Here is a 56612-nt window from a genome sequence, read left to right as displayed (position 1 = left end):
TGCATTTGATGACGGTTGCGTTTGAGTTCGTAGATGCGTCGGGCCAGGAAGGATTTGCCGGCGCCGGTCGGGCCGATCAGCAGCATAGGTGCTTTGGAGCGCACCGCTACGCGCTCGATCTGTTCGATGGAACGGTTGAAGGCTGGGTTGCGCGTTGCAATTCCGGATTTGAGAAATTCCAGGCCTTCGAGGCGTTTGTTGGCGAAGCGTGAGGCAATGCGATCATAGCGCGACAGGTCGAGATCGATCAGCGCATACGTGCCGCAGGCGGGCTCGTCTTCGCTCTTGCGCTTGGCTGGAGAGGTCTGAATCAGCCGTGCCGGCAGGTAGCGTGCCTCCGTAAGCAGGAACCAGCATATCTGCGCAACGTGGGTGCCGGTGGTGATATGCACGAGGTAGTCCTCGTGTTCGGTGTCGAAGTCGTAGGCAGTGGTGAAGTCGTGCAGGGCGCCGTAGACCTCCTCGAAATCCCAAGGATTGCGCAGTGACATCGGATGCAGACGTACATCAGTGCCTGGAGAGATCTGCTGGATGTCGGCGCGGACTCGCTCGCCGAGGCTGACGTCCCATGCATCGAGGCCGTGAATCAGTTCTAGCCGATGGATCGGCAGATCTGCTTGCTGGCACATTCCTATGGTTGGACGCCAATGATTCCAACGGTTGGTGCCTTTACCGACGCGATCGAGGGTGGCCCCGATAAATCCGATGGCGACCGTGCGCTTATTGGACATGTCTATCCCAAAAGATAAATGACGATAAGCAATGATAATTTTATTGCCAGGGTTTGTCTCGGATCTATAGCTGACCCCCAACTGGCTGAGTGAATAATCCTTTTTGAATCAGTGGCATAGGAAAAAACAGGAAAGAATATCCGAAGCTGGCACAGCTGCTGCAATGGTGATGGAAACGAACAGGACAAAAAGACATGAAAGAGCAAAGCTATCAACTTCTGGAAGTGGCTAACGGCAAGCCGATCAAACTGTGGACAGAAGGCGTTCCAGTAGAAAACGAGGCTCGTCAGCAGTTGATGAACACAGCGAAAATGCCATTCATCTTCAAGCATCTGGCGGTGATGCCTGACGTGCACTTGGGCAAGGGATCAACCATCGGCAGCGTGATTCCGACAGTTGGCGCGATCATTCCGGCGGCGGTGGGCGTCGACATCGGCTGCGGCATGATCGCCGCGCGAACATCGCTGACGGCTGCGGATTTGCCGGACAATCTACATGGGTTGCGCAGCGCCATTGAACAAGCGGTGCCCCACGGCCGCAGTTCGAATCGTTCGCGGCGAGATAAAGGCGCGTGGGATGAGGTTCCGCAGCAAGCTGACCAGGCCTGGGCGGGGTTGAGGCCACGCTTCAAGTTGATTACCGACAAGTATCCGAAATTGGCCAACACCAACAACCGTGGGCACTTGGGGACGCTCGGCAGCGGCAACCACTTCATCGAAGTATGCCTGGATGAGGCCAACCGGGTGTGGTTCATGCTGCACAGTGGTTCGCGTGGTGTCGGCAACGCCATCGGCAACCTGTTCATCCAGATGGCCCAAGCAGATATGCGTCAGCACATTGCCAACCTGCCGGACCGTGACTTGGCCTATTTCGAAGAGGGCAGCCGCCATTTTGATGACTATGTGGAGGCGGTGGGCTGGGCGCAGGATTTCGCCAGACAGAACCGTGAACTGATGATGTGCGCGGTGATTCAGGCTACGCGGCAGATCATTCGCAAGCCTTTCGAGGTCGCGCTGGAAGCGGTCAACTGTCACCACAATTACGTGCAGAAAGAGCGGCATTTCGGTGAAGACGTATTGATCACCCGCAAAGGCGCGGTGTCGGCGAAGAAAGGTGAGCTGGGGATAATTCCGGGTTCAATGGGCGCCAAGAGCTTCATCGTTCGCGGGCTGGGCAATGCAGAGTCGTTCTGTTCCTGCAGCCACGGCGCCGGCCGCACCATGAGTCGGACCAAGGCCAAGAATACGTTCACCGTTGCCGATCAGATTCGCGCCACTGCCCACGTCGAGTGCCGCAAGGACGAAGCAGTGATCGATGAAATTCCGATGGCCTACAAGGACATCGACAAAGTCATGCACGCCCAGCGTGAGCTGGTGGAAGTGCTGCACACCCTGCGTCAGGTGGTGTGCGTCAAAGGGTAAGGAAGTCGATGATCGCGTGCTGCTCGCTGAAGTTGACGAATGGCTGGCGCTTAAACGCAATGTTGACGAGAGCGCTTACGGACCTGGTCGTGCGGCGCTGCACCGATTCATCGCGGCTGAGCTTGAGCGCGAAGTACCAAAATCACTCAGAACTCAGGAAGACTCGCGGCGGCTGGATCGGTACCTCAGGGACACGTCGGGCTGCACGCGTAAGGAAGTGAAATGAAACAGGATGTAATTGAACTGGACGGCGCCATCGGTGGTGGCCAGGTGCTGCGCAGTGCTCTGAGCCTGTCGATGGTGACAGGCCAGGCGTTTCGCATGAAACAGATTCGCGCCAGACGCAGCCGTCCGGGACTGCTGCGCCAGCACCTCACAGCGGTCGCGGCGGCGGCTGAGGTTTGTGGTGCGCAGGTCTCTGGTGCGCATATGGGGTCGCAAGCCTTGAGTTTCGAACCGGGGGAAATCCGCGCCGGCGATTTTCAATTCGCCATCGGCACGGCGGGTAGTTGCACGTTGGTATTGCAGACTCTGTTGCCAGCATTGATTCAAGCACCGCAGGCGAGTCGGGTGCGGATCTCCGGCGGCACGCACAATCCGCTGGCACCGCCGACGGATTTCCTCTCGCGCAGCTGGCTACCGCTGCTGCGCCGCATGGGCGCTGATGTCGAACTGGACCTGGTGCGGCATGGTTTTGTGCCGGCCGGCGGTGGTGAAGTTGAAGTACGGGTGCGGCCTTCGAGCCTGACGCGACTGGATCTGTGTGATCGCGGCGAAGCGATTTCACGGCAAGCTGTGGCGCTGACTGCCGGCCTTGCAGCCACAGTCGCTCAGCGTGAACTCAGTCAGGTGGCCAAGCGTTTGAACTGGCCAGCGGAGACGATGCAACAGGTCATGCTTGATCCGGCACGCGGCCCGGGGAATGTGCTGCTACTGGAGTACGCTTTTGAGCATGTCACTGAAGTGTTCAGCGCTTTTGGTCAAGTGTCGTTACGCGCCGAGAAAGTGGCCGATGCCGCGATCAATCAGGCAGCCGACTGGTTGCGCAGTGATGCTGCAGTCGCTGAGCATCTCGCCGATCAGTTGCTGTTGCCAATGGCGCTGGCGGGCGGAGGATCGTTTACCACGCCGCGCATGACTGACCATCTGCGCAGCAACATGGAAGTTATTCAACTGTTTTTGCCGGCTCGTTTCGATTGCCGAGAGGAGGGCGGTGACCGCTTGCGGATAGAAATCTTGCAAACTGAATAGCGGGGGCCGACAACTCCAAAAATTGTTGCAAAGCCTCACAGGAAGCGACACTAGCCTACAGCCACTAGCACATTCGACCTAATTGCCCGGGGCCTTGCACGACTTTAAAGTCCTTTCGCGTGGCAGCTTATTGCCAGAATTTTCCGCAATAAAAATCAAAAAGGTCGATCCGTTATGAACCCTTCAAGGACTATCCCGGTTCTCGCTTTATTCGCAACACTGGCGCTCGCGGTCTCTGGATGCCAGACCGTCAAGCCGGGGGAGAGTGATCTCAAGAGCCGAGCGCAAACCACCATTGGCAAACCCGTTATCAAAGTTTCAAACATACGCAACGACTTCAACACAACCTTCTACACCGCTCAGACTGAAGGTGGCGAGTATGCATGCGAACTGCCAAGCGGCCCGATGGTTGCTCTGGGTTCCATGGGCATGGGGCTGGGGGCGCAGTGCACCAAGCAGTGACGAAGCAGTCCCTTCGACGCTGAAAAAAGAAAGGCCAATGTCAATGACATTGGCCTTTTCATTTATCGAATATCCGGTCGCAGGTCAGCTGGTTTTCGAGTTCAGCTTGCGCAGTTCTTCATAAGTAGCCGATTGCACAAACCAGAAGCCGGAAATGATGCACCAGCTCAGAGTGCCGCCTACGAACATGCCGAGCCCCGAAAGAAAGCTCTGGCTAAGCATGAAGAGGGAAACGATCCAGATGACCGCAAGTGCGATATAGAGAACGATGTTGTTGACGCCGATGACGAAATCTTTCATGTGCATTCCTTGAGTGTATTTCCCTCTGGCCACCCTCGATGGCAACCAGTGCGTGCATCATATTGATATCACCCAGGACTTCGCCAGTTCGATATCGGAAAAATCTCGACAGCAGGCAAATTGCTGGCCCCCGGACATTGGCGAGCCCGGCAAAATCGCCTTTTTTCAAAAGGTTAGGTTGGCTATATGCGGACGATTGTCATCACCGTGGCAACGCTTGCCCTGGCTTTTATCGCCTCCGGAGTACAGGCAAAAGAGTTGAGCAAGGGCCACCGCTTTGCGTGCACCTGGGGCTCGGATATCGCCGCTGGTGCGCAGCGATCAAAACTGTCCGGCGTTTCGCTATACGGCGCGCGCAAGCAATTACAGGTGCGGCGATTCCAGCAGCCATGGATGCGTATGACTGCCATGGGGATCACCGAGCAAACCTATAACAGCAGTTCGAAGCTCAAACCGGAAGCGGTCAAGCAGACGTATTACGAACAATGCGTACGCCATGAAATGGCGCAACGCTGAGGCGCGTCTTCGTGGGTCGATCGCCTCGGTCAGGAGTCGCGAGAACTTTTGACCACCGCCGGACCTGCAACCCGTGGCAGCGGTTGGGTCTGCATCAGCGCATTCAGAGCTTTGCGGTAACCCTGCCCACCGAGCGCCATGCTGTTGTTGTGCGTTGCCCCTGGCACCAGCAACAGGCGTTTGGGCTGTTCAGCGGCATTGAACAACTGCTCGCTGAAGCGCGGAGGCACGAAAGCATCGGCCAGGCCATGCACGACGAGCAGCGGCATATGAATGTCGGCAATCTTGTCGATCGAATCGAATTTCTGCGACAGCAGCCAGCGCACAGGTAGCGAAGTGTTGGCTACGGCGGCAGCCACGTCGGCCAGCGAGGTGAAGGTTGACTCGATTACCAGGCCACGCACCGGCAGAGGTGTGTGGTTGCGCGCAGCGTTCTGTCCGAGTTCAGCGGCCAGATCAATAGCCACCGCGCCACCAAGAGAATGACCGTAGATCAGACGTTTATTCGGATCCGGTTGCAGCAGTTTGAAGCGTTCCCACGCCACGCGTGCGTCTTCATACACGCTGCGCTCCGACGGCAGATCGCCTTTGCTCTGGCCGAACCCGCGATAGTCGATCGCCAGCACCGAATAGCCCGCCGCGCGCAGTTGCTCGATGCGAAACAATTGCCCGGTGAGGTTCCAGCGCACGCCATGCAGATACAGAATTGCCGGGGCATTGGCACGCTCCGCCGGCCACCACCAGGCATGAATGTTCTGCCCGGCCTTGAAGCTTTTCGGTCGCAGATCCAGTTCCTGAACGCTGCCGGGCAAGCCGCGATACCAGCCCGCCGTGCCCGGTTCGATGCGGAACAGCAGTTTGCGCTCGGTATGTTCCAGCACGGCGCAACTCGTCGGCACGCCAATAATCAGCGCGGCCATCAAGGCATACGCCAAACGACAGCGTCTGAGACGAGTCAGGAAAGAGAGCAACATAAACGTTTCACCACAGCGCAGACAAAGAACGTTTTTTACCAGATGCCTCGGTCTGCGCGTGATTGTTTTCGACCACCGTGCATGCGCAACGATTTCAAGATGCTGCAGCCGATTACGCCACTTGCAGCACGATCTTGCCGATATGATCGCCGCTCTCCATCCGGGCATGGGCCTGAGCGGCCTCTGCGAGCGGGTAAGCCTTGTCAATGATCGGCAGGCAGCGCCCGGCAGTCAGGGCTGGCCACACCTGTTCTAGCAGTTGTTCGGCAATGGCGGCCTTTTCCGCAGTACTGCGTGCACGCAGCAGCGAGCCGGTGACCACGGCGCGTTTACCAAGGATCGCCAGCAAATCAACGTCATTGGCCCGGGCGCCGCCGAGGAAGCCCAGCATTATCAGCCGCCCGTCCATGGCCAGTGTGCTTATATTGCCGTTCAGATACGAGCCACCCATGATGTCGAGAATCACGTTTACGCCCTGGTCGGCGGTTTTTTCGGCGATCACCTGCGCAAAATCTTCTTCCCGATAGTTGATCGGCTTACCGCCCAATTGGCTGATTGTGGCACATTTCTCGGCGCTGCCAGCGGTGGCGAACGCTTCGATACCGAACTCACGACAGAGCATCAGCGCGGTGGTACCGATGCCGCTGGTGCCGCCATGAATCAACGCGCGCTGACCGGCCTTGGCACCGCCCAGGCCGAACAGGTTGGCCCATACGGTAAAAAACGTTTCCGGAATCGCGGCGGCCTTCACCCAGTCGATACCGTCAGGCACCGGAAGTGTCTGCCCGGCCGGCACCGCGCAGTACTCGGCGTAGCCGCCGCCATTGGTCAGTGCGCACACGCGATCGCCAATAGAAAACCGGGTGACTCCGGCGCCCAGCGCAACCACTTCGCCGGCCACTTCCAGGCCGGGAATCGGGTCCATACCCGGCTTCATCGGGTACTTGCCGGCACGCTGCAAAGCATCCGGACGATTGATGCCGGCGGCGTGAACCCGGATCAGTACCTGCCCATGCGAAATGCTTGGCAAAGGCACCCGCCTGGATTGCAAGACTTCGGGACCGCCGGGTTGGGTGATTTCGATACGAGTCATTTCATTGGGCAGTGACATGTCGATTCCTGTGAAAAAGGTCGTGTAGATGGGAGCGCAGGGAGCGGGCAATGATTCCCTTCAGTTGGCAACGCAGCGTGTTTCAGTGGAAGAAGGCAGCCAGCGCATGACGTGCTCCAGCAACAACGCGACCACGATTGCGCCGGCGGCGATCACGAACAGCAGCGTATGCTGGCCGCCAGAAGCATTGAACAGCGCCGAACAGGCAAACCCGGCCAGCGCCTGAAAGGTGGCGAACGAAACGGTGGCGCGGCTCCAGGCGATTTGCTGACGGTGATGAGATGGCACCAGTTCGTGTACGCGCGCCAAGGCCAGCGGCACGATACCGGGCGGAAACGAACCGAGAATCACCGCCAACAAAGCCAATGGCAGAAACCCATGGGAAACGGCCAGCAGACCCAGAGCCACGGCTTGCACCACCAGCACCAGACGAATACCAGTGCGTGCACCGAGCTTGTCCGCCAGGAAGCCGTAACTCACCGGCCCGACAATCGCCCCAAGGCCATACATCACCCAGACCATCGCGCCGACATGCGCCCCGGCCCCGAGGCCGCGTGCCACGTAATCGACAAGGAACACCATGGCCGGCACCAGTCCGGCGGCCATGAAGGCATATTGAGCGAACAACAGGTAAACAGCTGGCGGAGTGGACTCGTCCGTTGATGTTGCGTGCGCAGCTACGGCGTGCGCGCTATCGGCCGGCCAGCCAAACCAGCTCAGCGCGGTCAGCACCAGCGCGATGGCGCCCAGTCCCAGCCAGGTCGCCTGCAAGCCAAGGCTGAGCAGCGGCGGCACAACCGTCCCGGAGCCGGCAATACCGAGGCCGATGCCAAGGAATATCGCGCCACTGGCCAAGCCTCTGCGCGCTGCTGGCACATGCGGCAGTACGGTGGCCGCGACCAGCACCATGATCGCGCCGCCGGCGATTCCAGACAGCAAACGCCAGCCGAAGAACCAGCTCACCGACAGCGGGTAAGCACAGGCGAAGAACGCTGCGGTGACCGCAAGCATCATCAATCGCAGAGCGTTGCGATTGCCCAGTCGATGAGCCATGGGCCGACCGAGGAGGGCGCCGATCAAGTAGCCAACCAGATTGGCCGCGCCGAGATAGACCACGTCGTTGGCAGAAAACCACTGTGCCTGAATCAACGAAGGGATCAGCGGCGTGTAGGCGAACCGCGCCAGGCCGATGCTGACCAGGCTGGCACACAGTCCGGCGAAGATCGGCAGCCAAATGCCGGGAGAATTTGCAGTACGCATGATAGCGATCTCATCAAAGGTGTATGGCGCTCAGCTTATCGGCTATCGTTGCTGCGCATATGCAGCGATTTAGCAGTATGGTGATGCAAAAATGCTTCGGGGAGGGTTGGCATGAATTGGGATGATGCGCGGGTGTTTCTGGCGGTCTGTCGCGAGTCGACGTTGCGCGGTGCTGCGCGGGTCCTGGGCGTGGATCAGGCCACGGTAGGGCGGCGCGTCACCGCGCTGGAGAAGTCCCTCAGCGCGACGCTGTTCCTGCGCACCTCCGACGGTTACGCGCTGACTGCCGTGGGCGAGGCGGCGCTCGCAAGTGTGGAAAAAATGGAGCACTCGGCGCTTGAGCTGGAGCGGCACATCCACGGGCTGGACGATCGCCTGACCGGAAATGTGCGGGTCAGCACCACCGATTCGCTGGCCATTGATTTCATTATTCCGGCGATGGCGCGCCTGCATGATCAGCATCCCGATGTGCAAATCCAGCTGGATGCCTCGACGCAAATCCTCAGTCTGGCCAAGCGCGAGGCGGATATCGCTGTGCGCAATACGCGGCCGGATAACCCGGATCTTATCGCCCGGCGAATTGCACGTTGGCCCGTAGGACTTTTCGCTGCGCAAGCCTATGTCGAGCGCAATGGCGAACCGCAACCCGGCAGCGCTTTCGAGGGTCACGATCTGGTGGTTTATCAGCCGTATCTGCAGAGCAAAAAGGACCTGACTCTGGTCTCGGAACCGTTGAACCGTGGACGCATCGTCGCCACGCTGAGCTCCAGCCTGCTGGTGCGTCGTTCGATCGCTGCCGGCCTGGGAGTAGGGGAGATCCCGGTGTACATGGGCGAGCGCGATGGACTGGTCAGACTCTGGCCGGAGCGGACCCGGCCGCTGCCGTATGAAGTGTGGCTGGTCACCCACGCCGATCTGCGCCACACCGCACGGGTGCGGGCGGTCATCGAGCAGATCGTTGAAGCTTTCGCGCTGGAAAACGCGTAGCGGTTTCAGGATTTTGCCAGGGCTACAACGTCTGACGAAACGGCCTACGTCGGCGGCAGAATGCGCCGGCTTGTCGTCGAGGGCGATGAATTCTATTGTGAGTACAGTTCGGAACAGACGTCAGGCCTGCACCGAAGCGAAGAGCCAGGGAAGGTCTCGGTAGCCACAAAAGGTGTCGAATTGAAAATCGGGGAAGTGAACCATTATGCAATCACGGACAGATCGAATGCAGTTCAGGAAAGGCAAATCATGAGCACCATAAGCCGCGAAGAATTCGACGCCAGGATTGAAACCATCGAGACGAGGATGGATGGCCGCGTGGCAGAGATGCGCGCTGATATTCGAGGGTTCCTGGCTGCTCAGGCAGAGCGGGACAAGGTCTACCTCGAGCGGGACAAAACCCAACAGGAACGAGACAAGCGCTACGACGTCATGTGGGTGGGGGTGCAGAAAATTGCCGACGAGTCGCGGGAAGCGATCAGGCAGGCATCAACCGTAAAGGCCAATTACTGGGCTGCCACCACAGTGCATTTTCTTGGCGTGGCTTCCTTGCTCGTCGGCGCACATTTCGCCAACCAGGCGGCCGTTTTGACGACGATACAAACGACGCTGGCAGCCATACAGATTGGTAAAGAGGTGTCCACACCCAGGCCAGTCGAGCCACCGTCGGCGGTGCTGCCTGAATAAAAAACGGCCTTCATTGGAAGGCCGTCATGTGCGGCGATAAACACTGCTTATGGCATTTCTGGCAGCTCCTGAGGGCGCAAGTCGAACACCAGCACCTCGGCATCGACACCATTGCTCAGGTTGAGCAGTTGTTCATTACGGACTCGTACACCGTCGCCTTCCTGCAATGGCTGGCCGTTGAGTTCGACGCTGCCCCGCGCGACGTGTACGTAGGCGTAGCGATTGGCCGGCAATTCCAGCGTGGCTTGTTCCTTGCCGTCGAACAACCCGGCATAGACCCGCGCATCCTGGCGGACTTTCAACGAGCCATTGCTGCCGTCCGGCGAGATGATCAACTGCAGGCGACCACGTTTTTTCTGCGCACTGAAGTGCTCCTGCTGATAGCGCGGTTTGGCACCGCTGACGTCCGGCACGATCCAGATTTGCAGAAAGTGCACTGCCTGGGTGGCCGAGTGGTTGAACTCGCTGTGCGCCACGCCGCTGCCGGCGCTCATCAGTTGCACATCACCGGGGCGGATCACCGAACCGGTGCCGAGGGTGTCCTTATGTTCCAGTGCGCCTTCCAGCACGTAGGAAAAGATTTCCATATCGCGGTGCGGATGTTGGCCAAAGCCTTTGCCGGCGGCGACACGGTCGTCATTGATCACCAGCAGGTCGGAAAAACCCTGTTCACGCGGGTTGCGATAACTGGCGAAAGAGAAGGTATGAAACGACTTCAACCAGCCGTGGTTGGCGAGGCCGCGATCGGAGGCTTTGCGAAGGGTCAGCATGATGAAATCTCCTGGCGGGACGTGAATTCGTCCGAGTGAGGAGAAGGTTACTTGTTACCCGGCGAGGCAATAAGTAGATGGAAACTGAAAGACTGTCCGGCTCAGGTTGACAGTTTTGCGTTATGGTTCACCCATTCGTTTGCGCTGATCAGGCCGTATTTGGCCATAATGGCCCCGCTGCAGCGTGCGTATTGACCTCTGAATGTGTGATGCCTCCCGATGAAAACCGTGGCAATGGTGCTGTTCCCTGACTTTCTGATGCTCGACATGGCCGGGCCGCTGGAGGTGTTTTCAGTCGCCAATCGTTATTTGAAACCTGAGCTGCACTATCAACTGACCACGTTAGGAACAGAGCGCGGGCTGCTGAGGGCGTCCAACGGCGTGCAGGTTCAGGCGGATCTGCACATCGAGGAAGCGGCCGAGCGCTATGACCTGTTATTGGTACCGGGCGGTCCTGGCGCCTACAACGAGAGATTCCCGGAACTGTTCGCCTGGCTGAACGAAGCTGTCCCGCGCGCCGATCGTTACGGTTCGATCTGTACCGGTGCGTTCCTCCTCGGCCACGCCTGTCTGCTTGACGGGTACCGCGTCACCACCCACTGGAACTACACAGAGCGCCTGATCAAGGCCTTTCCAAAAGCCACTGTCACCACCGATCAGATCTACGTCGAGGATCGCAACCTGATTACCTCGGGCGGCGTGACTGCCGGCATTGATCTGGCACTGGCGGTGGTCGCCAGGGATCACGGCAAGAAAATCGCTCAGGACGTGGCCAAGGTATTGCTGGTGGTAATGAAGCGCCAGGGCGGCCAAGCGCAGTTCAGCCCATTGATGGCAGCGGTGTCCCCTCAGGAGACGCCCATAACCCGCGCGCAGAATTACGTACTTGAGCATCTCGACGAGGCCTTTACCGTCGAACGCATGGCTGGACTGGCAAACATGAGCGCACGGCATTTCGCTCGTCTGTTCGCCCGCGACGTCAACATGACGCCCATGGAGTTTCTGCAGAATGCGCGTATCGACTGCGCACGAAACCTGTTGGAAACCAGTGAGCTGCCGCTCAAGACCATCGCCTATAAAAGTGGCTTCGGCAGTGTTCGACACATGCGCTCGCTGTTCGCCGAAAAGCTCGGCCTGACGCCATTACAGTACCGGGAACAGTTCAGCTAGAGCGGTTCTGTCCGTCTGACGCAGCCGGATGTCCGTGCTGCGTCCGCTGTGGCGGTTGTAACGTCACGCGAGAGTGCCAAGATGCTTGGCATGAATAATCACAACGACATGAACCCGGCGACGGTGCTGCTTTTCGGCCCGTATGCCTTCCATGTACGTCAACGCCTGATTCTTGAAGGAGAACAGCCGTTGCGCATGGGCGGGCGCGCCATGGACATTCTTCAGGTGCTGGTCGAACGTGCAGGGGAAGTGGTCAGCAAGGAGCAGTTGATTGCTCGTGTGTGGCCGACTTCGGTGGTCGAAGAGATCAACCTGCGCGTCCACATCGCGGCGCTGCGCCGGGCGCTGGGGGATGGCACTGACGGGCAGCGCTACATCGTGCACGTCCCGCAACGCGGTTACAGCTTTATCGCTGCGGTGCGACATGACAGCGCCGTTTCACGGTTGGCCGAGACGCTGGCGGCGCCACACCATAATTTACCGGCGCGGCTGACTTCGATCATTGGCCGCGACGCGTTGATTGGTGGTCTGGTTCGACAAATGCCGGCGTGTCGGTTGATGACAATTACCGGTGCGCCGGGCGTCGGCAAAACCACCGTGGCACTGCGCGTGGCGGAATTGTTGCTGCAATATTTCCGCGATGGCGTCTGGTGGCTCGATCTCGCCGGAAGTGAGGATGAAGCTGCGCTCCTGGACCATCTGCTGCGTAATCTGGGCACGGACTTTTCCACACTCATAGGCCGCCACGCCTTGTTGATACTGGATAACTGTGATCACCAGCGCGATCGCTGCGCGGCTCTGGTAGAAACCTTACTGCACGCTGCGCCTCGCTTGTCGATTCTGGTCACCGGCCGCGAAGCCTTGCACGTGGCGCAGGAGACCGTTCATTTCGTGCCGCTGTTGGCGATTCCCAAGCGCTCGACACTGGAAACCGTCGAAGAGGCCATGAGCTACCCGGCGGTGCAGTTGTTCGTCAGTCGCGTGCGGGCGCGGCAACATGGCATCAGTTTGCGTGAACAGGATTTGCCAGGCGTGCGCGAGATTTGCCGTCAGCTGGACGGTCTGCCGCTGGCGATCGAGCTCGCGGCAGCGCAGATCGACGCGTTGGGCTTGATCGGCTTGCAGGCACAGGTTGAAAAGGGCCTGCAGTTGCTTGGCCAAGGCCGGCGCACCGCAGTGCCGCGCCATCAGTCGATGGCCGCCGCCATCGATTGGAGCTTTGACCACCTGACGGAAATGGAACAGCGTGTACTGCTGCGTCTGTCGGTATTCAGCACGGGGTTCACGTTGGAGGCCGCAGTGAGTGTGATCAGTTGCGCGAATCTGGCCGGCTCCAGGCTGACTGCGATAATCGAAGGGTTGGCGCGCAAGTCGTTGCTGATTCAGCAGCCCATCCGTGCAACGGTTCGCTATTGGATGCTCAACACGGTTCGTCGCTATGCTCGCGATCAGCTCGAGCGCAGCGACGAGAAGCTCGAACTGGAACATCGCCATGCGCGCTATCTCAGCCGCACGCGCAATGCTTCAGGCCGGGCATTGGTCGCGCAGGCTGTCGAGTAGCGAGCAGGCTTTGCGCAAGTCCGCAGTGGCGAAGCCTTCGGTAAAGCGCTGATAGATCGGGGTTAGTAGTTCGAGCGCTTCGCGATGGCGGGACTGGCGATGCCATAACTGAGCGAGGTCCGTGGCGCTACGCAGTTCCCAGGCCAGCGCGCCTTGGCTTCTGGCGATGGTCAGTGCTTGTTGCAGCGATCGTTCTGCTTCTTGGGTTTTAGCGGTGTCTGAGAGGGATGATTCGCGAGCAGGCTCGCTCCCACAGGAATCCGCACCCAACCGAGAATCTACGCCCGATACCGAACCCTTGTGGGAGCGAGCCTGCTCGCGAAGGGGCCTCTCTGAACCCTTCAACAATGCCGCCGCCCGCGCGCGCAATATTTCCGCCATACTCCAACCCGCATCGCCGCTATATGCCCGCTCCACCAGTGCCTCATCGACAAAGCGCTCATCCAGCGTAACCATGATTTCCCTGATCAACCCGCTGCTCTGCGCTGCTACCGGCGCGGCGTTATCAGCGTCGATCACCTGCGCATAGTGCCGGCCCCAGGTATTGAACAGCAGCACCGAATGCTTCTGCGATTGTTCGAGCAGCAGCTGCAGCAGGGCACGGGCATTCTCGCGGTCGCCGTTGTAATGGGCGATCAGACAACTGGCGAGCGCCAGGGTATAGCAGATCGACGTGCCGTGATCGATCTGCAGGGCAATGTCCAAAGCCTGGCGCGCAGCACGCCAGGCCTGCTCGGGCAAACCCTGCAGCCACAGTACCCGTGCCAGCACCGTCAGCGAGGCGACGCTCTGGTCGTATTGCACGCCAAAGCCGTGGGTGAAGCGATTGAGATGGCCGCTGTGGGCCATGCGTTGCAGCACTTGCTCGGCATGCACGCGTGCCTGTAATTGATCGCCGGCATAATGCAAAGCCAGCACCCGCAGACGATGCGTACTCAGTGAAAGCAGCGGTTCGCCGTGCAGGCCGATGCGGTCGAATTGCTCGCTCTGGGCCAACGCCATGCGGTAATGCCCGCAACTCAGATTGACTGCCATGTGCCCCGACACTGCACGCAGTTGTCCGGCGACATCGCCGTGTTCTTCGGCCAATTGGCAAGCGTCGACGAAGGCCTGAATGGTTTGTGGCGTGCCGCCCCAGGTGTGATAACTGGCACTGCCAAGCGCCAGTTTCAAAGCGATTTGCAGGCGAGGGCAGGGCTGTGGGGCCGAGCCTGCTCGCGAAGGCTCGAGCAGCGTCAGCGCCCGGCGCACATAGCGGCTGTAATCGCGCAGCAATGACAGCTCCTGCCACAGTGGCGCCGACGCTGCCGCCAATTGAATGCCCAACTCATCCGGCCCCGGCCCGTTGAGGCTCCAGTCCAGCGCCGCGCGCAAATCCTCAAGCCCTCGGGCATAGCGCTCGAGCCACAGTACCGTTGGGGTGCTGTCCCAATCCATCTGCGCCTGCTGCATCAGGGTCAGGCAGCGTTGTGCGTGGCGTTGACGCGTTGCGCTGAGCTCATTGGCCTGTTCGAGCTTTTCCAGCGCGTAGTGGCGCGTCGTGTCGAGCAAGCGATAAAACACCTCTTCATCGCCCACTTCGACACTGAGCAGCGATTTGGCCACCAGTTGTGTGACGGCGGTGAACACCGCGCCGGGATCGATGTGTTGGCCAACGACCACCGCCGCTGCAGAGGCGAGCGTGAAACTGCGGCGGAAAATCCCCAGTCGACGCAGACAGGTTCGCTCGCAATCGTTGAGCAGATTGAAACTCCAGTCCATGGTCGCGCGCAGCGTCAGGTGGCGCTCGGTGCTGTTATGGAAACCGGTTGACAGCGGCGGCAAACCTTCGCGCAGCTGCTTGAGCAGTCCGTCCACACCCAATTCGCTGACCTGTGCGGCAGCGAGTTCCAGGGCCAGCGGAATACCGTCCAGGCGATGGCAGATCTCGATGGCCTGAGGCAGTTCGGCCTGGCTGAGCTCAAAGCTTTCCCGAGCCGCCGTCGCCCGCTCGACAAACAGTTGCAGTGCACTAAAGCCCAGCGCTTGCGCAGGGTCTATCGAGGTCGACATGGAGGGGCAGTCGAGCGATTCCAGGCGCTGCACAAACTCGCCTTCGGCACGCAGGCTCTCGCGGCTGGTCGCAAGGATGTGCACTTTCGGCGCGCCGCGCAGAATCTGCTCGCTGAGTGAGGCAACCGCATCGATCAGGTGTTCGCAGTTGTCGATCACCAGCAACATCTGGCGCTCGCGCAGGCCCTCGACCAGACACGCCTGCGCATCGCCGTCGGGCGCAGACAGGTCGAGCAACGTCGCCAGATGCGAGCCGATCAGCGCCGGATCGACGATGGCTGCCAGGTCCAGCAGGCGAATGCCGTCGCGATACTCGCCGATCAATTGTTCAGCTACACGCAGGGCCACGGTGGTCTTGCCGATACCGCCGGGGCCAACCAGGGTGATGCAGCGCCGACGCGGCAGTTGCGCAATCAAATGATCGACCACGGGCTGGCGGCCGATCATTCGCGTACGCCGCAGCGGCAGATTGTGTCTGGCGACGGCGACCGCAGGCTTGGGTTCGAGGCTGTCGAGCAGAATCGGCGCCACAAAGCTGTAGCCGCGCTGCGCGACGGTGACGATGTAGCGCTGGCCGTTTTGCCCATCGCCCAGGGCCTTGCGCAGCGCCGCCATGTGCACGCGCAGGTTGATGTCTTCAACGACACTGTCCGGCCAGACCCCGGCCATCAATTGCTGTTTGCTCACCACTTGGCCGGCGTGCGCCAGCAGAATCAGGAGGATGTCCATCGCCCGCCGTCCCAGGCGCAAAGGCTGTTGGCCTTCAAGTAGCAGTCGTTGCCGGGGATGAATCCGATAGGGGCCAAAAGCAACGGCCTGATTCGGGGAAAAGCTCAACAGCGCGCTCCTGCGGTGATGCGGCGGACAGGGCGAATCAGTACCTGGCGCATGCGCAGGCCGTCTGATCCGGGGTGTCCGGGCATAATCCTCAGGTTTGAGCATCAGTGCAACGGGTGGCGTAACGGTAGCAGTCAAAACACCGCTGGCTGCCCGACGCCGTTTTTCAGTTTTCCCATGACTCGACAGCGCCAGGCGAAGGGATTGATCCCTTCGCTGCGGGTGAACATGTGGCAGAAATGTGCCTGATCGCAGAAGCCGCATTCCAGGCTGATCTGCGTCAGGCTGAGGTCGGTGTGCTGAATCAACAGCTTGGCCCGAGCAAGGCGCTGCGTGCGAATCCAGTCCTGCGGCGACAGGCCGGTGCTGCACTTGAAAGCACGGGAGAAATGACTGCGTGACAGCGAACAGGCGCGGGCCAGTTCAGCCACCTCCAGGCTTTCGCCCAGGCGATCGAGGATCAACTGTTTGATGAGGCGTTCGCGCTGTGGACTGAGTCCGCCAGTCGGGTTTTTACGCGGTTCGCGGGCAGGGGCGAGGGCGACGGTTTGCTGCAAATAAGCCATGGCCAAGGTCCGTGTCGGGGGGGAACGCACGGTCGGCGCATTCCCTCAGGTCATAAAATAACGCTGCGCAGAGGGCTTCATTGTTGGGCGAGGGCGGCGGGCTGACGAGTTAATCGTTGTTAATTCCACCGCCACGGCAGGAACTCAGCACATCCTTGCAAGTCTGCGCGCACCGCTTTGCGCGACGATGACGACACAGCGTGGCCGTCGGCCGGGTTCAAGGGGAATGCAATGAAAGGCATGGTTAAAGCTGCGACGACCCTCACGGTCATGCTCGCAATGTCCGGCGCGATGGCGCAGGCGCCGCAGGTTGGCACGCAAGCGCCGGGTTATTTCCGTCTGGCCGTGGGCGATTACGAAGTCACCGCGTTGTTTGACGGTTACAACGATCTGTCACCCAAGTTGTTGCAGGGCATGAGCCAGAGTCAGATCCGTGCTCTGCTCGCACGTCGTTCGATTGAAACGCCGGGCGTGCAGACTGCGTTCAATGCCTTTTTGGTCAATACCGGCAAGCAGTTGATTCTGGTCGATACCGGCGCAGGGCAGTGCATCGGTGCCACCGCTGGGCAATTGTCGGCCAACATGCAGGCCGCCGGTTACAAGCCCGAGCAGGTCGATACGATTCTGCTGACGCACCTGCACCTCGATCACGTCTGTGGTCTGGTCGATGCCGAGAAAAAACCGCTGTTCGCCAATGCCACGGTGTATGCGGCCAAGGCCGAGGCTGATTACTGGCTCGATCCGGCTGCGCTGGCCAAGGCTCCGGCCGGTGCCAGGGAGTTTTTCAAGATTGCTCAGCAGTCCACGGCAGCTTACGTTGCCGCTGGCCGCTTCAAGACGTTCGCAGCCGGGGAGTCGCCGCTGCCGGGCCTTGTAGAAGCGACCCTCGAAGCAGGGCACACGCCGGGCAGCACCACGTATCGCTTCACCTCGCAAAAGCAAAGCATCGTGTTCATGGGCGATCTGGTGCATAACCTGGCGGTGCAGTTTCTGCATCCGGAAGTGTCCATCGGGTTTGACGTCAACAGCCAGCAGGCGATCAACAGTCGTCAGTCGGTGTTCAGTGCCGCGGCGGCAAGCAAAACCTGGGTGACGGCAGCGCATCTGCCATTCCCGGGCATTGGCCATATCACTGCCGAGGGCAAACATTTCCAGTGGGTGCCGGTGGAGTACGGCCCCTATAAACGCGCGGCGAAAGTGCCGTTGATCGAGTAAAGTGCCCAGCGCCACTCCCAACAAGCGGCTGCCACCGATAAGGAAACCACGCCCATGAACCGTAACGATCTGCGCCGCGTCGACATGAACCTGCTGGTGATTTTCGAAGCGCTGATGTTCGAAAAGAACCTGACCCGCGTCGCGGAAAAACTGTTCATGGGCCAGCCGGCGGTCAGTGCGGCCCTGGGGCGGCTGCGCGATCTGTTCGACGATCCGTTGCTGTTGCGCAACGGTCGCGGCATGGAACCCACAGCGCGGGCCTTGGCGATTCTCAAGGAACTGCAACCGGCAATGGATGTGATTTCCGGCGCGGTCAGCCGCGCCAAGGAATTCGAACCGGCGAGCAGTTGCGATGTGTTTCGCATCGGGCTGTCGGATGACGCCGAGTTCGGTCTGTTTCCGCCGCTGTTGCGTCAGCTGCAGCAGGAGGCGCCGGGGATTGTTGTGGTGGTGCGCCGCGCCAATTATCTGTTGATGCCGGCGCTGTTGGCCTCGGGAGAGATCTCGGTGGGCGTCAGCTACACCACGGAACTGCCGGCCAATGCCAAACGCAAGAAGCTGCGCGACATTCCCTGCAAAGTCCTGCGTGGCGATGATCGACCGGGGCCGCTGACTCTGGACGAATACTGCGAGCGTCCGCATGCGATGGTGTCGTTTTCCGGTGACCTGAGTGGCAACATCGACCTGGATCTGGCCAAGATCGGCCGCTGCCGCCGCGTGGTTCTCGGCGTGCCGCAGTTCAGCGGCTTGCGCGCATTGCTGGCGGGCACCGAGATGATCGCCACTGTGCCGGATTACGCGGCCTGCGCTTTGGTAGAAGGCTGCACGCTGCGTGCCGAAGACCCGCCATTCCCGATTGATGCCGCGCAATTGTCGATGGCGTGGAGCGGCGTGCATGACAACGATCCGGCAGAAAAATGGCTGCGCTCGCGGATCAGCCAGTTCATGGCGGCCCCGCTGGATATTCCTGTGTCGTAAACGACCGTTCGTCTGAAAGCAGGCTTCACCTGTTAGTTCTGACAGTGGCGCATTCGTGTCTTCCCGTGTCTGATGGATGAACCCCGAAGGCTAGCCCGCAAAGGACATGAACATGGACACGTTGACTCCTGCACTTGTCGGTGACCACTTGCCGCCGCTCTCGATTATGGAAAGTCGCCCGGACGGTTTGCTGGATCCGCATGCTGCTCGATATAACCTGACGGTGAGCGTTGACTTCCCCTGGCAAGAAGGAGACGTCATTACTATTGAGTGCGCTGGTACGCCAGGTTCCGGTTCTTATCTGTCTCCACGTATACCGATCGGCGGATTTGCACAGCCCTTCCAGACCCACATTGATAACCTTCTGATCGCCTTTAACCTCAACCAGACTGTCATTTTCACTTATACCCTTTATCGTGGCACCGAGACGCCCGTTGTTTCAGAGCCTCTCGCGCTGTTCATAACCCGTATCAATCAACTGGATCTGCCACGACCGTTCATCCGCCAGGCCGATAACGACGGTCAGGGAGTCGCGCTGAATATCGGAGGTCTGGTCGAAATCACTTTGCGTATCAATGCGTGGCTGCTAGGCAGGCGCGGCAACCCCTTCTGGCTCAAGCTCAAGGGCACAAATGCCGATGGCAGCAATTTCGAGGCGTTTTATTGGCAAGCACCGGGCAATAAGGTCGATGACGAATTCAACCGCTATGGTTTTTTCGAACAGAACTTTCCCGCCGCACCACTGCAAGGATTGCAAAACCGTAGCGTGTTGACGCTTGAGTTGATGGCCGGGCTGCAGAGCAGCGAGGATCCATCCCTTGCTCAACGCTTTGCGCATCGTAACTACATCGTCCTCACAGAATCGCCCGATGCGCCGAAGATATTGTCGGTACGCGATCAGGACGGAGAAGTACTCGATGGCGCGGATACCCGTCATACCCGTGTCACATTGAGCGGGACTGCCTCCGGTGCACTCGATGTATTCGATGGCCCGACCCGCATCGACACGGTCGATCCTGTTGCCGGCGACTGGACGTACGACACGGCTGAACTGTCCGCTGGACGGCATACGTTTACAGTCCGGCTGGCAGATGGCAGCGGAAGTGCCTCAAGTCCGAGGCGAATCAATGTCGTGCTGTCAAACCTGACGCTTACGATTGCCGAGGCTCCCGACAACATCAATCTTGATCCACTGAGTGCCGTCACGACTTTTACAGCGCTGATCCATGACGACCTGTTGCCCACTGATATGGTTTTCGTGACGGTAACAGCGGCTGACGGGACGCCCGCTTCGGGCTCACATCGCACCACGCCAAGGGCGGCCGGCACTATACGTCCGATCCGCACTGAGCTGCCTGTATCGCTGGTGGCATTCAGCATCGGAAAAATAATGAATGTTACGTTTTCGTACTCAAGAGGCAGTGCTGAACCGGTGACTTCAAACCCTTTACCCCTGAACGTGCTGCCGATTGCACTGGATCGTCTCGTAGCGCCGGAGATTATTCAGGCCAGCGGTGGCATTCTTGATCTCAAAGACGTGCAGTCAGGGGGGAATCTGCGGTTTGGTGTCTGGCAGCATATTGCCCGGAATCAACGAATCTCACTCTATCTGGAAGGGCAGAGCGAAACTGGCCCGCATAACCTGCGAATGTGGGTGGTAACTACCAATATGGTGCATGCGGCGTGGGTTACAAACGGCGGCTATGTCGCTTCTATCTCGGCAAATTATCTGCGGTTACTCAAAAATGGCAGCAAGCTTTCAATTCGGTTCCTGGTCAACCTGGATCAGGTACCGAACGAGGCTGCGGCAACGGCTTTTCAACTCCGCGAATACACCATTCGATCTGTACCTTGAAGCCGACGTTACTCGATAGTCTCGAGACCTGCTGCAACTGAGCACATTCATGCAATTTCACCCGACCCGGCATTGGCATGATTCACGCCAATGACATTCAAAGGGTCGGGTCATGATTGCTTCGAGGGATGAACAGGCGCGCGACATCGGGTTGCTGTTCCTGCGGGTCAGCGGCGGGTTGTTTCTGTTGTGGGTGCACGGCTTGCCCAAGCTGCTGGACTTCACCGCGCAACTGCACCTGATCGAAGACCCGTTCCACCTCGGCGCCCGTCTGACCCTGATCCTGGCGATCTTCGCCGAAGTCCTCTGCCCATTGCTGATCGTCGCCGGCGTGCTGGCGCGATTGGCCTGCCTGCCTATTCTCTTTGTGCTGCTGGTGGCGTTGCTGGTCGTGCATCCGCAATGGAGTGTGGCCGAAGGGCAGTTCGGCTGGTTGCTGTTGATCCTCTTCACCACTGTATTGATCGCCGGGCCCGGACGGCTGGCGATTCCTGTTCGTTTGCCCGGAGTGCTGCGCTATGCCTGAAGTCTTCAATTCACAAGCACCGGGGGCCGATGAGACTGTCACGTTGATCATCAAGCATTCGGTCAAGGCCGGTTTCGAGTCGGCATATGAAGCGTGGCTGCGCAATATCGTGCGCGTCGCCGGTCAGCGCGAAGGACATCTGGGGGTGGACGTGGTGCGCGGCAAGCGCGGGCGTCTGGATTTTTACACCTGCGTGCTGCGCTTCAGTTCCACGCAAGCGATGCAGGGCTGGCTGGAGTCGTCGGAGCGTCAGGCGCTGGTTGCCGAAGCCGCGCCTATGCTGGCCGACGGTGATCAGACCGAAGTCGCGCCGGTCAATGAATTCTGGTTCACACCGCTGGCCGAGGCCGGCTCACCGCCGCCGCGCTGGAAGCAGGCTGTCGTCACGCTGTTGGTGATTCTGCCGCACACCCTGCTGGTGCCGCTGATCTGGGGTCCGCTGCTGGCGCTGCATCCGCTTCTGTCCAACTACGTGGTCGCCACGTTTCTGATCACCCTGACCATCGTCCTCTCGGTGGTCTACGTGGTGATGCCGCCGGTCACCCGGTTGTTCACCCCGTGGCTGGAAGCCAGTCAGGCCCATGAACACCTCGATTCCCAAGAAACCTCGCCGCGTTGAGCGGGGTTTGCTTCTTTTCACTTTTGCTTGAGGAACTGCGATGAGTGCCGATCTGATTTTATTCAATGGCCAATTTCATACCGTAGACCGGGAAAAACCACTGGCCAGCGCCGTGGCGATCAAGGATGGCCGCTTCGTCGCCGTCGGTAACGATGCCGAGGCCATGGCCCTTAAAGGCAACGCCACGCAAGTGGTCGACATGAAGGGCCGCTGCGTCATTCCTGGCCTCAACGACTCGCACCTGCACCTGATTCGTGGCGGTTTGAATTACAACCTGGAATTGCGCTGGGAAGGCGTGCCGTCGCTCGCCGATGCGCTGCGCATGCTCAAGGATCAGGCCGATCGCACGCCCACCCCGCAGTGGGTGCGCGTGGTCGGTGGCTGGAACGAATTCCAGTTCGCCGAAAAACGCATGCCGACCCTGGAAGAAATCAACCAGGCCGCGCCGGACACTCCGGTGTTCATCCTGCACCTGTACGACCGTGCGCTGCTCAACCGCGCCGCACTGCGCGTGGCCGGTTACACCCGCGACACGCCGAACCCGCCGGGTGGCGAGATCGTGCGCGACAGCAACGGCAACCCGACCGGCATGCTGGTGGCACGGCCGAACGCGATGATTCTCTACTCGACGCTGGCCAAGGGGCCGAAGCTGCCGCTGGAATATCAAGTCAACTCGACCCGCCAGTTCATGCGCGAACTCAATCGCCTCGGCCTGACCAGCGCGATCGATGCCGGCGGTGGTTTCCAGAACTACCCGGATGACTACCAGGTGATCGAACAACTGGCCAAAGACGACCAGTTGACCGTGCGCATCGCCTACAACTTGTTCACCCAGAAGCCGAAAGAAGAGCTGACCGATTTCCAGAACTGGACCGGCAGCGTCAAGTTGCACCAGGGCGACGACTTCCTGCGCCACAACGGCGCGGGCGAGATGCTGGTGTTCTCCGCCGCCGACTTCGAAGACTTCCTCGAACCGCGCCCGGATCTGCCGCAGACCATGGAGCAGGAACTGGAGCCAGTGGTGCGCCACCTGGTCGAGCAGCGCTGGCCGTTCCGTCTGCACGCCACGTACAACGAATCGATCAGCCGCATGCTTGACGTGTTCGAGAAGGTCAACCGTGACATTCCGTTCAACGGCCTGCCGTGGTTCTTCGACCACGCCGAAACCATCACCCCGCAAAACATCGAGCGGGTGAAAGCGTTGGGCGGTGGTATCGCGATTCAGGACCGCATGGCGTTCCAGGGTGAATACTTCGTCGATCGCTACGGCAAACAAGCCGCCGAAGCCACGCCGCCGATCAAGCGCATGCTCGCTGAAGGCGTGCCGGTTGGCGCCGGCACCGATGCCACCCGCGTTTCCAGCTACAACCCGTGGACTTCGCTGTACTGGATGGTCAGCGGCCGCACCGTTGGCGGTCTGGCGCTGTACGAAGAAGGCTTGCCACGCGCCACCGCGCTGGAGCTGTTCACCCACGGCAGTGCCTGGTTCTCTTCGGAGCAGGGCAAAAAGGGCCAGATTCGCATCGGCCAACTGGCAGACCTGGCGGCACTGAGCGCGGACTTCTTCAGTGTTGAAGAAGAAGCGATCAAGTGGATCGAGTCGGTGATGACCGTGGTCGGCGGCAAGATTGTCTACGCCGCCGGCGACTTCGAAGACCTCGGCCCGCGTTCGATTCCGGTGCTGCCGGACTGGTCGCCGGTGGTCAAGGTTCCGGGCCACTGGCGCCCGAACTCGCCATTGCAGGCGCAGGTTCACCAGTGCAGCGGGCCGTGTGCCGTGCACACTCACAGTCATGAAAAGGCGCGGATGTCGAACGCGCCGGTCAGCGACTTCGCCGGTTTCTGGGGCGCATTCGGCTGTTCCTGCTTCGCGTTCTGAGTTTGAAAAAAGCGCCGGTCATCAGGGCCGGCGCTTCCCGCAACAACCATCCATCCAGGAGTTTTGCCATGAGCGTTCCTTACAAGCGTCTGAACAAAGATGATGCCGTCGTCCTGCTGGTCGATCACCAGACCGGTCTGATCTCGCTGGTGCAGGATTTCTCGCCGAACGAATTCAAGAACAACGTGCTGGCACTGGGCGACATCGCCAGGTTCTTCAAGCTGCCAACCATTCTGACTACCAGCTTCGACGCCGGTCCCAATGGCCCGATCGTCCCTGAGCTGCTCGAGCAATTCCCGGACGCGCCGTTCATTCAGCGTCCAGGCCAGATCAACGCCTGGGACAACGAAGACTTCGTCAAAGCGATCAAGGCCACTGGCCGCAAGCAACTGATCATCGCCGGTGTAGTGACCGACGTATGCGTAGCATTCCCGACCCTGTCGGCGATTGCTGAAGGCTTCGAAGTGTTTGTCGTAACCGACTCGTCGGGCACCTTCAACACCACCGTGCAACAAGCCGCCTGGGCGCGCATGTCGGCAGCCGGTGCTCACCTGATGAACTGGTTCGCAGTGGCCTGCGAGCTGCAGGGCGACTGGCGCAACGACATGGAAGGCCTGGCGCATCTGCTGTCGGAGCGTCTGCCCAACTATCGCAACCTGATCAACAGCTATACCAAGTTCACCGCCAAGTAAGATCAAAAGATCGCAGCCTGCGGCAGCTCCTGCATGGGAACGCATTTTCCCTGTAGGAGCCGCCGCAGGCTGCGATCTTTTGCTGTTAGCGCTTCTGCAACCACCCCAAAAAACCACCTTTTTTCACCGCCACCGGTTTGGCCATCAACGCGAGGCGACTGTTCTGCTGACGCACCGCCTGCAACTTGTTCAAGGCCCGGCCGACTTCGCTGCGCTTGTCCATGCATTCCCGGGTCAACTGCTTGTCGAGGCGGTAGATGATGCTCGACGTCAGTGCCGTGAACGTTGCCTGCGACGGCGTATCGGCGAGAATACTCTGCTCGCCCATCACCTCGCTCGGCCCCATGCGTCCGGCCTCGGTCTGACCAGTGCCCTCCGGCACCGTCGCGCTGACCACGCCCGTAGCAATCACGAAGAGGCTGTCTGGCACTTCGTCCAGATCCAGAACCACCTGACCCGCCGAGTATTGTTGCGCGACCATCGATTCGGCGAGGCGATCACGTTCTTCGCTGCTCAGCGAGCGGAAGATTTTCACTTCGTCCAGCAATGCGCGAGCGCGGCTCGACGGTTCGATCACGCCGTCGGGATGCCGCGAAATGCCCGCCGCTTCCAGATGCCGGTGGGCGAGGTCGAACAGCTGATTGCGCACTTCGCTCTTCTTGCCCAGTTCGGCGATGAAACCGCTGGCGACGTACTCCGACATGGTTTCGCCGGCTTCCTTGAGCACGGCTTTCGGTGCAGGACTGAGCAACAGCGAACTGCTGCCTTGCAAAGTGCGATCAAGCGCATCGAGCACCCGACGCGGGCGAATGTGGTTTGGCACCTGGATGCTGATCGACACGCCGTGCATGTTGCTCGGCCGGCTGAGGTTGACGATCTTCGCCTTGGCCGCTACCGAGTTCGGTACAACGGCCATGGTGCCGGCGCTGGTCAGCAGGTGCGTGGCGCGCCAGTCGATGTCGAATACCTTGCCTTCGACGCCGTCGATCATCACCAGATCATCCACCTGATACGGCTTGGTGGTGTTGAGGACGATGCCGGAAAACACGTCGGCGAGGGTGCTTTGCAGAGCCAGGCCGACGACGATGGCGACCACTCCGGAGGTGGCCAGCAAACCCTTGACCGGCAGTTCCAGTACGTAGCCGGCTGCCGCAACGATGGCGACCAGAAACACCAATGCGCCGATCACATCCTGGAGCAAGCGGCCGCTGTGACCGATGCGCCGCATCAGCGCCAGGCCGATGACTTCGGTCAGTACCCTTGCTGCGTACAACCACCAGAGAATCCCCAGCGCCGTCGCGCCCAATTGCGCCACGCGATCGTCGGCAAACAGCGGTGCCTGCAACGGGCTGACACCGGCATTGATCACCAGCGCGGTGAACGCCAGAAACAACACCAGACGCACAGCGACTCGCGGCGCGCGATGGGTGAAGGGCGAGAAGTGCCAGAGGGCGGCGTCGAGCAGCAACAGCACGGTGCTCCAGGACAGCAGGTGGGCGTAGAAAAGAGTCATGACCGGTCCTCCGCGACGCTAGTGAGAAAAAAGATCGCAGCCTCCGGCAGCTCCTACAGGGAATGGTATTCCAGGGTAGGAGCTGCCGAAGGCTGCGATCTGTTGCTTTTATGGATTCAGATGAGTCTTCAGCTCAGCCGCCGCCTGACGCACCGCGGCCTTCACTTCCGGAATCTGGCTCAGCGGATTGAGCAGACCGAAGTCATGAATCATCCCGTTGTAGCGCACCGAGGTCACCGGCACGCCAGCCGCATCCAGATGTCGTGCATAGCCTTCGCCTTCGTCACGCAGTACGTCGAACTCGGCAGTCTGCACCAGCGCAGCGGGCAGTCCCTTGAGCTGTTCGGCGCTGGCGTTGAGCGGCGACGCATGGATCTGCGCACGCTCGGCCGGGTTGGTGGTGTAGTTGTCCCAGAACCACTGCATCATGCCCTTGGTGAGGAAATGGCCGTCGGCGAATTGCTGGTACGAGCCGTCATCGAACTGCGCGTTGGTTACCGGCCACATCAACAGCTGGAAACGCAGCGCCGGGGCTTTCTGCTCCTTGGCCATCAAGGCCACGACCGCCGCCATGTTGCCGCCGACGCTGTTGCCGGCCACTGCCAGACGCTTGCCATCGACACCGATGTCCTTGCCGTGTTCGGCCACCCATTTGGTCGCGGCGTAAGCCTGGTTGATTGCGGTCGGGTACTGCGCTTCCGGCGACGGCGTGTAATCGACATACACCGCAACAGCGCCAGAGCCGACCACCAGATCACGGATCAGACGCTGGTGCGTCGGGAAGTCACCCAGCACCCAGCCGCCACCGTGGAAGAACATGAACACCGGCAACTCGCCTTTGACTTTGGCCGGGCGCACCACTTTCAGGTTGATGGTCTGGCCATCGACCTTGATCGCCTTGTCGCTGACTTCCACACCGGACAGATCAACCTTCACCGAAGCCTGGGCACCTGTCAGCACTGCGCGTGCGTCTTTCGGGCTCAGTTGCTCCAGCGGGCGGCCGCCGCCAGCGGCGAGGGCGTCGAGGAATGCCTGAGTGTTGTGTTCCACACCTGGGCTGCCTGCGGCAAAAGCGCTGCTGACGGAAAGGGCGAGGAGGGATGCGGCGAGGGTTTTCTTGACGATGTTCATAGGTGGAAATCCTTTTGAATAATTTTGATTGTTTGCCTGAGTTTCGGGCTGCTGTGGCACTGGGTTTGCGGCCTCAGCAACACCGTGAGCACAGATTAATGGGCTGCTGAAAAGCGAAAAAGCGGCTATAAAGCGTTTAACTGTCCACCAGGGAGTGACAATGAACCCGTTCGAAGACATGCGTATTTTTTGCCAGGTCATGGACTCCGGCAGCTTCACCGCCGCGGCCGATCAGTTGGGCTTGTCCAAGCAGTTCGTCAGCCGGCGCTTGATGCAACTGGAAGAGCGCCTCGGTGTGCGCCTGTTGAATCGCTCGACACGCCGGCTTGACGTCACCCCGCTCGGGCAGAGCTATTACGAGTCGGCCCTACGGCTGCTCGGCGAGGTGGAGCAGGTCGAGCAGGGCATCGCCGGCGAAACCGCCGAGCCGCGCGGCACGATCCGCTTGAGCGCGCCGCTGTCGTTTGCCGTCGCGCATCTGGGGTGTCTGTTGCCGTTGTTCCTGCAGCGATATCGCGAGGTCACGGTTGAGGTCGACTTGAGCGATCGTCCGGTCGACCTGCTCGGCGAGGGCTACGACCTGGCGTTGCGCATCGGTGTGCTGGAAGACTCGACACTGATTGCCCGCCGCATCGCCAGCATCGAACGGGTCTATTGCGCCAGCCCGGCGTATCTCGCCGAACGCGGCACGCCGCTCAAACCTGAAGACCTGCACAGTCACGACTGCCTGCCGTACGGCCATGGCCGCTCGGTGCAATGGCGCTTCAACGAAGCACCGGGCAAACCGGTATTGGTCAACGTTGCCGGGCGCATGCGCGTGAACAACGGCGAACTGCTGCGAGACGCGGCGGTGCAGGGGATGGGGATTACTTATTTACCGACCTTCATCGTCGGCGCGGCGCTGAAGGATGGGCGGCTGCTGCCGGTGCTGGATGATTTGCGTCCAGAGCCGCTGACCTTGTCGGCGGTTTATCCGCAGCACCGTCAGGCCTCGAGGCCGGTGCAGGCGCTGGTGGAGTTTTTGCGTGAGAAGCTTAACCAGAGTCATGTGAATCTTTGATGGTGGGGCTCTCAGGGAACCGGCGTTTTTCGATTGAGCGAATGGCGCAGATGCCGATGTGCTTTAGCCTGGTGGCAAGCAAGGCCTGAGAATCTTATTGCGACGACTGGCCTCTTCGCGAGCAGGCTCGCTCCCACATTGGTTTGCGTACGGCGACTATCCAGTGTGGAAGCGAGCCTGCTCGCGATGGCGGCCTATTGGCCGCTACAGAACTCACGAAATGGAGTGATTGATCACATGCCCTGGCTGTGCACAAAGATCGATGCCAAGTGCATGAATCACCTTCAGCACTGTGTCAAATCGAGGCTTCGCTCCGGGAGCGAAAGCTTTGTAGAGACTTTCACGACCCATGCCTGAGTCTTTGGAAATTTGCGTCATACCTCTGGCCTTGAGCACGTAACCGATTGCGCGAAGGAATTCTTCGCTGTCTCCGTCTGCAAGCACCTGCGACAGGTATTCGCTGATGGCTTCATCACTGTCGAGCAGCGCGACCATGTCGAAATTCGTCAAAGTCTGGCTCATGGTTAAACCTCCTTTGCCATTTTTTGTGCGCGTCGGATGTCTGCGCTTTGTGAGGATTTGTCGCCTCCGGCCAGCAGAATAATTACTGCGCCATTGCGGATTGTGAAATACACCCGGTAGCCCGCGCCAACATCCAGACGCATCTCAGAAACTCCATCGCCCACCGATTTGGAGTCGCCGAGATTACCTGTTGAAGCCCGATCAATACGACGGGCGATAGCCATTTTGGCGCGCAAGTCTCTGATCGAACGGTGCCAAGCCTGGAATGTTGCAGTTTGCTTGATAAGATAAGTCATTAGTCGACTGTATCCAAGTGGATACGGATAAACAGTCGGCCAAATCTTTTCCGAATGTTGGAAGTGTCGTCACAGTTTGTAGGCAACCAGCCAATCGCTTGTGAGAGCTTCGGGTGCAGCTACTGGCCTCTTCGCATGCAGGCTCGCTCCCACAGGGAAACGCATTCCATTGCAGGAGCGAGCCTGCTCGCGATGGCGGCATCAAAACCGCCGAAAATATCCAGAGCGGATCAGGCCTGTGCCGTAGCGGTCACTACCGGTCTTTCCGGCTTGCGCAGTGCCTCCAGCCTTGACTCGCTGTAGCGCGTTTCGCGGAAGAAACGCCAGTGGCCGAACAGGTCGTAAACATGGGTGATCCGCCCTTGTTCCTTATAGCCCAGGCGCACATGCATCTTCAGGGCCGGGATATTGGCGTTGTCGCAGATATCCACGACTTTTTTGAAGCCTCGGGCAGACATGACTTGCCACAGTGCGGTCTGGGCATCGACGGTCAAGCTACTGCCGAAATAGTGCCGGGTAATCTCGGCACCGAACTGGAAGTATTCACCAGGCTCGACCGTAAACGTGTAGCGGTAGAAGTGGCGGTCGTAGTAGTCGCGAGTGCTGGCCCAGACGAACCCGACGGTGTGACCTTCCTGGTCCAGGTACATGTGCCCGGTGTGCCCTTCAGCGGCCAACTCGGCCATGGTCTGCACACGGTCACCAAAGTACTTGCTGAAAGCCCTGGCGTTGTCCTCGGTGATGTCGACTCTATGTAAACCTTCACAAGGACGCAGTTTGTTCGGCGCAATCGGCGTGACCAGATCGCGCTCCATCCACAGCAATTCACGGTGAGCGAAGACGTAACGTTTGCCGAAAGCGCCAAGGGTGCGGCGCAGGCCTTTTTGTTTGATGCGCAGAAGCAGTTTTTCGATGGCGTTCATGATGCTCTCCGAGGCCCTAGCCCAGGTGTGATGGATGGTGTTGCCGGTTGAGTGGTGGATGTATTTGCCGCTGTCGGCTTGCCAGCGCGCTGTGCGCGTCTTTTTTGCAGAGCCGGTTTGACGCAGTACCAAAGACGTAAACCCAGGCCCAGCAGCAGGCCACTGGGGCGCCATGAGTAGAAGCTCCAGCGCCAGTGCTCCAGTTGCCCGGTCATGCGCTCGTGCAACTGATGGCTGGAGTTCTCCAGGCTGACCCGCGAGGCATCGATCCAGTGCCATTGCTCGTCCAGGCCCCAGCGAATCCACTCCTCAAGCAGCACGCGGCCGCTGCCCAGATCTGCGTATTGCGGCAGGAATGCGAGGTTGTAGTCGTAGAGTCGACCTTGCTCGAGCAGGCCCAGCCGATAGCTGATGCAGCGGCCGTCCAGCTCCAGCGTCACCACCCGCACCAGCCCTTGAGCGGCGAGGGCAGTGAACGCGCTTTGGATCCACTGACGACTGCGTTCGCTGGCGAAAATCCCGACGCCCTCATCACCTTTCCAACTCACTGACTCGACTTCCTGCAGCGCTTGTAAAACCTTGGGCATCGACAGCGCATCGGGGGTGATTCGTCGCACCTGGGCGCCGCATGCGGCAATCCGTTTGCGCGCCCGGCGCAGTTTGTAGCGCGGGTCGCCGGATACTTCCTGCTGGTCGGCGTCGCTGATCAGATGCACCGGTACCCGGCAACTCAGGCGCCGTTCAGCAGTGGAGCTACGCGCCATCCAATCGGTGAGGGCACTTTCTTCCCCGGCAGGTTCCGACAGTTCATTGAGTTGTAGCAGCGCGTGGGGCAGGCGCTGACGGATCAGCAGCAGCGCCCGGTGCATGTCTTCACTGCCGAGCAATGACAGCAAGGCAAGTCGATCGGCCAACGGATAACCCAAGTGATGCAAAACCCGAAACGGCAGGCCAGCGAAGCGTTCGCGGCTGGCCACGAGCGGCAGGCACAGGCGCAATTCTCTGGCTTCCCAGCCGAGCAGAATGTGCAGACGCTGATCCTCGCCCAGCGCCTGTTCCGCTGCACACAACCAGCCGAGATTGTTGAACGGCGTATGGTCGGTCACGCCCAGTCGCAGCGTTTCATAGGCGGTTGCCGGGAAGTCGGCAGCGCATAGGGACGTGCGCCATTCGAATCGCATCGCCATAGGTTCAGACCGCCGTTGCTTTGACGGGTGGACGGGAAGTCTTGCGCAGCGCCTTCAGGCGCGAACCGCTGTAGCGGGTTTCGCGGTAAAAGCGCCAGCGCCCAAACAGCGTGTAGATATTCGTGATCCGCTGTTGTTCGGTATAGCCCATGCGCAGGTGCAGCTTGAGCGCCGGGATGTTGTTCGACTCACAGACATCGACCACTCTGCTGCAGCCTTTGACAGCCATGGCTTTCCACAGGCGCACTTGCACATCGACTGACAATTGGGTGCCCCAGTAGGGGCGGGCCATTTCGCCACCGAACTCGAAAAACTCGCCGGGTTTTACCGGGAATCGGCATCCGTAGTAATGCCGATCAAAATAATCACGCGGCGTGCCCCAGATGAACGCCACGGCATCGCCTTGCGCGTCGACATGCATATGCCCGGTGTGGCCTTCACTGGCCAGTTCGGCCATGACGCCGACACGGTCGCCGAAGTAACGGGTGAAGGCACTGGCGTTGTCTGCGGTGATCTGCATTACCCGCAGCGGCGGGTAGGGTTTGAGGCTGTGTGGCGGCACGGGGCTGACCAGATCCCGCTCCATCCACAGCAGTTCCCGATGGGCAAAAATGTACTTTCTGCGGATCTTCGCCAAGGTCGCTGGCAGGCCTTCGCGACGGATGTGTCCGCTGAGTTTTTGCAAAATATCCATGGTCTCTTCTCCTGATGAAGGTGCCACGCGCAGCATGACGCTCGCGGGGCAGAAGGGCGGTTCATGTAGCGTTCCAGGTCAGGGCAAACAGGCTTTGCCCCGGTAACTCGAAACGCACGCGCCCGTTTTCACAGGCGAACGGTGCGTCGCGGGCACGATTGTCAGCGCCGAAGAAATGCAGGGCGCCGTGGTTCAGTGGGCACTTGGCGCCGCTCAGATCAACGCGTTGCAGGCGTGTGCCTTTGTTCACCCCGAGCAAAGTGCGCTGCTCGTCGCCGGCCATCGCCAGCACATCCACTTCGAAAGCGTCGTTATCCAGTTGCAGCACGTGCGGCAACCAGTGCCGAGCGATGAATTGCTGGGCCAGGCCCACCGGTTTCAGCTCGAAGCGATCGCCGCCCAATATGCGCACCATGCCCTTGGCGTAGGGCGGTTCGTCGGCTGCCTGAAACCAGTTGAGCATGGTCAGCAAGCCGTCCTGAGAAGCATTGATGACGACCGAGGTCCACCACAGCGCGGCGTAGTGAGTTTCCTGGTCGTAGGGGCTCAGGCTGGAGCCGCTGGATATGTTGGTCTGATCGAGCAGCAAGGCCTTGCGCGGCTGACCTTTGTCGTCGAGCCCGACCAGTTCCGCGGCGCGGCGCACGCTGTCGCGGTAGACGCGGGTGGCGAGCAGGTCGCGGATCATCCATTCGTGCCAGGCCAGTGCGTCGATCTGATCGGGCGATTCGCTGAGCAGACGCCGTGCCCAATCAATCCCGCGTTTGTCGGCGGCGTTATTGGCGAAGGGGCCGTTGACCAGCCGCGAACTGGCTGGCATGGCGATGCGCACACCGGCGCGGGCATTGGCCGGATCGCTGCGCACCTGGCGCGCCATGCTGACAAAAATCGCCCGATAATCGTCATAGCTCGAATAATTTAAGTTCGGCTCGTCGGCGAAGCCGATGTAATGCGTGCCTTGACCACCCAGTGCGCGCGTGCTGGCGAGCCAGGCGTCGAGGCCGTTGCTGCTTTGCATGTCGGCGCGCAAATTGGCCTGACGCCCGGTGCCGGCGAGCAGGGTGATGTCCTGGCGGATGCCGAAGCGAGTCTGATAGAGCTGACGAACCGGGTCTTCGAAACGGGCATTTTTTGAAGTCAGGTCAACGTAGCTGTAATAACTCGCCGCACTCGGTTTCAAGGCATCCAATGCGCCATGGCTGGCTGCGGGCGGCATGAGGTTGGGCAGGGCAATGCCCAGATCCGGGGTGCGCCCGAGCACCTTATCGTGCAGAGTCAGGCGGACCTGGCCCGACTCTTCACGCAGAGGCTGGAGCTGCTGTGGATTGCGCGCAAACAGGTTGGCCGTGCCGTCGAGCCAGAACGCCGCTTTGCCGCTGCCCTGCAGGCGCAAGCGCCAGACCTGAGCCCGATCACTGACCGGCAGGGCCACTTGATCGAATTGCCAATAGGCGCGGTGGGGCTTGAGGGCCAGCGACAGCTGTTGTCCATCGTTCACGCGCTGTGCTTGCAGTGCGTTGACGCCGCCATGGTATTTGCCGTTCAGCACCGCGTGTTCTCCCGGTGCCACTTGGAAAAACAGCTCATCGCCATTGCGGGTTTCGACACTGAAATGCACCTTGGCCGGACTGAACAGCGCCACGGTCTTGTCGTCATGCTCGACGCGATAACTGCGGAAGCTGTAGCCGGGAATCTCCAGGCGATAACCGGCAGCTCCCGGCACCAGGGACCAGCGCTGCGAGCCGCGAACCTCACTGGCCTTTATCAATCGCTCACCTTGCAAGCGGCCGTGGCCGTCGAGCAGATAGATATGCTCTTCATTGGCCTGCGCCTGCCATGCCGGAACCCAGCGCACGGTGACCGTATCCGGGTGATCGGCCTGCAGATACAGGCTGCCGTCGCGGATGTCGCCCCACTGCATTGGCGCAGCGAAGACGTTCAGCGTCATGCCGAGTCCGAGCAGCAGGGCCAGGCGCTTCATGCGGCTTTCCTGCGGTGCAAGATCAGCCACACCGGGCTGATGTCAGCGGGCAGAATGAACAGCGTGTGCCAGAACGGTACGCCGCTGAGTCTGCAGTAAAGCACCAGCATCGCCAGGGTCACTGCCAGATAGGCGATCGAGGACGCTGCTGCTGCGCCGACGATGCCGAACGCCGGAATCAGCGCCAGGTTCAGCGCCAGATTCAGCAGCGCGCCCAGCCCCATCAGCAGGGACACCGTGCCGGGGCGATTCTTGCCCAGCAGATCAAGGCGCAGAATGCTCGCGTAGCACAGGCCCAATAGCCCCGGCAGCAAGGCCAACAAAGCGGGATACGCGGGTTGGTAGGCGGCGCCGAACAGGGTGACGATCAACCATTCGCCGATCAGCGCCATAGTGACGCAGGCGCCGAGCATCACCGTGGCGGTCAGGCGCAGCGCCAGCGGAGTGACCTTGTCCATGCCCTTGTCCTGTTGCAGCAGACGCTTCATCAGCGGTGTGGTGACCGCTTCCGGGACGATCAGCAACAGTTCGGCGGCGGCGCTGGCCATGGCGTAATGGCCGAGCGCGGTGCTGCCCAGCAGGGCGCCGATAAACAGGTAGTCGGAGCGCAAAATGACCTGTTGGAACAGCAGATCCGGATGGCTGCGTGCACTGAATCGCAGCAGCTCAGTCTGGCTCGCCCGATCCCATTGCAGTTGCAGCGGCTGTGCGCGTTTGAGCCACATCCAGCCCACCAGCACCACCAGGCTGATACCGGCCAGCCAACTGATCAGTGCCGCTTCAAGTGCCGCCTCTTTCCACATCCAGAACAGCGCGATAAAAAGCAGTAGCGGCGCCAGCGATTCGATCAGGCGCAGGACGTTGAAGGCGACCACGCCGCCCGAGGCGTTGTGCAATGTCAGCAGGCCGCTTTTGAGCACTGTCAGCGGTACCGCCAGCAGCAACAGCCACGCCAGCAGACCGAGCTGCATCGTGACATCGAGTTCGCTGCCAAATTCTCGCGCCAGCGCGACCACCAGCAAAGTCAGCAACCCGGCCAACAGGCAACCGAACACCAGGACCTGACTGAGCAACAAACCCATCGGCCGCTGCTTGGCGGCCTGATAACCGACCGCCGAATTCAACCCGCCGCTGGTGGCCGCACTGATCAAGTCGGGCAAAGTGCTGAGCAGGGCGAACAAGCCGCGTTCGCTGGGGCCGAGAATCCGTGCGAGCAAGACGTTGCGCAGCAAACGCAAGGCGATCATTGCCAGTTTGGTGCCCATGCTCAGGGCCAGATGCCTGATGTAGCTGCCTCGACTCATGGCCGTGCCCCGCGAAAGATCCGTAACGACAGCAGTTCAGGATTGCGCGCGGTACGCTGGCTGACGCCGAAGCGAGGCAGGTTCAAAGGATCGCCGACGCCTCGATAGAGGCCGCTGGCCGTGCCCAGAGCGAAAGGGTAATCATGATTGGCAACCTGCTCGCGGACGCGCTCATCGTTGTCGCCGTTGGGGTAGCAATACACCGGCAACGGCCGATTGCAGCCATTGTGCAGGGCAGTGCGGCTGCGGCTGATTTCTTCGTGCAGACGATCGTCGTCCAGTCCGGTGAGGATCGAATGACTGGCACCGTGCGGGCCGAAACGCACCAGACCGGATGCTTCCATGGCGCGCACCTGGTGCCAGTCCAGCGCTTGCGGCATTGACTCCGGCGGGCATTCCTCGGTCAGACGTTCGAGTTCCTTCGGTTCGAGGCACTTCAACCCTTGCAGATAATGCAGCAGCGCCAGACTGCGCCGGTCGACATCGATATCGTCAAGCAGCACCGGCAGCGGATGGCCGGTGATACGCAGGTGCTCGATCAGATGCATGCGCGCCTTTTCGCCATGGCTGCCCCACAGCGTTTCGCCCACGCTTTCCCACCAGAAGCGTTGCCGGCTGCCAATGAAATCGGTGGAAAGAAAAATGCTCGCCGGCACCTGATATTTCTGCAACAGCGGATAGGCGTTGACTGCGTTGTCGCGCCAGCCGTCATCGAAGGTCAACGCCACTTGCGGACGCTCGGTGCGCAGGGCGTTGGGCTGGAGCAATTCCATCAGCGGCACGCAATCGAAATGCTTGCGCAGCCACACCAGCAGGTGTTCGAACGCCTGCGGGCCAACGCACAGCTCATTGCGGTGCGGCAGATTGGCGGCGCGGTCATTGGCCAGCACCCGGTGAAGCATCAGGATGACCCCGGCGCCATGCAGCTGGTTGCGTCCCACTGACGAGTTGAGATAGAGCCAGCCGCTGGTGCGTTTTATCAGTTGTTTGATCGCCATGGCATGAGTCCTCTCAACGATTCTGGTCGGGATTCCACTGTGCGTACCGGTGCCCACGCAGGAACTGCCACAGGCCGACGCTCATGCCTGCCAGCGTTACCAGCAGGAATGCCGCGAGGCGGAACGGTTTGGGCAAGCGGTGTTGCGCATCCAGCACGCCGGCGATGGCAACCGCGTAGCCGATCAATTGCGCGATCAGGCTCAGGCGATAGAAACCGTGTTCGTTCCACAGCCAGAAATTGCTCAACAGCAGTGGCAGCAAGAGCACCGGCGCCAGTCGACGGATCAGCTTGTGGCTGATCAGCGCGATCGAATACAGGCCGTGCTTGAAGGGATTGAGCAGTTCACGGCGTTGCGCCAGGCTCTGCAGGCCACCGACGGTGACCCGCTGGCGGCGGCGCCATTGCTTGTCCGCTTCGTCGACACCCTGATCGATCACCTGCGCCTCGGGCACGTAGACGATGCGTTTGCCGGCTACCGGGGCGCAGGTGCTGATAAAGAAATCATCGTTGACCTCGGCGGGTACGTTCTGGAACAGCTCGCGGCGCAAGGCGAGCAGGGCGCCGTCGGCGGAGACCATGCAACCGGTACGGTTCTCGACCCGGCGCAACCAGCCTTCGTAATGCCGATACAGGCTGTCGCCGATGCTCAGGCCGCCGCCGGTGATCGGGATCACCATGTGCCCGGCGCAGGCCCCGACCTGCGGATCGCTCAACGGCGCGAGCAGGTGGCCAAGGGTGTCGCGCGACCATTGGTTGTCGGCATCGGTGAACACCAGGATGTCGCCGGTACTCAGGGCGGCGCCGGCATTCAGCGTGGCGGCTTTGCCCTGACGCGGCAGATCCAGCACGGTAATACGCGGATCGAGCACTTTGTGCGCACAGGCCACGGTGTCATCGGTTGAGCCGTCGCTGGCCAGAATGATCTGCAGCGTCGCCGGTTGATAATCCTGAGCCAGCAGCGTGCGCAACTTGTGCTCGATATGCCGCGCCTCGTTGTGCGCGGCGATGACGATGCTGACGTTCAGCGGCGGTGGCGGCGTGTGCCGGCACGCCGGAAACAGCGGCGCGAGTAGGGTCAGCAGCAGCGGGTAGCCGAGATAGGCGTACGCCGGCAGTAACAGGCACAGGCAAAAAATGAATTCAGCCACGGGCAGGCCTCCTGGCGTTCCAATGACACAGACCGAGAATCAATGCCGCGCTGGCCAAGTGCAGGCGCACCCAGTGCAGGCCCCACAGTTGCAAGGTCAGGCTGACGTTATGGTGGCGGATGCTTTGCCGCACGCTGAGCAGCAGACTGGGCAGCAGGCCCAGCACCAGCAGGATCAACGCCTGCTGCGGAGAGGCGACGAGCAACGCCAGAATCGCCAGAGCATCGAGCAACCACACCAGCAGTGAGAGCAGCGGAAACCGCAGTAGACGCAGGCTCAGGCCGTGGGTGCGCAGCAGTTGCAGGTGACTGCCCTGACGCCACAGTTCCTTGCCGATCCACTCACGCCAGGTCATCTCATAACCCCAATGCAGGGCGACACTGGTGTTGACCGACAGCAAGCGTGCGCCGTGTCTGTTCAAGCGCAGGGTAAATTCCTTGTCCTCCCCGGTGCGCAGGGTTTCGTTGAAACCGCCGACAGCGTCGAACCATTCCTTGCGCATCAGCAGGTTGGCACTGGGCAGCCATTGCACGGTGCGAGTGGCGCGGGTTGACGGACGCAAAGAGCGTTGCTGCCAGGCGGCGGCGTACCATGGCGCGGCGGCAGGGGTGTGCAGGTCCAGGCCGAAAACGTCACCTTGGCCGCGCGCTGCCAGGTTGAACATCTGGCTCAGCCAGTCTTCGGGCATTTCGATATCGGCATCGATGAAGGCCAGCCATTCGCCGCTGGCAAGCGTTGCGCCACGATTGCGCAATGCGCCGATCAACAGGCCGGGCAGCACCAGAACCTGTGCGCCGAATGTGCGGGCGATGCGGGGGCCGTCGTCGGTGGAGCCGTTGTCGACCACGATCAATTCACAGTCGATGTCGGCAGCGTTCGCGGCTTTGCGCGCCGCCAGAAGGGTGCGGCCGATGTGCCGCGCCTCGTTGTACATCGGGATGACAATGCTGATCCGGCTCATGCCCTGGCCTCCGTCAGCGGTGCTTGCTCGGCTTTCAGGCGCAACACCCAGGTCAGCGCCAGCATGATCCACAGGTATTTCAGATTCGGCGCGCTGAGGAACATCAGGAACAACGTCAATGACAGAAAGCTCATCCCCAGATGGGTAACCATGCCTGCGTGCTGCCACTCGCGCCGTTGCAGCCACGTGCGTCGTGCGCGGATCAGGTTGTAGAAACCCTGCACCAGCATGCCGACAAACAGCAGGCCGGCGGGAATCCCCAGTTCGCTGAAGATCTCCAGATAAGTGTTATGCGCCCGGCGATACAGATCGCCGATCTTGCGGTTGGCGGAAAACGCCTTGGCGTAACCGGTGGTCGCGTAATGCAGCGGGAAAGTGCCGGGGCCGGAGCCGAGCAGCGGATGCTCGCGGATGATCTGGCTGCCGACGACAATGTAAGAGGCGCGACGGCCGAGGGATTCGTCCTGGGCCTTGGCCCCGGCGCTGAGAATGCTCAATGACTGAATGCGTGCCAGATAACCGGCCGGCATCGCATAGATCGCCAAGGGCAGGATGATCGCAGCGCCGAGCATGGCAAAGCCGAAATGCCGCGGACGGATGCGTGTCAGCTGCTGGCGGTAATGCCAGAGACCGATGGCCAGACTCAGCGCCAGAACCACCAGCCCTGAGCGCGACTCGGTTTTGGTCATGCCGCCGAGCAGCAACAGGCAGCAGCCAGCCCAGAACAAACGTTGCAGCAGGTTCGGGCTGCGGATCACCAGCAGCAGGCCCAGCGGCACGGCGAAAGAAATCAGCAGGGCAAAGGCATTCGGGTCTTCGAGCAGGCCGGCGGCGCGGCCCTTGTCCTGGAATCTGCTGGAAAACATCGCCATCGCGCAGGTCGTACTGACACTCAGGGTGACCAGTCGGGCGAACAGATCCAGATTCAACTCACGGCCGATCAACAGTGTGATCACGAACAGCACCAGGCCGACGCTCAGTTCACGCAGATGAGTTTGCGACATGCCCAGATTGTCGCTGGCGAAAAGGCTCAGCAGGTACAGCGCCATGAAACCGATCAGGTAGCGCCACAGGTTGCTGCGCAGGCGTTCGGACGGAATCTGATGCAGCGCCAGTTGCAGCATCACGATCACCGCCAGTGAAGCGCCGAGCAACTTGCTGCCCGACACGGCGCTGTCCTTGAAGAACCCTTCGAACGGCACCAGCGCGGCAATGCCGAGCAGACCCCAGGTCGGCTTGCGGTACAGGACGGTAAAACCGACCAGGCCAATCACTGCCCCCGGCGCCAGATACGGCCAGGGACTGGCCAGCAAACCGAGGCTCACCAGGGCGAACAGACTGACGATCGAGAGCGGGAAAATCATGCGCGTGCCTCCCGTGCCGTGTGGATGTACAGCTGCGACCAGCGTTCGGCCAGAGCCTTGAGGTCGTAGTGTTCCTGTTGTGTGCGTCTGGCGTTGTCGCGCAACTGCGCGGCCAGCTTCGGTTCGGCCAGCAAGGTGTCGAGTTGGCGGGCGAGGGCGGCGGTATCCGTCGGCGCGGCGAGCAGGCCGTTGTGGCGGTCCTGCAGCACATCGGGAATACCGCCGACCGCGAATGCCACCACCGCCACCCCGGCCTGCATCGCTTCAAGCAGAATCATCGGAGTGCCCTCGGTGCGCGAGCTGATCACCAGCGCATCGAGCTGCTGCCACCAGTCTTGCATCGCTGTCTGATAGCCCGGCAGGCGAATCCGCTGCTGCAAGCCGGCAGCGTCGATGCGCGCCTGCAACGCCTCACGTTCCGGGCCGTCACCGAGCATCACCGCGTCCAGTTGCGGATGCTGGTGACACAATGGAATCAGCGCATCGAGGAACAGATCCGGGCCTTTTTCGCTGCTCAATCGACCGACGTAACCGGCCAGCCAGCGTTGTCGATCTGCCACCGGTTGTATGACCGGCGCTGCTGGCAAACCGTTGGGAATCACCTGCAACTTCTCCGCCTGCACGCTGGCGTCAAGGTGCAGCGTGGCGATGCTTTGCGCCACGCAGACCACCTGCTTCACCGACGCCGTGCGGCACAGTTGCAGGCTCAGCCAGGTGTAGAACTTCTGCTTGCGACTGCGCGGCGTGAAGCCGTGCTGAGTGATCACCAGCGGCAGGCGCAACAGCGTTGCGCCGACCCAGCCGAACAGCAGCCCTTTGAAGTTGTGGGTGTTGAGCAAAGGTCTGTCGCCACGGCGCTGACGCAGGTGCCGCAACAGTCCGCCAAGCCCGGCACAGCCGCGAGCGTCCACCCCGGCCTCGCGAAAGCGCTCGATCAGCGCCGGCGGGGCGTCGAGAAACAGCACCTGATGCTGCCCCGGCGTCGCCAGGCAATGATCCAGCAACATGCGCTCGGCCCCATAGAAGCCGCCGCTGCTGAGCAAATGAATGATCGGCAGCGCGACGCACGGGGTAGACGCCGCGTTCAATTGCGCACCCAGTGAACCAGGCTCGGCATGGTCCAGTTCTTGTGCGGATTGCCCGGCTGTGGCGTTTCTTCGTTGAGCACCAACAACACTGGCACGCCCAGCTCATGACTGATTTGCGCCGGATGCTTGAAGCGATGGTCGAAGAACTCACGCACGTAGACGAACGCGATTGCCAGCAGCAGCCCGGTGAACAGCCCGAACGGAATGATCAGCATCGGCTTGGGAAAAGCTGCTTCGGTCGGCTCGAACGGTGGGCTCAATACCCGGGCGTTGGACAAATCGTTATCCAGCGCGCGAGTGGTGCTGCTTTCGGCAAAGCGTTGCGCATAGGTCGAAAACGCTGCGTGCAACGCGCCTATCTCGGTATCCATCTGGCGCAGCTTGCTTTGGGTCTGCTGCAACTCATGGATGCGATTTTTGAACTCGGCAATGCGCGCGGTTTTCTGCTCGATGACCTGGCCGACTACCGACAGATCGGTCGTGCGTTCCTGAATGCGGTTGTTGACCACTTTGAGGAACTGCTGGCGCGTCCGAGCAATTTGCTCGCGGGCCAGCAACATTGGCTCACTGCCGGGCTGGAATACTGCCAGGTCGTTCATGTAGCGGCTGACCTGAGTGGTCAGCGCCTCGCCCATCTGCCTGATCTCGCGGTCTTCGAACGCGATGTTGTCCACCGTAGTGGTGAAGGTGAAAGGGAAGGTGTAGTCATTGAGTTTGTTGGTGTTGGCGACGGCGAGGCTGGCTTTCAGGTAATCGAGCCAGCGCTGGCTTTGCAACAGGCGATCGCGATACAGGTTCAGTGCCTGCTCTTCGGTGTTGATCGCATTGAGGCGAAAGGTGATTTCCTCTTTCGGATCGGACGAACCGACGCTTTCCAGCAAGCTCAGTCGCGCGCCTTCCAGGCCATCGAGGCGCACCTGATATTGGTGCTTTTTGGTTTCGTAGAACGAGTGTGGCAGCTCGATCGATTGCAACGCCTGACGATCGACCAGGTAGTTTTGCAGCAACGCGGCAACGAACGTCGTGCCTTGGGCAGGATCGGGGAAGCTGTAGACGATCGAGATTACATTGGAGCCGGGCAGGGTTTCGATCTTCAGGTTGTCGATGGCGTCCTGGGTCAGGCCATCCAGTGCCGTGTCGCGCACCGGATCGGTTTCCATGCCCAGCGCATCACGCAGCGGATTGATCACGTATTCGCGCAACGGCGTGCTGACGTAACGCTTGAACGGTTCGCCGGCCAGCTTGCTGAGCATTCCGGGCGGCGGGTTGTACTGACCCTTGTCGCGCAGTTCGCTGATGGTCTGGCGAATCAGTGCCGGCGAACGGAGGATATTGCTTTCGGTTTCCATGTCCGCCAGCGATGGTGGAATGAAGGTGGCGTTGTCCTGAGTCAGCGAGGTGGTCGCGTCGCCCTGGGACAGCTTTTTCGACTGCACGATGACCTGCGCGGTGATATCGAAGCTCTGTTTGAGCAGCAATGGCAAGAGCAGGGCGATCACTGCAAAGGTCAGGAAGATGCGCTTCACCGTTTGCTTGTTGGCGAAGAAAATCCTGAAGAACTCGTGCAGGTAATTTTCTTTTGGGTTCATGTCGTTCACCTGAGAGTCAGTTGTCACTGCCTTTGTTGTCGACGCGGTAGCCGAAGCTGAAACCGACGCCCTGGAACAGCACCACATCCGCCAGTTGCCGGGCGAGTTCGCCGGCACTGGCCAGTTTGGTTTTTGGCACGTAGAGCATGTCGTCCGGCTGCAGATAGGCGATTTGAGGCGCGTCGCCGGACAAAGCCTTTTCGACGTCGTAGTTCATCGCCTGCACCTGATTGCCGTTGCGCCGCATGATCACCACCGAATCCAGCCGCGCCTTGACGTTGGTGCCGCGCGCCAGGGTCAGGGCCTCGAGCACCGACACCGGTCGACGGATGGGGTAGGAGCCTGGTTGAGCGACTTCGCCGAGCACGTAGATCTCATTGCCGGCGGTGGACTTGAGCAACACGTCGACGGTCATCCGCCCCGGCAGTTGCGCGTACTTCTGGTTGAGGAACGTTTCCAGTTGATTGACGGTCATGCCTTGCAGCGGCACGGCGCCGATTTCCGGAAAACTCGCGTAGCCGTCAGTGCCCACAGTGATCTCGCGGCTCATGCCGGTGGCCGGGTGGTTCAGCGCACTTTTCAGGTTCTGCTCGTTGCTCAACGGGCTGAGGATCTGCACCGAGAGCTGATTGCGGTTGGGCTGGAACAATTGCTTGCGCTGGTAGGCGCGCTGGATTTCCTGACGGGCCTCTTCGCTGGTCAATCCGGCAATTTTCACCGACGTGTTGGCGCCCGGCAGTTCGATGGTGCCGTCGGGCAGTACCAGTTGATTGCCGTTGAGCTGGCTGGCGGCGGTGAAATTCAAACCGATCTGGTCACCCGGTTGCACGCGGTAAGCGTCCGAGCCGCTGGTGCTGATATGGAAAATCACGTCCAGCACGTCTTTCGGGCGCAGGGTCTGCTCGACCCTTGGCATATCGGTGGCCTGGGCATTGGCCGGTGCCGCGGTGAGAATATTCACCGGCATGTTGCGGGTGTCGGAGTTGCTGGAGCAGCCTGCAAGCGGCAGCAACAGCAGGACAAGCATTCTGGCGTTCATGGCGTCATCCTTTGCGTTCGCTTACAGGTTTTTGTAAAGCCATTTGGGCATGTAGTACTTGCGCCGGTTGAACACGCTACCGACCACTTTCGCCCCGGCCTGGGTCAGGCGTTGCACAGCGGCCTGGGCGACTTCCCAGCGTGTGTCTTCGGCGCGTACGACAAACACCACGCCGTCGACCTGAGTGCTGATCACCAGGGTGTCGGCGGCCGAATACACCGCGTCGCCGTCGATCACCACGAAGCGGTACTGGCTGCCCAACTGGTCGAGCAACGGGCTCAGGCGTTCGGCGGTCAGATGTTCCAGCGTGCGGATCGGCCGGCCATTGGGCAGTACGTGGAAGGGCAGGCTCGAGACCTGCACCACGCAGTCCTGCAACAGCGGCGGGTTGTCCGGGTTGAAGAGCAGGTCGCGCAGGCCGCGCTCCTTGCCGAGGTTCATCTGTTGGGTGAGGTTGTTCGCCGATTCGCTGGCGTCGACCAGCAGCACCTGGCCGCTGCTCATTTGCGCCAGTTGACTGGCCAGCGCCAGGGCACTGGTGGTCGTGCCCGCGCCGGGGTTGGCGGCGGTCAGGAGCAGGATGCGCAGATCGAGATCCAGCACGGTCGAGGTCAGATTCGATTCGCTGGGGCTGGCGATGCTCAGGCTTTTATTGGTTGAACCGTCCATTAGCTTGCTCCGTGGCCGCTGAATACTTTGAAGGGGGTTTTCAACAGAATCTTCAGATCAAGCAGAAGGCTCTGCTCGGCGATGTAGTTGAGGTCCAACTCAACGCGCTGGTCGAAGTCGATGTTGCTGCGTCCGGAGATCTGCCACAGACCGGTCATGCCGGGGTAGATCGCCAGACGAGCGAGGTGATTGTCCTTGTAGCGATAGGCGTTGAAGGAAGTCGGGCGTGGGCCGACCAGGCGCATGTCGCCGGTGACTACGTTGATCAGGTTGGGCAGCTCATCGAGGCTGGTGCGCCGCAGAAAGCTGCCGATGCCGGTGACGCGCGGGTCCTTGTCAATCTTGAAGTCGATGGCGTCGGCGCCGTGTTTGTTCAGGTGACGCAGCGATTCTTTGAGTTCCTCGGCGTTGCAGACCATGGTGCGGAACTTGAACATGCCGAACTTGCGCCCGCGATAGCCCGTGCGTTTCTGCACGAACAGCACCGGGCCGGGGCTGGTGAACTTGATGGTCAGGGCCAGACCCAGCAGCAGCGGCGAGATCAGCAGCAGAATCATCAGCGCACCGAGGCAGGCGACCACTCGATTGGTCCGCGACAGTTGCCACGGGCGGCCACCATCGCGGCCGCTCAACCAGCCGCGACCCTGGCGATGAATCGCCGCGTCAAGGCGCATGCGATGTTCGGGGTCGACGCGCTTGTCAGGGCGCATCTGTGCAATCGACACACTTTTTTCATGTCCAGTCATGGCGTCCTCCGCATTCATTCAGCCGCAAGCGGCGCACGGGCAGTGGGGTAGTAGTCGCGGAACCAGGCGATGAAGCGGCCCAGTCCTTCATCCAGTTCTATCCGGGGCTGGAATCCGGTGGCCTGGGCCAGATCACTGGCTTCGGCGCAGGTGTTGAGTACGTCGCCCGGTTGCAGCGGCAGCAGCTCGACAATGGCTTTGCGATCGAGGTGTTTTTCCATCAGCGCGAGGTAGGTTTTCAGCGCGACCGGCTGCTGCCCGCCGATGTTGAACAGGCGCCACGGCGCCATGCTGCTGGCCGGGTCGGGCTGTTCGCGATCCCAGTGCGGATTGGCCTGCGGTGGCTGATTGATGAGGCGGGCGATGCTTTCAATGATGTCGTCGATGTAGGTGAAGTCGCGCTGATGCTCGCCGTAATTGAACAGCTTCAACGGCTCGCCGCTGCTGATCGCCCGGGCGAACTGGATCGGCGACATGTCCGGCCGACCCCACGGCCCGTACACGGTGAAAAAACGCAGGCCGGTGCACGGAATGCCGAACAGATGGCTGTAGCTGTGCGCCATCAGTTCATTGGCTTTTTTGGTCGCTGCGTACAACGACAGTGGATGGTTGACGCCGTCCTTCACCGAGTAGGGCGTGTGCTGGTTGGCTCCGTACACCGAACTCGACGAGGCGTAGATCAAGTGCTCGACCGGGTGATGCCGGCAACTTTCGAGAATGTTCAGAAAACCGTTGAGGTTGCTGTCCAGATAGGCCCGTGGATTGTCCAGCGAATAGCGCACCCCGGCCTGCGCGGCCAGGTGGATTACCACTTGCGGTTGTTCGCGGGCAAACAGCGCATCGATGGCCGAAGCGTGGGCCAGATCAACCGTGGCCAGCGCAAAGTCACCGACCTGATCCCGCACCCACTGCACGCGGTCGTGCTTGAGCTGCGGATCGTAGTAGTGGTTGAAATTGTCCAGGCCGAGCACCGAGTGCCCGTCGCGCAGCAAGCGCAGGACGCAATGGGCACCAATGAAACCGGCCGCACCGGTCACCAGAATCTTCATGGCCGCAACCCTTCGGGGGCGATGTGGCGCAGGCCGATGCCGCTGTAGTGCAGGCCGGCGGCCGCCACTTGTTCCGGGTTGTAGAGGTTGCGGCCGTCGATGATCACCTTCGAGCGGAGTTTCTCCGCCAGGAGCTCGAAATCAACCACGCGGAAGTTTTTCCACTCGGTGCAGATCACCAGCGCATCGGCGTCTTCGAGGGTGTCGTCGCGGGTCGCGCACAGGTGCAGGTCGTTGCGATAGCCGTAAATGCGCCGGCATTCGGACATGGCTTCCGGATCGTAGGCCTGCACGCTGGCGCCTTCGGCCCACAGGGCGTCCATCAGATAACGGCTGGGGGCTTCGCGCATGTCATCGGTATTCGGTTTGAACGCCAGGCCCCAGACCGCGATGGATTTGCCCGCCAGACCCTGCGGAAATTGCGCGCGCAATTTACTGAAGAGGATATGCCGCTGGCTGTCGTTGACGTCGGTGACGCTGCGCAACAGCTTCAGTGGCATGCCGTTGTGTTCAGCGGTATGCAGCAGGGCGCGCAGATCCTTGGGGAAGCACGAACCGCCGAAGCCGCAGCCGGGATAGATGAAGTGATAGCCGATGCGCGGATCGGAGCCGATACCTTTGCGCACCGCTTCGATGTCGGCGCCGAGCAGTTCGGTGAGGTTGGCCAGTTCGTTCATGAAACTGATGCGGGTGGCAAGCATCGCGTTGGCCGCGTATTTGGTCAGCTCGGCGCTGCGGTTGTCCATGAACATCAGTTTTTCGCGGTTGCGGCAGAACGGCGCGTACAGCTCGCTCATTTGCTCACGGGCGGAATCATCGCGGGTGCCTACGATGATCCGGTCCGGGCGCATGCAGTCGGCGAGAGCGCTGCCTTCCTTGAGAAATTCCGGATTCGAGACCACGCGAACCTGCAGGTCGGTTTTGCCGCGCAACAGCAGCTCGTTGTTGGCCGTAGCCAGAACCTGATCGGCAGTACCGACCGGCACGGTGGATTTGATGATCAGCGTGCGATTGGCTTCCATCAGGCCGGCAATCTGCCGGGCGACGTTAAGCACGTGGCTGAGGTCGGCGGAGCCATCCTCGTCCGCCGGAGTGCCAACGGCGATGAAAATCAGCTCGGCGTGAGTCACCGCATCGCTGGCCTGGGTACTGAACGACAGGCGGCCGGCCTTGATGTTTTCCTCAAGGGTTGCGGACAGGCCCGGCTCGCTGATCGGCGGCACGGCTTGTTGCAGTTGTTTGATCTTGTTCGGATCAATATCAATACATAAAACCCGATGGCCGACATCTGCAAGTGCAGCGGCTTGTATAAGTCCGACATAGCCTGTGCCAAATACGCTCACGTCCATCTGCGCACCTCAATAAAACCCAGAAAATTAACTGCGGAATGAGATTGTTAAAGGGGTATAGCGCAGGCTTTGAAAAACGTGTCAGCAAAATGACATGTTGCATCGGTATAACACTTAAGCATTTTTTAGCGATTGGCCATCAAGTCATTGCTGCGATTGAAGTTGTTGTTTTTTTGCAGATTTGTTCAGATTTCAGTTACGCGACAAACGGTCGAGAGCCGCGAAAATAAAGGCCTGTAGCGCTTGGTGAGCGTCAGATTAGAGTCATCGTTTTTTTGACGCTTAATCCGGCTATCAGTCAATTCTTGCGCTTTTATCGTCGGATGCTAGTGTCAGCCTCTGACCGACAGACCTTTGACTTCTCGCCTTTTCGTGCGCTCGGTATCGCTATGTTCAGATATGCCAAGGAACTGCTCTTAGTTATCTATCTGCTGCTCTTTTACGACTATTACCTGGAGCGGTTAAATGCTATCGGGTGGAGTTTTAATGCACTTGTTTTTGGCGCGATGTTTTTGGCGCTTATTCTCGCGCTATATCTGACTGCCTATATACGTCAGGCTCTCGTTCGACATGCATTCGCATTCGCGATGTTTGCTGCGGCAGTTTTTTTTGACGTCTATACCCGGGTCACTGCGGACTACCTGAGGTACAGCGATTTTGTCTCGCTGGTCTACTCCGGTGGTTTCATCCAGGAAGCGGCGTATCAGTACCGCGACGCGATCCTTCGCGCTGTGCTCAGTGGCTTGTTGTTGCTGTTCGGCATCGGACTCAGGCCGCGCCGAGCACTGGCCATACCGAACGCATTGCGCGTAGCGGCGCCCGTCGTCGGAGTGTTGATGCTCAGCGCACTGCTGTTTTTACGTGCAGGCGAGGGCGCGCGCGGCCTGCCGATCATGTACACACCGCTGGCCTACCTGAATCTGTTTGCCTACGAGGCACTGCACGACACCGTTGGCCCGCGTGAACCGGTGACACTCGCCCGGGCCGCGCCTGCGGTCGGCCACGACATCGTGCTGATCATCGACGAAAGCATCTCCGGCAATTACCTGGACATCAACGCGCCGTTCGGCGTGCACAGCAACCTCAAGCAGGCGCCTGCTGGAGTCACTGTGTTCAATTTCGGCTACGCCGCCTCCATTGCCAATTGCAGCGCCGACACCAACGTCACTTTGCGCTACGGCGGCACCCGCGCCGATTACATGCGCATCAACAGCACGCAGCCATCGATCTGGCAGTACGCGAAAAAGGCCGGCCTCGGCACGGTGTACATCGACTCCCAGCGCACCGCCGGCAACCTGCAGAACCTGATGACCACCGCCGAGAAAAACGACATCGACCGCTTTGTGCAGTTCGACCAGACCAGCGTGCGCGACCGTGACATGGCCGCAGCGGCGCAACTGATCGAATTGCTCAACGACGATCGTCCCGAGCTGATCGTGATCAACAAGGTCGGCGCGCATTTTCCGGTGCACGACAAATATCCGGACGCCTTCATGGCTTATCGGCCGACGTTGCCACGCGGGCAGTTCACCGAAGTTGCCGACACGGGCGAACGCGCCGGTTTCAACGGCCAGCCGGATGACTGGGTGCTGTATCGCAACGCGTACAAGAACACTTTGTTGTGGAATGTCGGCGAGTTCTTCGCACGGGTATTTGCCCAGGCCAATCTGAACAATGCGCTGCTGATCTACACCTCCGATCACGGTCAGGATCTGCATGAGCGCGGCAACCCCGGGCTCAATACCCATTGCGGCGGAGATCCGGTGGAAGAGGAAGGGCTGGTGCCGTTGGTGGTGATTCAGGGCAATGGTTTGCAGACGCCGGACTGGGCGGCGAATCTTTCAGCGAACAAGGATCGTTCCAGCCACTACAACATCTTCCCGACGCTGTTGCAGGTGATGGGTTACGACCTTGCCGCAATTGAAGCGGTGTATGGCAAACCGCTGAGCGTGCCGACGGCAGACGAGTTCACCTTCAACTACCGGTTCAACGCGCGGCTGGGGGCCAAGCCCGAATGGAAGCATATTGATCTGGGCAGCATTGTCATGCCGGAGCGGGCGCCGGCGAGTGTGGCTTCGGGGCAGTAGGATTTTTTTTGGATTGGAAGGGCCTCTTCGCGAGCAAGCTCGCTCCCACACGGGATTGCATTCCAAGCGAGCCCTGTGGGAGCGAGCCTGCTCGCGAACAAGAACTGCACAGGCAGTGAAACGCTCGGCTCTTGCTCAAGCGGGTTCGATCATCAGCGAACAAAAAACCCTCAGGGCCGCTATCCTAGGCCCAGGTTCACTGATCGGGTCTGCCCATGCTTGAGGTTCGCAACGTTTTCAAAAGCTATGCCACGCCCCAGGGTTTACTGCCGGTGCTGCAAGGCGTCGACCTGACGCTGGAGGCCGGTGGCAGCCTGGCGCTGATGGGGGAGTCCGGCAGTGGCAAAAGCACGCTGCTGCATCTGGTGGCCGGGCTGGACAAGGTCGACAGCGGCAGTATCCGCAGCGGTGGCCATCACCTGGAATCGATGAGCGAGGCGCAACTGGCGAACTGGCGGCGCACGGAAATCGGTCTGGTGTTTCAGCAGTTCAACCTGATCGGCAGTTTGCGCGTCGAAGACAATCTGGCCTTTCAGGCGCGCCTGGCCGGGCGTCACGAGCCGCGTTGGCAGGCGCATCTGGTGCAGCGCCTGGGTTTGGGCGATCTGCTTTCGCGTTACCCCGAGCAACTCTCTGGCGGCCAGCAACAACGGGTCGCGCTGGGCCGGGCGTTGGCGTCGCAACCGAAACTGCTCCTGGCCGATGAACCGACCGGCAGCCTCGATGAAGCGACCAGCGATGAGGTGCTGCGACTGCTCCTTGAACTGCTCGATGACACACCGACGACGCTGCTGATGGTCACCCACAGCCAGCGCGTCGCGGCGCGATTGGCGCAGCGCGTGGTGTTGTCCAACGGGCGGCTGGCGTGATGGTCTGGCGCCAGACCCTGCGCGCGTTGCTCAGCCACTGGCGGCGCCATCCCGTGCAGTTTTTCAGCGTGTTGACCGGGTTGTGGCTGGCCACCAGTTTGCTGACCGGCGTCGAGGCGCTGAACAGTCAGGCGCGCGACAGCTACGCGCGCGCCAGCCAGATGATCGGCGGCGAACCGCAAGCCAGCCTGAGCACGCCGAACGGCGCGCTGTTTTCCCAGCGCTGGTTCATTGAGTTGCGCCGTCAAGGCTGGCCGGTTTCCCCCGTGTTGCAGGGCCGGCTGACGCTCAAGGGCCACGCAGATCAGCGCCTGCAAGTGATGGGCATCGAGCCGGTGTCGCTGCCGACGGATTCTGCGGTCGCCGGGCAGGCAATGCCAATCGAGCGGGTCGTCGAGTTTTTCACTCCCCCGGGCAGCACCTGGATTTCTCCGGAAACCTTGCAGATGCTCGGCTTGCGCGAAGGTGAAACACCGCAAACCGAGGCCGGCCAAAGCCTGCCGCCGCTGCTCGCGCAGAAAGACATGGCGCCGGGCCTGTTGCTGGTGGACATCGGCGTAGCGCAAAGCCTGCTCGAACAACCCGAGCAACTGTCGCGGCTGTTACTGCCCAAAGACTTTCATCAAGACTTGCCGGCCAGTTTCAAGGAGCGCTTACAGCTCAAAAGCAGCGGCGAAGAAAACAATCTGGCGCGGCTGACCGAGAGCTTTCACCTCAATCTCGATGCCCTCGGATTTCTCTCATTTCTGGTCGGCTTGTTCATCGTCCACGCCGCCATCGGTCTCGCTCTGGAGCAGCGCCGAGGCTTGCTGCGCACATTGCGCGCCTGCGGCGTCAGTGCGCGAACGCTGATTGCTTGTCTGGTGGTCGAACTGGGTGTGCTGGCGCTGATCGGCGGACTGTTCGGTGTGCTTAGCGGCTACTGGCTGGCCAGTGTGCTGCTGCCGGACGTCGCCGCCAGCCTGCGCGGTTTATATGGCGCCGAAGTGGCGGGGCAGTTGCGGTTGAGTCCTTGGTGGTGGTTCAGCGGCATCGGTTTGAGCCTGCTCGGCGCGTTGCTGGCTGGGGCCAACAGTCTGCTGCGGGCAGCACGCCTGCCATTGCTGGCGGTGGCCGATCCGCAGGCCTGGCATCAGCAATATTCACGCTGGTTGCGCCGGCAGGGTTGGCTGGCGATGGCACTGCTGGCGATTGCGCTGGCCGCGTTGATCTGGGGTGACAGCCTGGGCAGTGGCTTCGTGCTGATGGCCGGGCTGTTGCTCGGTGCCGCGCTGGCGCTGCCGGTGATGCTCAGCGCGTTGTTGAATCCACTGCTCGGGCGCAGTCGTTCGGTGCTTGGCCAGTGGTTTCTCGCCGACTGTCGTCAGCAACTGCCGGCGCTGAGTCTGGCGCTGATGGCCTTGCTGTTGGCACTCGCGGCCAACATCGGTGCTGGCAGCATGACTGCCGGTTTTCGCCAGACCTTCAACGACTGGCTCGAACAACGCCTGAGCGCCGAGTTGTACATCAACCCCGCCAATCCGGCCCAGGCCCGCGACATGCACCGCTGGCTCCAGCAGCAGCCGAATGTGACGGCCGTGCTGCCCAACTGGCAGGTGTCGCTGACGTTGCAAGGCTGGCCGGCCGATGTCTATGGCATCGTCGATCACCCGCACTATCGCCAGCACTGGCCGCTGCTCGACAGCAGTGGCGGCGATCCATGGAGGCATCTGGCGACCGATGATGCGGTGATGCTCAGCGAACAACTGGCGCGACGCCTGCAACTGAAGGCGGGCGCGCATCTGACAATTCCCACACCAAACGGCACATGGTCGCCACGTATCGTCGGGATCTACGCCGACTACGGCAATCCCAAAGGCCACGTGCTGATCAGCAGCGAACACTTGCTGCGCGGCTGGCCGCAACTGACGCCAAACCGCTTCAATCTGCGCATTGATCCGCCACAGATTCCGGCGCTGCTCAACGCCTTGCAGGCGCGCTTCGAACTGGATGACAGCCGCATCGTCGATCAGGCGCGGCTCAAGGGCTGGTCGGTGCAAGTCTTCGAACGCACCTTTGCCGCGACGGCGGCGTTGAACAGCCTGACCCTGGCCGTGGCCGGGGTGGCGCTGTTCATCAGTCTGCTGACCCAGAGCCAGAGTCGGCTCAGTCAACTCGCACCGCTGTGGGCGCTGGGCGTGACGCGTAAACAATTGATGCTGCTCAATCTCGGCCAGACCTGGCTGCTGGCGGTGCTGACTTTGGTTTTGGCGCTGCCGCTGGGCATCGCACTGGCGTGGTGTCTGGATGCGGTGATCAATGTGCAGGCGTTCGGCTGGCGATTGCCGTTGCGGGTGTTCCCGTTGCAGCTGCTGCAACTGATGGGCCTGGCGCTGCTTGCGACCTTGCTGGCCTCGGCGTGGCCGCTGTATTCGCTGTACCGCACGCAACCGGCGGACTTGCTGAGGACGTTTGCTCATGAGGATTAAATGCGTCGTGCTGATGCTCATGTCGCTGCTGTGTGGCTGCGATCAGTCTGCGCCTGAAGAAAACGGGTTTGCCGGCATGGGCGATCAGGCGCAGTCATTCACCCCGGTAGTGCCCGGTCGGGTGTTCAGTTTCCCGGCCGATCACGGCGCGCATGATGGTTTTCGCATTGAATGGTGGTACGTCACCGCCAATCTCAAAGATCAGCAGGGCAATGATTTCGGCGTGCAATGGACGCTGTTTCGCAGTGCCCTGCAACCGACGGCCGAGCAAGCCGGGTGGGGCAATCAGACAATCTGGCTCGGCCATGCGGCGGTCACGTCGCGCTCGGTTCATCACGCAGCGGAGCGCTACGCACGGGGCGGAGTAGGGCAGGCGGGCGTGCGCCTGGCGCCGTTCGAGGCGTGGATCGACGACTGGATGTTTGCCAGTCAGGCGCAGGACCCGTTGAGCGATATGCAACTCAGTGCTCGTGACAAGAATTTCGCTTATCAACTGCGCCTGACTTCAAGCCGCCCGCTGGTGCTGCAGGGCGACAAGGGCTTCAGCCAGAAATCCGAAGAGGGCCAGGCCTCGTATTACTACAGCCAGCCGTTTTTCCAGGCCAGCGGTACATTGCAGATCGACGGCCAGACCTACACCGTCAGCGGCCCGGCATGGCTCGATCGCGAATGGAGCAGTCAACCGCTGACCGCCAATCAGACCGGTTGGGACTGGTTCTCGCTGCACCTTGACAGCGGCGAGCACGTGATGCTTTACCGCATGCGCCAGAAGGACGGCGTGCCGTACCTGACCGGCACCTGGATCGGCGCTGATGGCCAGACTCAAACCTTGCACCGCGAGCAGATCAGCCTTGCCCCGCAGGACACCGCCAAGGTTGCTGATCGCTCCATCCCGGTGAAATGGACGATCCGTATCCCCGACAAACACCTCGACATCACCCTCGAGGCAGTCAATCGCAATGCCTGGATGAACCTGCGTATTCCCTATTGGGAAGGCCCCGTGAAGATCAATGGCAGCCATCCCGGCCTAGGCTATCTGGAAATGACCGGGTATTAACGGCAGGCATGGTCTCATTGTGGGAGCGAGCCTGCCCGCGAATGCGTCAGCGCCATCACCGCTGGGCGAACTGACTGGAACTCTCACCGGCGCCCACCGCTCTACCCAGAAACCCGCCATTTCCGGACTCACCCATGAGCGACGACCAGCGCCCCCCAAACCTCGACAAGTGGCAACGCCTGTTCGACGATCAAGCCTATTGGCAGGACTCTCCCGATGCGCACTACCTTGATCTGAAGCGCATCGCCGACGATCTGTTTGGCCAAGGCGCTATCGACCTGGAGCAATGGCAGTTGCTGCGTGCCAAAGCCGACGATCTGCACAAGCACTCACCCGAGGTCAACGTCGCCCGCGAACTGGACGATCCCGAAGCCTGAGGAGCACCACCATGAACGACACCGTCAGCCAGAACGACAATCCCGATGAACCACGCCCTGCCGGCGAAACCGAGCGCGACAATGACGCTCTGCGTCCCTCCGATCCGAAGCAGCGAGAGAACAGCGGCAAAGGTACTGCGAGCGGAGAATCCACCGCACAGGAGGCCGCCAAACCACATACCCAAGGACCACAAACGCAAGTCAAGCCCTGAACAGCGTCTATGCTCACCGGCACGCCCGCCGCTGAAGTCGCTTCGGCAGCGGGCGTCGCCATTTCATCACAGGGAAAGTAATGCATATGAAGTTCGACGCACTGGCCAAGGCCATCACTCTCGCAACGCTCCTGTCTGCCACCAGTGTCGGTGCTTGGGCTGCCGACATTCCTTTATCAGTCGCCGTTGAGGCCGATTCGGTTACCACCAAAGTGCTCGCCGTCGATCCTGCCAACCATCAAGTGGTGCTGGAAGGCTCCGAAGGTCGTCAGGTCCACATCCAGCTCAGCGACAAAGCGAAAAACCTCGGCAATCTCAAGGTGGGCGATCTGGTAAAGATTGAAGTGCAGCGTTCCGTTGCCGCTTATCTCGACACCGATGTAGATAAAGGTCTGCCAGGCACCACCGAGCGCACTGGGGAGCTGCGCAAGGCCCCGGGCAGCGATAACCCTGGCGGCCAGGCCTATCGTCAGGTGCAGGTGCAACTGAAAATCAGCAAAATCGATTTGAAGACCCACCAGGTCACCCTGGAAAACCCATCCGGGCAATCGAAGACGCTTGAGGTCAAGAAGCCGGAAATCCAGGCCAAGTTGAAAGACTTGAAAGTAGGGCAGAGCGTTATTGTCACTTACACCGATATCCTCAAAGTGACCAGTCAACACGATAGTTGAGCAATAACTCTACAAGGTGATTGTTCTTGTACAACTTCAGGTATGAGAACAATCATATAAACGCTATCTGTCGGACAATTCTCGGGAAAAATCGACAAACACGGTTTTTAACTTTTCATTTCGAAAATTTCATGTTGTTGCCTGACGACATAGTCACTGGATTGAATTAAAATCTGCGGCGTTCGCCCAGTGTCAGGGCTCTTTACCGGTGCATGGATTGCCAGGCCATAACACTGGGCGAACTCCTCCGTGCCGGCAGATGTATACAAAATTTGAAAACAAAAAGGGCGACTTTAAAGTCGCCCTTTTTGTTGCGTGATCATCAAGTCGAAGCATGCATGCCGGCTTTACCTTGCTGCCCCTGAAAACGCTTTAACGTCGCCTGATACATTTTCGTCCGACGGTGATCCTTGCCGTAGGTGCCCGCCGCCGCGACGGTACCGGCCTGAATGTGATCCAGGTAGCGGAAAATCGTACGTGGCGAGAGAAACTTGACGCCGTAACCCAATTCAACCATTCGATCCTGCAAGGTGTAACCCGGTACTCGATCATCCATACAGAAGTGTAAACCTTGCGACTTCATCAAGCGTGCATTCCAAAGCGTACAGAAGCTTTTCAAATGCGTTTCTTTATAAGGCCGTGGTTGTTTCGAGTGCAACCCCAAGTGGATTTTCAGACGGCGAACATGATGCTTGCAGTAGCGTGAAGTTAGACGCCAGGTCTCACGCAGCAGCCCGCGATCAAGTTGCTCGACACAACCTACCGCTGCCATATCCGCACTTTTAGTGCACTCGCGCATCATCATCGCGAACACTTCCTTGTCATAGACGAAGGTGTCGGTGTGCAGCAGAAACAAGTAATCCGTCTCAACTTTCTCCAACGCCAGATCCAGCGCCTTGCCATGGGCAATATGCCCCGCTTCCTTGTCCGGCGACGGCCGCTCGATCAGATTGATCCAGTCCAGCGAACGCAAGTAATCAAGGCTGGCATCCGCCGAATCGTTATCCACCACCCATACCGCAATGCCCTGCGCCTGAACATGCTCGCGCAGCAGCTCCAGACACATGCGGGTGATGTCAGGGGTCTTGTAATTGACCAGAACCAGGCTGAAATTGGGTTGCGGCGGGGTGAGTAGATCAAAGGCTTTCATGTCGGAGGGACTCATCTACGGTTCGAGACGACAGGGTTGATGAGCCGGGATGCTAGCGGGGGAAGCTTAGGTGAAGCTTAATTTGCGGGTTTACTCGCAGGTGCGGGATGTCGATCTCCGTTATTGGTCAGATCGTGTGGTGTGCCGAAGTGGTCGAGTGGGTAGTAGAAGGGGCAGCTTTTAAGGGACCTTCGCCGTCGAGCATTGCCAGCGGGCGGAAGGTGTCGGGTTCGTAGATAACTGCGATAACGATTTTCTGCACTTTCCGCGATCAGGCGTTCGCCTTGTCAAAGGAATTCAGTGGTGTGGCCATCGACGGTTTCTCGATGCGGCGGCCGAAGGCGTCGTATTTGTAGGATGCGGTGCTGCCGCCTGGCAGGCTGACGCCGATCAGGCGGTGTTGGCAGTCGTAACTGTATTCCGTGACGAGCTTCTGGACGGTGCCGCGACGCTCGCGGATGAGGTTGCCGTACGCGTCATAGTCGTAGTGGCGGTCGCCCTGCATCAGCAGGCGATTGCCTTTGACGTTAGCTAGGTTCGCGACGGGTAGGTCATTTTGGCCGAGCAGGTTACCTGCCGGGTCGTGAGCGAAGCTCTCTGGCATGGCGCCGCGGACGCTGATCAGGCGATCCAGCGGGTCGTAGTGATAGCTGCGGTTGCCTTTGCGGCTGTCGTCGATGCCGGCGAGG

Annotated in this window: 52 protein-coding genes and 2 pseudogenes (1 of these 54 running past the window's edge); 24 read left to right on the top strand and 30 right to left on the bottom strand. The window is 60.3% G+C overall.

The genetic code is table 11. From position 1 onward, the window contains the following. On the bottom strand, positions 1-731 hold the 5' end (the start) of the coding sequence (gene rtcR, locus VNV36_RS17360; RefSeq protein WP_325718959.1) for an RNA repair transcriptional activator RtcR. Its footprint begins 874 nt before the window's first position; 731 of the gene's 1605 nt are visible here — the first part of the coding sequence; the start codon lies at positions 729-731; its stop codon lies beyond the left edge, outside the window. A gap of 194 nt (positions 732-925) precedes the next feature. Here rtcR and VNV36_RS17355 point away from each other — a divergent pair, with 194 nt between their 5' ends. The 4 genes and pseudogenes from VNV36_RS17355 to VNV36_RS17340 all read left to right on the top strand — a co-directional run bounded on the left by VNV36_RS17355 (position 926) and on the right by VNV36_RS17340 (position 3865). Further along, positions 926-2152, top strand: coding sequence for an RtcB family protein (locus VNV36_RS17355; RefSeq protein ID WP_325718826.1), 1227 nt, complete (start codon positions 926-928; stop codon positions 2150-2152). 4 nt (positions 2153-2156) lie between these two features. Further along, positions 2157-2378 (top strand): annotated as a pseudogene (locus tag VNV36_RS17350) (DNA polymerase beta superfamily protein); the annotation flags it as partial. Beyond that, positions 2375-3403, top strand: a complete 1029-nt coding sequence (gene rtcA / locus VNV36_RS17345) for an RNA 3'-terminal phosphate cyclase (RefSeq protein ID WP_325718825.1) — start codon at positions 2375-2377, stop codon at positions 3401-3403. The pseudogene VNV36_RS17350 and the gene rtcA, both read left to right, overlap by 4 nt. A gap of 174 nt (positions 3404-3577) precedes the next feature. Then, on the top strand, positions 3578-3865 hold the full coding sequence (locus VNV36_RS17340) for a hypothetical protein (protein WP_325718824.1): 288 nt from the start codon (positions 3578-3580) through the stop codon (positions 3863-3865). 84 nt (positions 3866-3949) lie between these two features. Here the strand turns inward: VNV36_RS17340 and VNV36_RS17335 are convergent, their stop codons facing one another. After that, on the bottom strand, positions 3950-4165 hold the full coding sequence (locus VNV36_RS17335; RefSeq protein ID WP_325718823.1) for a hypothetical protein: 216 nt from the start codon (positions 4163-4165) through the stop codon (positions 3950-3952). A gap of 186 nt (positions 4166-4351) precedes the next feature. Between VNV36_RS17335 and VNV36_RS17330 the strand changes: the two genes are divergently transcribed. Beyond that, positions 4352-4681: a hypothetical protein gene (locus VNV36_RS17330; RefSeq protein ID WP_325718822.1), complete on the top strand. Its 330-nt coding sequence runs from the start codon at positions 4352-4354 to the stop codon at positions 4679-4681. Between the two features lie 29 nt (positions 4682-4710). On the opposite strand, the gene VNV36_RS17325 is transcribed toward VNV36_RS17330, so the two are convergent. The 3 genes from VNV36_RS17325 to VNV36_RS17315 all read right to left on the bottom strand — a co-directional run bounded on the left by VNV36_RS17325 (position 4711) and on the right by VNV36_RS17315 (position 8026). Beyond that, positions 4711-5655, bottom strand: a complete 945-nt coding sequence (locus tag VNV36_RS17325; protein WP_325718821.1) for an alpha/beta hydrolase — start codon at positions 5653-5655, stop codon at positions 4711-4713. 112 nt (positions 5656-5767) lie between these two features. After that, the gene (locus VNV36_RS17320; protein WP_325718820.1) at positions 5768-6766 is read right to left on the bottom strand and encodes an NAD(P)H-quinone oxidoreductase; all 999 of its coding nucleotides are present in this window, start codon (positions 6764-6766) and stop codon (positions 5768-5770) included. A gap of 60 nt (positions 6767-6826) precedes the next feature. Continuing rightward, complete coding sequence (locus tag VNV36_RS17315; protein ID WP_325718819.1) at positions 6827-8026, bottom strand: YbfB/YjiJ family MFS transporter; 1200 nt, start codon at positions 8024-8026, stop codon at positions 6827-6829. 111 nt (positions 8027-8137) lie between these two features. Between VNV36_RS17315 and VNV36_RS17310 the strand changes: the two genes are divergently transcribed. Together VNV36_RS17310 and VNV36_RS17305 are read left to right on the top strand one after the other, a co-directional pair. Further along, positions 8138-9013, top strand: coding sequence for a LysR family transcriptional regulator (locus VNV36_RS17310; protein WP_325718818.1), 876 nt, complete (start codon positions 8138-8140; stop codon positions 9011-9013). Between the two features lie 249 nt (positions 9014-9262). Then, positions 9263-9700 carry a hypothetical protein gene (locus VNV36_RS17305; protein WP_325718817.1) on the top strand — a complete coding sequence of 146 codons (438 nt, stop codon included), beginning with the start codon at positions 9263-9265 and terminating at the stop codon, positions 9698-9700. A 47-nt stretch (positions 9701-9747) separates the two neighbouring features. Here the strand turns inward: VNV36_RS17305 and VNV36_RS17300 are convergent, their stop codons facing one another. Continuing rightward, entirely contained in the window at positions 9748-10470 is a 723-nt protein-coding gene (locus VNV36_RS17300; protein WP_325718816.1) for a pirin family protein, read from the bottom strand. 219 nt (positions 10471-10689) lie between these two features. On the opposite strand from VNV36_RS17300, the gene VNV36_RS17295 reads away from it, so the two are divergent. Together VNV36_RS17295 and VNV36_RS17290 are read left to right on the top strand one after the other, a co-directional pair. Continuing rightward, on the top strand, positions 10690-11640 hold the full coding sequence (locus tag VNV36_RS17295; RefSeq protein WP_325718815.1) for a GlxA family transcriptional regulator: 951 nt from the start codon (positions 10690-10692) through the stop codon (positions 11638-11640). A 90-nt stretch (positions 11641-11730) separates the two neighbouring features. After that, positions 11731-13200 carry an ATP-binding protein gene (locus tag VNV36_RS17290; RefSeq protein WP_325718814.1) on the top strand — a complete coding sequence of 490 codons (1470 nt, stop codon included), beginning with the start codon at positions 11731-11733 and terminating at the stop codon, positions 13198-13200. Here the strand turns inward: VNV36_RS17290 and VNV36_RS17285 are convergent. Both VNV36_RS17285 and VNV36_RS17280 read right to left on the bottom strand, forming a co-directional pair. Then, on the bottom strand, positions 13165-16089 hold the full coding sequence (locus VNV36_RS17285; RefSeq protein ID WP_325718813.1) for an ATP-binding protein: 2925 nt from the start codon (positions 16087-16089) through the stop codon (positions 13165-13167). The genes VNV36_RS17290 and VNV36_RS17285 overlap by 36 nt on opposite strands. A gap of 134 nt (positions 16090-16223) precedes the next feature. Then, positions 16224-16655 carry a helix-turn-helix domain-containing protein gene (locus tag VNV36_RS17280; RefSeq protein WP_325718812.1) on the bottom strand — a complete coding sequence of 144 codons (432 nt, stop codon included), beginning with the start codon at positions 16653-16655 and terminating at the stop codon, positions 16224-16226. A gap of 240 nt (positions 16656-16895) precedes the next feature. Here VNV36_RS17280 and VNV36_RS17275 point away from each other — a divergent pair, with 240 nt between their 5' ends. The 7 genes from VNV36_RS17275 to ycaC all read left to right on the top strand — a co-directional run bounded on the left by VNV36_RS17275 (position 16896) and on the right by ycaC (position 24419). Next, positions 16896-17870, top strand: coding sequence for an MBL fold metallo-hydrolase (locus VNV36_RS17275; RefSeq protein ID WP_325718957.1), 975 nt, complete (start codon positions 16896-16898; stop codon positions 17868-17870). Between the two features lie 54 nt (positions 17871-17924). Further along, positions 17925-18848, top strand: coding sequence for a LysR family transcriptional regulator (locus tag VNV36_RS17270; protein ID WP_325718811.1), 924 nt, complete (start codon positions 17925-17927; stop codon positions 18846-18848). 112 nt (positions 18849-18960) lie between these two features. Further along, positions 18961-20703, top strand: coding sequence for a hypothetical protein (locus tag VNV36_RS17265; RefSeq protein WP_325718810.1), 1743 nt, complete (start codon positions 18961-18963; stop codon positions 20701-20703). 112 nt (positions 20704-20815) lie between these two features. Continuing rightward, positions 20816-21229: a DoxX family protein gene (locus VNV36_RS17260; protein WP_325718809.1), complete on the top strand. Its 414-nt coding sequence runs from the start codon at positions 20816-20818 to the stop codon at positions 21227-21229. Then, positions 21222-21848, top strand: coding sequence for an antibiotic biosynthesis monooxygenase (locus VNV36_RS17255; protein ID WP_325718808.1), 627 nt, complete (start codon positions 21222-21224; stop codon positions 21846-21848). The genes VNV36_RS17260 and VNV36_RS17255 overlap by 8 nt, the downstream gene beginning before the upstream one ends. 40 nt (positions 21849-21888) lie before the next feature. Beyond that, positions 21889-23727: an amidohydrolase gene (locus VNV36_RS17250; RefSeq protein WP_325718807.1), complete on the top strand. Its 1839-nt coding sequence runs from the start codon at positions 21889-21891 to the stop codon at positions 23725-23727. Positions 23728-23795: 68 nt separating this feature from the next. Then, a complete protein-coding gene (ycaC, locus tag VNV36_RS17245; RefSeq protein ID WP_186623210.1) occupies positions 23796-24419 on the top strand; it encodes an isochorismate family cysteine hydrolase YcaC in 624 nt (207 codons plus the stop codon). An 85-nt stretch (positions 24420-24504) separates the two neighbouring features. Here ycaC and VNV36_RS17240 read toward each other — a convergent pair whose 3' ends face one another. After that, positions 24505-25932, bottom strand: coding sequence for a mechanosensitive ion channel domain-containing protein (locus tag VNV36_RS17240; protein ID WP_325718806.1), 1428 nt, complete (start codon positions 25930-25932; stop codon positions 24505-24507). Between the two features lie 108 nt (positions 25933-26040). Next, a complete protein-coding gene (locus VNV36_RS17235; protein ID WP_325718805.1) occupies positions 26041-27063 on the bottom strand; it encodes an alpha/beta hydrolase in 1023 nt (340 codons plus the stop codon). A 160-nt stretch (positions 27064-27223) separates the two neighbouring features. On the opposite strand from VNV36_RS17235, the gene VNV36_RS17230 reads away from it, so the two are divergent. Beyond that, on the top strand, positions 27224-28123 hold the full coding sequence (locus VNV36_RS17230; protein ID WP_325718804.1) for a LysR family transcriptional regulator: 900 nt from the start codon (positions 27224-27226) through the stop codon (positions 28121-28123). Positions 28124-28336: 213 nt separating this feature from the next. Here VNV36_RS17230 and VNV36_RS17225 read toward each other — a convergent pair whose 3' ends face one another. The 18 genes from VNV36_RS17225 to VNV36_RS17140 form a co-directional block, all read right to left on the bottom strand. Beyond that, complete coding sequence (locus VNV36_RS17225; RefSeq protein WP_325718803.1) at positions 28337-28645, bottom strand: addiction module antidote protein; 309 nt, start codon at positions 28643-28645, stop codon at positions 28337-28339. A gap of 2 nt (positions 28646-28647) precedes the next feature. Beyond that, positions 28648-28941 (bottom strand): type II toxin-antitoxin system RelE/ParE family toxin, encoded by a 294-nt coding sequence (locus VNV36_RS17220; protein ID WP_325718802.1) that lies wholly within the window; start codon positions 28939-28941, stop codon positions 28648-28650. A 230-nt stretch (positions 28942-29171) separates the two neighbouring features. Beyond that, complete coding sequence (locus VNV36_RS17215) at positions 29172-29864, bottom strand: N-acetyltransferase (protein WP_325718801.1); 693 nt, start codon at positions 29862-29864, stop codon at positions 29172-29174. Continuing rightward, positions 29861-31051, bottom strand: coding sequence for a GNAT family N-acetyltransferase (locus tag VNV36_RS17210; protein WP_325718800.1), 1191 nt, complete (start codon positions 31049-31051; stop codon positions 29861-29863). Before VNV36_RS17210 ends, VNV36_RS17215 begins: the two co-directional genes overlap by 4 nt. Positions 31052-31055: 4 nt before the next feature. Next, a complete protein-coding gene (locus tag VNV36_RS17205) occupies positions 31056-31745 on the bottom strand; it encodes a GNAT family N-acetyltransferase (RefSeq protein ID WP_325718799.1) in 690 nt (229 codons plus the stop codon). Positions 31746-31806: 61 nt separating this feature from the next. Next, the gene (locus VNV36_RS17200) at positions 31807-33726 is read right to left on the bottom strand and encodes a hypothetical protein (RefSeq protein ID WP_325718798.1); all 1920 of its coding nucleotides are present in this window, start codon (positions 33724-33726) and stop codon (positions 31807-31809) included. Next, on the bottom strand, positions 33723-35030 hold the full coding sequence (locus VNV36_RS17195; protein ID WP_325718797.1) for an oligosaccharide flippase family protein: 1308 nt from the start codon (positions 35028-35030) through the stop codon (positions 33723-33725). The genes VNV36_RS17200 and VNV36_RS17195 overlap by 4 nt, the downstream gene beginning before the upstream one ends. Beyond that, positions 35027-36028, bottom strand: a complete 1002-nt coding sequence (locus tag VNV36_RS17190) for a polysaccharide deacetylase family protein (RefSeq protein WP_325718796.1) — start codon at positions 36026-36028, stop codon at positions 35027-35029. The genes VNV36_RS17195 and VNV36_RS17190 overlap by 4 nt, the downstream gene beginning before the upstream one ends. Positions 36029-36041: 13 nt before the next feature. After that, positions 36042-37178 carry a glycosyltransferase gene (locus VNV36_RS17185; RefSeq protein WP_325718795.1) on the bottom strand — a complete coding sequence of 379 codons (1137 nt, stop codon included), beginning with the start codon at positions 37176-37178 and terminating at the stop codon, positions 36042-36044. Further along, entirely contained in the window at positions 37171-38139 is a 969-nt protein-coding gene (locus VNV36_RS17180; protein ID WP_325718794.1) for a glycosyltransferase, read from the bottom strand. The genes VNV36_RS17185 and VNV36_RS17180 overlap by 8 nt, the downstream gene beginning before the upstream one ends. After that, on the bottom strand, positions 38136-39503 hold the full coding sequence (locus VNV36_RS17175) for an O-antigen ligase family protein (protein WP_325718793.1): 1368 nt from the start codon (positions 39501-39503) through the stop codon (positions 38136-38138). The genes VNV36_RS17180 and VNV36_RS17175 overlap by 4 nt, the downstream gene beginning before the upstream one ends. After that, the gene (locus VNV36_RS17170) at positions 39500-40591 is read right to left on the bottom strand and encodes a glycosyltransferase family 4 protein (protein ID WP_325718792.1); all 1092 of its coding nucleotides are present in this window, start codon (positions 40589-40591) and stop codon (positions 39500-39502) included. The genes VNV36_RS17175 and VNV36_RS17170 overlap by 4 nt, the downstream gene beginning before the upstream one ends. After that, positions 40588-42180 (bottom strand): GumC family protein, encoded by a 1593-nt coding sequence (locus VNV36_RS17165; RefSeq protein ID WP_325718791.1) that lies wholly within the window; start codon positions 42178-42180, stop codon positions 40588-40590. The genes VNV36_RS17170 and VNV36_RS17165 overlap by 4 nt, the downstream gene beginning before the upstream one ends. Positions 42181-42196: 16 nt before the next feature. Beyond that, on the bottom strand, positions 42197-43219 hold the full coding sequence (locus VNV36_RS17160; protein WP_325718790.1) for a polysaccharide biosynthesis/export family protein: 1023 nt from the start codon (positions 43217-43219) through the stop codon (positions 42197-42199). A 21-nt stretch (positions 43220-43240) separates the two neighbouring features. Beyond that, a complete protein-coding gene (locus tag VNV36_RS17155) occupies positions 43241-43888 on the bottom strand; it encodes a CpsD/CapB family tyrosine-protein kinase (RefSeq protein ID WP_325718789.1) in 648 nt (215 codons plus the stop codon). Continuing rightward, positions 43888-44634, bottom strand: a complete 747-nt coding sequence (locus tag VNV36_RS17150; protein ID WP_325718788.1) for a sugar transferase — start codon at positions 44632-44634, stop codon at positions 43888-43890. The genes VNV36_RS17155 and VNV36_RS17150 overlap by 1 nt, the downstream gene beginning before the upstream one ends. Positions 44635-44648: 14 nt before the next feature. Then, positions 44649-45683, bottom strand: coding sequence for an NAD-dependent epimerase (locus tag VNV36_RS17145; protein ID WP_325718787.1), 1035 nt, complete (start codon positions 45681-45683; stop codon positions 44649-44651). Beyond that, a complete protein-coding gene (locus VNV36_RS17140) occupies positions 45680-47032 on the bottom strand; it encodes a UDP-glucose dehydrogenase family protein (protein WP_325718786.1) in 1353 nt (450 codons plus the stop codon). Before VNV36_RS17140 ends, VNV36_RS17145 begins: the two co-directional genes overlap by 4 nt. A gap of 389 nt (positions 47033-47421) precedes the next feature. Between VNV36_RS17140 and VNV36_RS17135 the strand changes: the two genes are divergently transcribed. The 7 genes from VNV36_RS17135 (at position 47422) to VNV36_RS17105 (ending at position 54773) form a co-directional block, all read left to right on the top strand. Further along, the gene (locus tag VNV36_RS17135) at positions 47422-49119 is read left to right on the top strand and encodes a sulfatase-like hydrolase/transferase (protein WP_325718785.1); all 1698 of its coding nucleotides are present in this window, start codon (positions 47422-47424) and stop codon (positions 49117-49119) included. 215 nt (positions 49120-49334) lie between these two features. Next, positions 49335-49988 (top strand): ABC transporter ATP-binding protein, encoded by a 654-nt coding sequence (locus VNV36_RS17130; RefSeq protein ID WP_325718784.1) that lies wholly within the window; start codon positions 49335-49337, stop codon positions 49986-49988. Then, positions 49985-52456, top strand: coding sequence for an ABC transporter permease (locus VNV36_RS17125; protein WP_325718783.1), 2472 nt, complete (start codon positions 49985-49987; stop codon positions 52454-52456). The genes VNV36_RS17130 and VNV36_RS17125 overlap by 4 nt, the downstream gene beginning before the upstream one ends. Then, positions 52446-53513 (top strand): lipocalin-like domain-containing protein, encoded by a 1068-nt coding sequence (locus tag VNV36_RS17120; RefSeq protein ID WP_325718782.1) that lies wholly within the window; start codon positions 52446-52448, stop codon positions 53511-53513. The genes VNV36_RS17125 and VNV36_RS17120 overlap by 11 nt, the downstream gene beginning before the upstream one ends. Before the next feature lie 134 nt (positions 53514-53647). Continuing rightward, on the top strand, positions 53648-53890 hold the full coding sequence (locus tag VNV36_RS17115; RefSeq protein WP_325718781.1) for a hypothetical protein: 243 nt from the start codon (positions 53648-53650) through the stop codon (positions 53888-53890). An 11-nt stretch (positions 53891-53901) separates the two neighbouring features. Then, complete coding sequence (locus tag VNV36_RS17110; protein ID WP_325718780.1) at positions 53902-54102, top strand: hypothetical protein; 201 nt, start codon at positions 53902-53904, stop codon at positions 54100-54102. 86 nt (positions 54103-54188) lie between these two features. After that, a complete protein-coding gene (locus VNV36_RS17105) occupies positions 54189-54773 on the top strand; it encodes a hypothetical protein (protein WP_325718779.1) in 585 nt (194 codons plus the stop codon). A 322-nt stretch (positions 54774-55095) separates the two neighbouring features. On the opposite strand, the gene VNV36_RS17100 is transcribed toward VNV36_RS17105, so the two are convergent. Both VNV36_RS17100 and VNV36_RS17095 read right to left on the bottom strand, forming a co-directional pair. Next, positions 55096-55923 carry a glycosyltransferase family 2 protein gene (locus tag VNV36_RS17100; RefSeq protein ID WP_325718955.1) on the bottom strand — a complete coding sequence of 276 codons (828 nt, stop codon included), beginning with the start codon at positions 55921-55923 and terminating at the stop codon, positions 55096-55098. Positions 55924-56045: 122 nt separating this feature from the next. Then, a pseudogene (locus tag VNV36_RS17095) lies at positions 56046-56612 on the bottom strand (RHS repeat domain-containing protein); the annotation flags it as partial.

The organism is Pseudomonas sp., from assembly GCF_035554175.1.
Lineage (GTDB): Bacteria > Pseudomonadota > Gammaproteobacteria > Pseudomonadales > Pseudomonadaceae > Aquipseudomonas.
The sequence above is the reverse complement of the archived record's forward strand: the minus strand, read 5'-3'. Positions and strand labels throughout refer to the sequence as shown.

Bases quoted from the DNA above. Each gene is read 5' to 3' on its own strand.
- VNV36_RS17355 (WP_325718826.1), top strand. From the start codon at position 926: ATGAAAGAGCAAAGCTATCAACTTCTGGAAGTGGCTAACGGCAAGCCG.
- rtcA (WP_325718825.1), top strand. From the start codon at position 2,375: ATGAAACAGGATGTAATTGAACTGGACGGCGCCATCGGTGGTGGCCAG.
- VNV36_RS17340 (WP_325718824.1), top strand. From the start codon at position 3,578: ATGAACCCTTCAAGGACTATCCCGGTTCTCGCTTTATTCGCAACACTG.
- VNV36_RS17335 (WP_325718823.1), bottom strand. From the start codon at position 4,165: ATGAAAGATTTCGTCATCGGCGTCAACAACATCGTTCTCTATATCGCA.
- VNV36_RS17330 (WP_325718822.1), top strand. From the start codon at position 4,352: ATGCGGACGATTGTCATCACCGTGGCAACGCTTGCCCTGGCTTTTATC.
- VNV36_RS17325 (WP_325718821.1), bottom strand. From the start codon at position 5,655: ATGTTGCTCTCTTTCCTGACTCGTCTCAGACGCTGTCGTTTGGCGTAT.
- VNV36_RS17320 (WP_325718820.1), bottom strand. From the start codon at position 6,766: ATGTCACTGCCCAATGAAATGACTCGTATCGAAATCACCCAACCCGGC.
- VNV36_RS17315 (WP_325718819.1), bottom strand. From the start codon at position 8,026: ATGCGTACTGCAAATTCTCCCGGCATTTGGCTGCCGATCTTCGCCGGA.
- VNV36_RS17310 (WP_325718818.1), top strand. From the start codon at position 8,138: ATGAATTGGGATGATGCGCGGGTGTTTCTGGCGGTCTGTCGCGAGTCG.
- VNV36_RS17305 (WP_325718817.1), top strand. From the start codon at position 9,263: ATGAGCACCATAAGCCGCGAAGAATTCGACGCCAGGATTGAAACCATC.
- VNV36_RS17300 (WP_325718816.1), bottom strand. From the start codon at position 10,470: ATGCTGACCCTTCGCAAAGCCTCCGATCGCGGCCTCGCCAACCACGGC.
- VNV36_RS17295 (WP_325718815.1), top strand. From the start codon at position 10,690: ATGAAAACCGTGGCAATGGTGCTGTTCCCTGACTTTCTGATGCTCGAC.
- VNV36_RS17290 (WP_325718814.1), top strand. From the start codon at position 11,731: ATGAATAATCACAACGACATGAACCCGGCGACGGTGCTGCTTTTCGGC.
- VNV36_RS17280 (WP_325718812.1), bottom strand. From the start codon at position 16,655: ATGGCTTATTTGCAGCAAACCGTCGCCCTCGCCCCTGCCCGCGAACCG.
- VNV36_RS17275 (WP_325718957.1), top strand. From the start codon at position 16,896: ATGGTTAAAGCTGCGACGACCCTCACGGTCATGCTCGCAATGTCCGGC.
- VNV36_RS17270 (WP_325718811.1), top strand. From the start codon at position 17,925: ATGAACCGTAACGATCTGCGCCGCGTCGACATGAACCTGCTGGTGATT.
- VNV36_RS17265 (WP_325718810.1), top strand. From the start codon at position 18,961: ATGGACACGTTGACTCCTGCACTTGTCGGTGACCACTTGCCGCCGCTC.
- VNV36_RS17260 (WP_325718809.1), top strand. From the start codon at position 20,816: ATGATTGCTTCGAGGGATGAACAGGCGCGCGACATCGGGTTGCTGTTC.
- VNV36_RS17255 (WP_325718808.1), top strand. From the start codon at position 21,222: ATGCCTGAAGTCTTCAATTCACAAGCACCGGGGGCCGATGAGACTGTC.
- VNV36_RS17250 (WP_325718807.1), top strand. From the start codon at position 21,889: ATGAGTGCCGATCTGATTTTATTCAATGGCCAATTTCATACCGTAGAC.
- ycaC (WP_186623210.1), top strand. From the start codon at position 23,796: ATGAGCGTTCCTTACAAGCGTCTGAACAAAGATGATGCCGTCGTCCTG.
- VNV36_RS17240 (WP_325718806.1), bottom strand. From the start codon at position 25,932: ATGACTCTTTTCTACGCCCACCTGCTGTCCTGGAGCACCGTGCTGTTG.
- VNV36_RS17235 (WP_325718805.1), bottom strand. From the start codon at position 27,063: ATGAACATCGTCAAGAAAACCCTCGCCGCATCCCTCCTCGCCCTTTCC.
- VNV36_RS17230 (WP_325718804.1), top strand. From the start codon at position 27,224: ATGAACCCGTTCGAAGACATGCGTATTTTTTGCCAGGTCATGGACTCC.
- VNV36_RS17225 (WP_325718803.1), bottom strand. From the start codon at position 28,645: ATGAGCCAGACTTTGACGAATTTCGACATGGTCGCGCTGCTCGACAGT.
- VNV36_RS17220 (WP_325718802.1), bottom strand. From the start codon at position 28,941: ATGACTTATCTTATCAAGCAAACTGCAACATTCCAGGCTTGGCACCGT.
- VNV36_RS17215 (WP_325718801.1), bottom strand. From the start codon at position 29,864: ATGAACGCCATCGAAAAACTGCTTCTGCGCATCAAACAAAAAGGCCTG.
- VNV36_RS17210 (WP_325718800.1), bottom strand. From the start codon at position 31,051: ATGGCGATGCGATTCGAATGGCGCACGTCCCTATGCGCTGCCGACTTC.
- VNV36_RS17205 (WP_325718799.1), bottom strand. From the start codon at position 31,745: ATGGATATTTTGCAAAAACTCAGCGGACACATCCGTCGCGAAGGCCTG.
- VNV36_RS17200 (WP_325718798.1), bottom strand. From the start codon at position 33,726: ATGAAGCGCCTGGCCCTGCTGCTCGGACTCGGCATGACGCTGAACGTC.
- VNV36_RS17195 (WP_325718797.1), bottom strand. From the start codon at position 35,030: ATGAGTCGAGGCAGCTACATCAGGCATCTGGCCCTGAGCATGGGCACC.
- VNV36_RS17190 (WP_325718796.1), bottom strand. From the start codon at position 36,028: ATGGCGATCAAACAACTGATAAAACGCACCAGCGGCTGGCTCTATCTC.
- VNV36_RS17180 (WP_325718794.1), bottom strand. From the start codon at position 38,139: ATGAGCCGGATCAGCATTGTCATCCCGATGTACAACGAGGCGCGGCAC.
- VNV36_RS17175 (WP_325718793.1), bottom strand. From the start codon at position 39,503: ATGATTTTCCCGCTCTCGATCGTCAGTCTGTTCGCCCTGGTGAGCCTC.
- VNV36_RS17165 (WP_325718791.1), bottom strand. From the start codon at position 42,180: ATGAACCCAAAAGAAAATTACCTGCACGAGTTCTTCAGGATTTTCTTC.
- VNV36_RS17160 (WP_325718790.1), bottom strand. From the start codon at position 43,219: ATGAACGCCAGAATGCTTGTCCTGCTGTTGCTGCCGCTTGCAGGCTGC.
- VNV36_RS17155 (WP_325718789.1), bottom strand. From the start codon at position 43,888: ATGGACGGTTCAACCAATAAAAGCCTGAGCATCGCCAGCCCCAGCGAA.
- VNV36_RS17150 (WP_325718788.1), bottom strand. From the start codon at position 44,634: ATGACTGGACATGAAAAAAGTGTGTCGATTGCACAGATGCGCCCTGAC.
- VNV36_RS17145 (WP_325718787.1), bottom strand. From the start codon at position 45,683: ATGAAGATTCTGGTGACCGGTGCGGCCGGTTTCATTGGTGCCCATTGC.
- VNV36_RS17140 (WP_325718786.1), bottom strand. From the start codon at position 47,032: ATGGACGTGAGCGTATTTGGCACAGGCTATGTCGGACTTATACAAGCC.
- VNV36_RS17135 (WP_325718785.1), top strand. From the start codon at position 47,422: ATGTTCAGATATGCCAAGGAACTGCTCTTAGTTATCTATCTGCTGCTC.
- VNV36_RS17130 (WP_325718784.1), top strand. From the start codon at position 49,335: ATGCTTGAGGTTCGCAACGTTTTCAAAAGCTATGCCACGCCCCAGGGT.
- VNV36_RS17120 (WP_325718782.1), top strand. From the start codon at position 52,446: ATGAGGATTAAATGCGTCGTGCTGATGCTCATGTCGCTGCTGTGTGGC.
- VNV36_RS17115 (WP_325718781.1), top strand. From the start codon at position 53,648: ATGAGCGACGACCAGCGCCCCCCAAACCTCGACAAGTGGCAACGCCTG.
- VNV36_RS17110 (WP_325718780.1), top strand. From the start codon at position 53,902: ATGAACGACACCGTCAGCCAGAACGACAATCCCGATGAACCACGCCCT.
- VNV36_RS17105 (WP_325718779.1), top strand. From the start codon at position 54,189: ATGAAGTTCGACGCACTGGCCAAGGCCATCACTCTCGCAACGCTCCTG.
- VNV36_RS17100 (WP_325718955.1), bottom strand. From the start codon at position 55,923: ATGAAAGCCTTTGATCTACTCACCCCGCCGCAACCCAATTTCAGCCTG.